The following is a 57,671-nucleotide window of genomic DNA, read 5'->3' as shown; positions in this document are numbered from 1 at the left end:
CTAAAATGCCCGTTCTTTCAGAAATAGTAAATGGAACACCTCCACTTTCAAATCCAACTATTGGTAGCCCCATTGACTGTGCTTCTGCAGTAACAATCCCTTGTGCTTCTTCCCTTCCTGTGGCATCCATAATCGAAGTCATTAAAAAAATATGGGAATTTTCATAGACTTCTCGAATTTCTTCTTGGCTCCCTTTTCCAAAAAACGCAACGTAGGATTCTAATTGCAGATTTTTAACCAATAATTTGAGTTTTTCTAGCAATACTCCTTCTCCTATAATAGTATAAAAAACTGAATATCCGCTATGAACAAGCAATTTCACCGCTCGAATACCATATTCATGACCTTTTAAATCAACAACCCGTCCGACACTGACTAATTGTAACTCTTGACCTGATATTATTTGTTTAGGGTAGTTTTTCGGTGAAAAAAATTCAAGATTTACCCCTACTGGAACTATGGCTAATTTCGACAACAAACAACCTAACGCCAAAACCTTATTTAGCAAAAAAGGAGTATTTACAGTTATCCTATCAGCAAATTGAAAAAGCAAACTATATCTATTCTTTAATAGTTCTTGTTCAAAATTATCCCTAAAGAAAGCATCATATCCGTGAAAGGTTACCAATAATTTAGATTTTAAAAACCCCATTTGCTTCAATACTGGAAGTTCATCGGCAGCGACTGCAAAATGAACATGGAAAACATCCGCTTTTCGATATGGCAAATAATGGTGAAGTTTATAAAGTAGATTGAATTTCCAAGTCCCATTTTGCCAACAGTGCTTGATAAAATAAAACAATATAATTGGATGCAACATACAAAAAAAACCAAATAATAAACGTTTGTACTTTTTTGTAGGCTGTTTAAGTACTACCGTTTTTTCTAAGAGTTTGTATTTACACAACAACTCTGCTTGTGATGAGTCTCCAATTTTATTTTTTGTTTTGGTCATAATAACAACATCATATCCTTTCTCTATTGATGCAATGATATTCGACACTATAAAAGTCTCAGAAGCTATAGGAAAGCTACTAGTTTGAAATATTATAGATTTTGGAGACATAAACTATTTGTATAATTTAAAGTTATTATCAATCACATTGGTTCTATAAAAAATGACAACCTATATTCTTTTAATATTAAATAACACTTTAAGTACAAAATCATATATCAATGTACCTTTATACAGTCCAAACCAATTAATTATAATCCAATATTTTTTTTTCCGACTTAAAAAACAATCAGTTCGCAATTGGTCAAAAGCCTTTGCAGAACGCTTTGCCAATTCTGGAAAATCATTCCTTATCATTAAATAATGAGTATAATAAAGTCGCTTTGGGTAACACATTAATTCTTTGTGATAATTATTTAACAATAATTCTTCTATCAGTCGATAACTGGTATAAGCAGAATTTATTTTTGTCGTAGAATTCAATTTGCTTAAACTGTTAGTCTCTAAAACTCGATAATAACTATAAACCTCATCAATACAAATTACTTTCTCCGCATTGTATAAAACACGGAAGAAAAATTCCCCATCATCATTATTACTAATCTCAACATTCCATAAACCCGCTTTTTCTATAAGATTTCTGCTAGTAAGCCATGAAATTGGCGGAACAAACCAATTCTCCATTCCAAAACTAAACAACAATTCTTTTCCGTTTTTAGGATTCAAATAATTCACTTTAGAAAACTTAAACATCTGAGAATCTTCTATATGATTCTCAAACATAACCCATTTTGAAAAACAAATAGTAGCATTATTTTTACGCATTGATTCTATTTGCTTTGCTATCTTATGAGGATGTAGTAAATCATCAGCATCCAAATATTGTATAAAGGCACCTTGAGACTTCAAAAATCCAAAATTACGAGCATTTGAAGCTCCTGAGTTCTCAATTGTAAAACAAAGAACACCTTGCCTTTGAAACCCACCAAACAATTCCTCTATACCATCAGTAGAACCATCATTAACCAAAATTATTTCAATATTGTTATACGTTTGTTGTAATGCGCTTTCAATAGTTTCTTCAATAAAAGCTTTGGAATTATACGCTGGTATAATAATACTCACTAAAGGAATCTCCATGATTAACTCTTATTTAAAAACTTATTGTTAACACGCATAAAAAAAAACAAAACTTTAAACCATATTAAATTCATTTTTTTAAATAATGAAGAAAAATGCAATGCTGTTAATACTTGAAATTGATTCGGATCTATTAATTGTTGAAACTGGTTCAAAATATCATTATCTCTTAATATTGGGATGGGTACGACTTCTTTTAATACATTTGCTCTCTCTTCATTTCGCAATTTTAAATTGCTATTACTTATCCCATCCATATTAAAAAAAGAAATTTCAATATCAAGATATTTAACCCTAGAGTTATTTAAACCCAAAGCAATTAAAAAAAATTTCCAATCGGAAACAATTTTTAGCGTTTCATCATACAATCCATACTTCAAAAAAAGTTCTTTTTTAATAAAAGAGGAGCCATGGTTTAATGTCCCTTTCACAAAAGTATTTAACGAAATAGGAATACCATTAACCCCTTTATCAATTACCTTCTCATTATTAGGATAAACTTTAACCAAATTCCCATAATACAAATCAAAATTAGTCATGTAAAAAAAAACACTTTCAATTACTTTTTCATTACATAACCAATCCCCACTATTCAAAAACAACAAATACTCACCTTTCGCTTTCGCAATTCCTTTGTTCATTGCATTGTAAATTCCTGTATCAGACTCACTTAACCAGCAATCAAAGTCTTGACAATGGTTTTCCATAAATTCCCTACTCCCATCTGTACTCCCTCCATCAATAACAATATACTCGAATTCTTGCCAAGTTTGATTAACAACACTCTCTACGGTTCTTTTCAATCCCTCGAGGTTATTGTAGTTGATGGTGATTATGGAAATTTTGGACATTATTTTTAAATTTTATTTTCGGCAGATTTCAAAATAGTATTAAACAAATCAATATATTTTTTTGATTGCACGGACTGATCATACTTTTTAATTGCGTTTTCCCGAATCGAAACATTATCAAAACAACTTGGATTCTCTAAAAACTTTTGCAAAGTTTCAACAAGTGAATTAACACTTATTTCTTCAGTAATAAAACCATTTTCGCCATCTTGAATCATATCAAAAATTCCCCCAACTGGAAATCCAATTACCGGCGTGCCACAGACTAAGGATTCTAGAACGGTATTTGGCAAATTATCCATTAAGGAAGGAATCACGAATACATCAGCTGCTGAATAAGCGATACTCATTAATCGTTCATCAAAAATAGGTCCCAACTCGTACGCATTTTCAACCGAAGACAAATCAGTATTTTTATTGCCTATCGCACATAACACTAGATTTGAATCTGACAATTGCTCAAAGGCTCTTTTTAAGAAAACAAATCCTTTCCTATTATTTGATATTGAATCGGCTACAAACAAAACAACTTTCTTACCTTCCGGAATACCAAACAAGTCTCTCGAATATTTTTTATCCCTTGGTGCATATATTGAAGTATCTAATCCGTAAGGAATACAATGAACTTTTACGTTTTTGAAAACTTCACTTTCTCTTGCTTCTTTTGCCAACCATTCTGAAGGAGTAACAACTGTCAAATTTGAGACCTTTGAAAGTACTTCCTTTTTAATGCCAAAGTTTTCGTTGCCAATTTTAATTTCTTCGTCAGATAAATTTCTTTTTATGGGATACCCAGCCGCATCAATTCCTAAAAACTCTTCAAGATAATGTTCTCCCCCTGTAAACGGATTCATATCATGTAAAGTCCAAACTACCGGCTTTTTATTGCTTTCAAAAAAAGTTTTATAATCCAAGTAGTTTGCTACCCAATGCAAATTAATGATATCCGCTTCCTTATAAAATTCAGACTGAGTAATATCACAATCTGAATTAGGGAAACTAAACATTTCCAAATTTCGGTTCCTTTGGCTTAAAAAATGCTGATGCTTTCTTTTAGATCCATCAATATCCGAATACAGTTTTAACTCTCTTAAAATTCGTTGTGCTTTATTTGCAACTTTATCAAGAAAAGCACGCTTTTTTTGTGGTTGCTTAAAGCATAACGATTTTGGCCAATTATTTTGCTTAAATCTAAGCAGCACATTTGAAGTTATTCCTTTTGCAAGGAGTCCCATATGCAAACGCTTACAAGAATTAGCCGCACCACCTTTGTCGTATGTATTAACTAAAAGAACATTCATAACTTCTTTGCTTCTATGAATAGGGAATCAGGCTTTCTAACCTCTCCGTTAATTACATCCAGTTGATAAGTACCCCAATTTTGGATTTCACTTTCAAACGCACTACAAACTTTTATTTCTGTAAAACCTACTTGACTTAAAAGTTTCGACAATGAATAACGATCATACATCCACTGATGTATTTCACCACCAAGTCTAAATTGTCCAATTTTCAATGCTTTAGATTCTTGTTCCGTTAAAGTTTTTTTTCGCTCTCTAATACTTATTTTAACAATAATAGCTTTCCCTTTTTTCAACAGTGATTTAAAAATAGATCCATTTGATCGTATCTGTTTATTCTTAACAATCTGTTTATTCAAAAATGAATCTCTAATTATTTTCCCTTCTGAACCTATGCGTTTAAAAACGTACTCTTCATTTTTCATAATGGGTTGATATAAATAATCTTTCATGTCACCACCACTTTCATTCCTCACCATTTGATCAAATAATTCCAATTTAATCCATTCATAATTGTTCGTAGCTACAATATTTCCCTCTAGTGCCAATTGAAGATTCATCAAATATTCTTTCACAATAATTTCTAAATCTGGGACAGCAATTCTGATTATCCCATTTGTATTTAAAACACGATAACATTCTTCAATAAAACGAAAACCATCACTTTTAGAAAAATGCTCCAATACATGGGAATGATAAACAACATCTACATCATTGTCTTTAATCGGAATGCCATTCAAAAGATTATGTGCGGCAACATACCCGTTGTTTGAAACAAAATCAATGTTTAACCAATCCTTATGGTATGCATTACCGCAACCTAAATTAAGTAATTTCATATATGTTTTTTTTCCTTATTAAGAAAGAATTTTAATTAAACTATTTATCCTCTTTATATCCAAATATATTTAATTGAAAATCCATATTATTATAATTCCCTAAACCCATTAAAGGGGAATTCAAAGAGTTATTTCCTGGAATTGACATATAAAGCCTAAACTCGGCTTTTGTTAGAATTTCAATAATTTCGTTTAACGACTGCGACTGACCAACAAAAGAATGATATTCAACAAAAATTCTTTGAACTTTACCCAGATCTTCCTCAATATCTTTCAGAACAACAGTCTCTGCACCTTCTATGTCCAGCTTTAAGAAGTCTACGGTCTTTTTTAAATAAGGTCTAAGGGAAACCACCTCTATTGTCCCAGAAGCAGAAATAGTTTTGTCTAGATCTGATATCAAACCAGCATCTGCGCCTTCTGACTTAAATGACAATGTTGTATTATCATTCCAAAGTCCTTTTTGAAGTAACTTTACATTCGTAAAATTAAACGATTTAATATTTTTATCCAATATCCTGTAAATCTCGGGATCTGGCTCAAATGCAACAATATCTGAATCGGGATATAACAATTTTAAATAAATCGTTGCCAAACCAATATTGGCGCCACCATCTACAATATAAGGTGTTTTATTTGATGTTTTAAATCTATATATCTCTTCTTTAAAAATTTCCTTACTCATAAAAATAAACGACGCGCTATCAGGAATTGTAATTTCACAACCTTTTAACATAACCGTTGTTTTAGTGTAGCGTGGAAAATTAGCTAAAGACTGTTCCTGTTCATTTTGAGACACTTTTAATTTACGTTTTATAAACTGGATAATTTCAGGAGCAAAGAGTCCAACAAGTTTTCGTTTAACACGAATCGCTATTTTCACTTTGGCTTTTGACTCTGACATTTTAAATCTTTTGATAATGTTTCTTTGTAATAAAACCTCCTTCTTATCAATTTGAATATTTACATTATTTTCAAATCCTCCTTCATATTTTCTTGATAAATCTAAACCGCAATGCACTCCTGTGCCATCAAATCCAATATTCTTTAACAAGGATATTTTAGGAAAAAGAAATACACCTTTATTTAAAAACATCGAAACATAAAATCTTACTGCCCAAGAATCATTTTTACCAAAAACCTGATCCTTGAGCATTTGATAAAAATGTAAATTACCAAAATCTAATTTATCTTTTATCTTTTTATTCTCAACTACGTCAAGTAATCCTTGCCCGTTAAAATTGATTTTTATCCATTTATCAGCCCAAGTTCCATATCCCCACGAACTCATTATAGGCAAAAAATATGTTCCCTCTTTTACATTACCTTTATGAGGAAAACAATATCCTGTTATTCCATATACTCTTTCTTCCTTCTGATAAAGTACAAGTCCTCCATTCATAAATTCAAGAAAATATCTCCCTACTATAATATCATCCTCCAAAACAATAACTTTTCCATGAGTGTTTATAACCTCTGTTACACCATCTATAACAGAATTAGCCAAACCTTTATTTCTTTCCTGTACCTTAATTATAAGTTCTTTAAATCTATTTTCTGCATAAATTAAACTCCTAACGGCTTCAATTTTTAATAAATCTTCACTAGTTGCATTTTCTTTAGCACCATCACAGAAAACATATAAAACACTGTCCTTGGCTTCTTTATTTTGGGCAAGTGCATCCAATGCTTGTTGAGTATGCCTTGGACGATTATATGTAAATAAAACTATTGGTGCTAAAGATTTCATATTACAAACTAATTGAAAATTTATATTTTTCAGACGCAATTATTGTAACTATCTTATTACCCGTATATTCTCCAATATAATAGTTTATTTCCTTTGAACTTAAGAGCTTTTTAATTTCGTTAAGAGTATCCCGTTCTCCTTTACGATCAGTATCATCCATAATAATAATAAATTGATCATCTTCCGTAATCCTTTCAACAAGAGAAATAATATCATAACGAGAAAATCTTTCACTGCCAAAAGGCCCGTCTATAATATATAAATCGAATTTTTCTATAATTTTTTCATTAAAATCTTGATACAACTTCACATTAAAACCATTAACTTCTTTTACAGCAATAGGACAATGAATAATTTTTGAATTTGTCGATAACTTAAATCTTTCCTGAAAAGAATCAATCCAATTCTTATCCTGCTCAACGATAATATGTGAACTCTCAAATAAATAATTTTCTATATAAGCAGAAATAAACTTACTAGACTCACCTAAACCTAAATCTAAAATTTTTTCAGGCATATAATCTGAAAGTATTCTATTTAAAACATAAAAGAAAGAATAATTCCCAGCCCATCTGCCAACATTAAGGGGCAATTCTTCTATCCATTTTTTCCCTCTGATGCTGTCATGATAAATATGTGCCCATTCTAACTCTCTATTCTGACTTTCAAGTTCAGATAATTTTAAACGAATTTGTTTATTATTAACTCTGAACTCATTTATTATCGACTTAATTTTATTTATCATTAACGCATAGAATAATTTAACAATATATCACCTTGGTTCTTAGGAATCAATTTCCCCGTATTATAATAATCTTTTTCAATAACACTAAAAGGCATTACTTGGGATAACCAATCTGCAATTTCATTATTAATTTCACAGAATAAATTACAGGTATAATCCCCCGGGGCTAAAGGCAATTCCCTAATTGTAAAATCCAATTGATTATTCTCTTTTAATTCAAAATCATTAATTATAGATTCTGAAGATAACCAAGCTACTCTGTCTCCCATAAAATTATTAATACCAATATCAATTCGATATTGTCTAATTTCATCAATAAGATTTAGTTTATAGTGAATACTAATTTTCAAATCTTTATGTGACTCTATAAATCCTTCACTATTAGCTTCACAAATTAATTTCCCTTCTTCAAAAATTAACGTTTGATTTCCTTTCCGATCATTAACCGCAGACAATTTAGTACTTACTATCTTGTTTACAGCCAAATAACCACTTATTATATCTCCTATTTTTCCTTCAGCTTTAATAGAACCATTTTCCATTAAAATCCCTCTAGTACACAAATTTTGTACCGCAACCATATTATGGCTCACAAACAAAACGGTTCTCCCTCCTTCACGAGATATATCCTGCATCTTGCCTATGGCTTTTTTCTGGAACTCGGCATCACCCACAGCCAATACCTCATCAATCACCAAAATTTCAGGCTCTAGAAAAGCAGCTACGGCAAAAGCCAAACGCACGGTCATTCCGCTGCTGTAGCGTTTTACGGGGGTGTCTATATAGCGTTCGCAACCAGAGAATTCAATAATCTCGTCAAGTTTGGAAGCAATTTCTTTTTTGGTCATTCCCAAAATGGCACCGTTCAAAAAGATGTTTTCGCGACCGGTCATTTCTCCGTTAAAACCAGTGCCCACTTCAAGTAGAGAGGCAATACGTCCTCTGGACTTGATACTTCCTGTAGTGGGAGCTGTAACTTTGGAAAGTATTTTTAACAAAGTTGATTTCCCTGCTCCATTTTTACCAATAATTCCTAAAACCTCACCTCGTTCTACCTCAAAATTAATATCCTGCAAAGCCCAGACATAGTCGCTCGAGCCTTTGGTGCTTCGGTCATTGGTATCCCCAATTTTCAAATAGGGATCCTCCTTCCCACGTATTTGATGCCACCAACGGTTTATATCATGACTGAGCGTACCGGTTCCCACTTGTCCAAGTCGGTATTGCTTGGAAATGTTTTCGGCTTTTAAAATTATATCTTTACTCATTTAGTATTAAATCTATTTCTTCTTCAAGAGTTAAGGGCAATAACTATCATCTCACAATCCAATTCCCCCTTCAGAGGGCTAGGGGGTTAAACGGTATCAATAAAACTCTTCTCCGTCTTATTAAAAACCAATAGCCCCACAAAAAAAACAGCAAACGTTACTCCAAAAGTATAACACAGTCCTAAAAGGGATATTTGCCCAACATTAAGTAGCATATAACGAGCTGTTTCTATAACATATGCCAACGGATTATATTGTATTAACCAACTGTACTGGGGCATCTTTTCCTGTAACAAAGCCATCGGATACATCACAGCCGACAAATACATTAACAATTGGATTCCAAAACCAATTAAATAACTAAAATCTCTATACTTTGTTACCATAGACGAAATCAGCATCCCCAATCCCAATCCCAAAATCCCCATCAATAGGATCAAAACAGGAAAAAACACAACGGAACTGTTCAAACTCAAAGGGGCGCCATTTATATAATAGAAAAGGTAAAAAACCACAAAAATAAAAAACTGGATACCAAACTTGATCAAATTGGAAACCACCACAGACAGCGGCGTAATTATTCTCGGGAAATAAACTTTTCCAAAAATTGCTGCATTAGCTTTAAAAGTGTCTGATGTCCCATTAAGGCAGGCCGTGAAATAATTCCAAACCGTAATCCCGGCCAAATTAAACAAAAATGGCGGTACGGTTCCCGTATCGATTCCGGCAACATTATTAAAAATTATGGTAAAGGTAACAGAAGTAAACAAAGGCTGAATGAGATACCAAAGCGGTCCCAAAACTGTTTGCTTATAGACCGTAATTACATCACGCTTTACAAAAAGAAAAAGTAAATCTCTATATTGCCAAACTTCCCTAAGATTTAGAGTAAAAAATTTGTTTTTGGGAGTTATTTCAAACAGCCAATTGGTGTTTTGAGAAGAATTAGTATTCATTAGTATTTGTAGCAAAAAACAATATGCATAATATTTATCATTAGTATATAAAGCAAAAGTACAATTTTTAAAAGAGTGATACGATCTGCAACATTTAATTATTGTATTGAAAGTAAGTCTCTAAACAGCTTTTTCATAGTTCTTCAATATAAACTGGTCTCAATCGCAATATTTTGATTGCAAACCAAAACAATAACTGATTTTTTTTGAATTCCTTTTTTAAACAATTTCTAGACACAATCTTCAGATAAATGGCATCGCTTCGCGATCCAAACTCACATAATCAGTTGAATTCAAACGAAATTTTTATCGGCAAATATACTTAAATTAAATTATGAGTTTAATTATTAAAAAAGACAACTCATAGTTTTTTTACGTACGAAAAAACAAACAAAATAAGCAAATATGCCTAAATGTAATAAAGAAGCCACTGCCTAATATGTTCTTGCAATTGAAAGACGACAAGATATCTAGTTCCACGAATTCACGGAATCCTCTTTTGGGCATTTAAAGGGCAATCTAAATATTCACAAAGGATTAAGTTTGGTAAACCGCAAGAACTTCATCAAATGGTATCTATATTATAGAAATCAAACTTAGGATAGTTTCTTTAGCCATAGGTACACCAAAAAAGAAAGAGACCTTCGGGTCTCTTTCTTTTTTGAATTAATAGATCTTTTATAAATGATTATTTATTAATTAGTTTTTCAAGTCTCTGCATCATTTCATCCTTCTCTTTCAACATTCGCTCGTACAAAGCTATCTTTTCTTCGTGTAGTGCAATCAATTTTTGAATCGGATGAATATTAATTGTTCCGTAATTAAATGAATTACTGAAAGCGTGTTCTCCAAAAGTATTAGAAATGATATTTACTGCTTGTTCCTCATCAAAGTTCTGAAAAGCTTCAACAGGAATTTTAAATGAGTTTGATATTTGTTTTAGCAGACTATCCTCAATAACATCTTTCTGCTCTAACATAGAAATTTTCTTCTGATTCCAATCTTCACCCAGATCATAAGCCAATGCCTCCTGCTTGATGCCAAGCATCTCTCTGAAACGTTTTACGTTTCTTCCCTGATGTATTTTATGTTCCATAACGAATAGCAATTTTCTAAAGGCTCAAAGATAAAGCCATTTGGGTTAAAAACTCTGAATTCCAAAGATAAAAAAATATCCTGTAAAATATTCTTTTTGTCAGATATTATAGTCGTATATGGAATAGTGCATTTTAGTACGGGACAATTGTTTCGTACTAGACAGACCGTCTTCTATGCTTAAAAATAAATTAAATCTTCCGAATCGTTGATTTATTTTTTACCAACAAATAAAAATTGTACTTAATTTCATATTTTTATTCTAAATCATTAAACTATGGCTAAAGTAATTGCACCTTTTAAACTTTCCGGAACACTCGACGATATAAATTTTGTAAACACTCCCGAGGGCAATTTTGCCAGAATGAAAAGAGAAAAGTTTATGACTTCAAAAGAGTTCATGGCAAATCCAATATATGACCCCATCAGGGAACAGGGAAAGGAAATGGGATACGCTTCTAGGAAATCAAGGATATTCCGCCTATTGGCAGTGCAATTCTTTAAAAAATCAAAAGACGTTAGCTTTGCAGGCAGAGCCAATAAAATAATACTCGAAATCCTCAAAGAGGACAGCTTAAATCCAAAAGGAAAACGAACATTGGAAGAAGGGATGAAATCGCCATTCCTCCACGAAATTTTGCTTGGATTTGAAGGCAATAAAAACAAGCCCTTATCAAAAATACTAATGACAGGCTTTGAACATTTACCAGAACAGGCAACTTTAAAAATAGCGGACTTTATACCCAAAATCCATTTAGACTGGCCAGAGGAAGCAACTCATGTTAATCTCGCATTAGCAACAGCCAACTGGGACTTTGCCAATGACAATTTCGATACCTGCTATAGCGAAGAAATCATCTGTGATAAGGAATCTGAGAAGCAAACTATACTGATCACTTCTGGGATTCCAAAAGAAAATCATTGTCTGCTAACATTTCTATTCATTGGCTTTTCAAAAAAAGAACGCACCAAATACATACTACTGCACAGAAGAAGTAATACAGTTTCTATTATCGCCTGTCAAATGCCAGATGAACCGACAAAAGACTAAAATGTGGTATATTAAATAAAAAAAGTTTTCGATCCTTATAAGCTGGCTTTTACAGTATCCCCAAAAACTATAGCTATTGCAACTACTATAAATAGATCTCTCTGGATTCATTTATATTACAAAGTTATTTAACTTTTTTAGTTGCTCTAGTGTCATTAAACAATAATTGAGATTGATGCTTTTCTCTATTAATTTCAAAATGCAAAAATTCAATATTAAAAAGCTATCGCTCACTTTAATGTTGGCATAAACGATATCGTAATCAAAAAAGGTTTACAAGGACATCCCTTGTAAACCTTTTCTATCTATTTGTTTTTTAAACTTATTTATCCAAAATTTCAAAAGTAGAATTCATACTTTTAAACTCAGGAACGATAACTTTCATTTTGGCTACAATATCATCATTGTCAAAGAAATTAGCAATTCCTATCAGTTCATTAATGTCAACATGTAAATTTTCAAACTCATCTTGAATTTCCTCGGCAATCATGATTTTTTCGTGATACGTTGGAATCGTTTTTGCAGTATCATTAAGTAACTCTTCATATAATTTTTCACCTGGTCGTAAACCTACAACTTCAATTTTTATATCCCTTTCAGGAATAAATCCAGCCAACTTTATCATTTTTTTGGCTAAATCTAAAATTTTAACTGGTTTTCCCATATCAAAAATATAAATCTCGCCTCCGTTACCCATTGCTCCAGCTTCAAGAACCAATTGGCAAGCCTCTGGAATGGTCATAAAATAACGTATAATATCGGGATGTGTAATTGTAACTGGGCCTCCGCTGGCAATTTGTTTGGTAAACAAAGGAACCACAGAACCATTAGAACCCAAAACATTTCCAAAACGAGTAGTAATAAATTTGGTAGCGTTCTCGTTACATTCTTTTAAATTTTTTATTTGCAAAGATTGTACATATTTTTCCGCTATTCTTTTACTAGCCCCCATTACATTACTCGGATTTACCGCTTTGTCTGTAGAAACCATAACAAATTTCTTTACATTGTATTCACAAGCCAAATCTGCCAGATTTTTGGTTCCTTCTATGTTCGTTAATATGGCCTGTGATGGATTTTCCTCCATCAATGGTACATGCTTGTATGCAGCAGCATGATATACCATTTGTGGTTTGTACAATTTAAAAACTCTATTCATCGCTTCTTTATTCCTAACATCAGCTATGACATTACAAATTTTTGATTTCGAGTGTATTTTCTCTAATTCAAGACTTAAGTGATGCAAAGGTGTTTCGGCTTGGTCTAAAATAATGACTCTTTTGGGACTAAATGTCAAAACCTGCCGCACGATTTCGCTTCCGATAGAACCAGCTGCACCTGAGATTAAAACTGTTTTATCTTTTAATTGTTTTGAAATAGATTTATTATCCAAAACGATTGGCTTTCTTTCTAATAAATCTTCAATTTGAATATTTTTAACCTTTTGAGAAATCTCTTTCTGATTTTCCCAGTCAGTGATCAAAGGAACTGTATATACCCTGTAATTAAATTCCAAGCATTGATCCACTATGATTAATTGTTCTTCTTTTTCTAAACTCTTATCGGCCATGATTACAGCCTCGGCTCCTACTGAACGCATCAAAGAAGGTAATTTTTTCTTTTGAACCAATATGGGCAAATCCAACATTCTTTTGGATGCATTTTGATTGTTTCTATCAACAAAACCTACGATTTTAAAACGGGTAGGTGTTTCGAATTTTAAAGCATTGGCAACAGAAATGGCATTCGCATCAGTTCCATAAATGATGGTTCTAATTAATTTTGTTGTGCTTTTTTCTGATAAATACAACTCAAAGGTTTGTTTAACAACAACTCGATACAAAAACAATCCACAAAAAGAAAGCACCACATTTATAAAAAGAGCTGTAGTTAAAAAAGCCCTTTCATCATAAAACAATTCATAGACAAAATTGAATACTAGAAACACAACCATAACGGCCATCTGCGAAAATAATAGCTTAACAGCATCAATATACGAAGAATGCCTTATAATACCCGAATAAGTTCTAAACAACCAAAAAAAGAAAATATTAACTCCAAAAAAACAAGAAATAAACACTACATCCTTAGAAGTGTTAATATACTGCAACCCCGTCCCCCTAAAAATAATTAATGTAAAGAAAAAAGCAACGATCAAAACCGATAAATCAATCATAATAATTATCCACCTCGGCAGATAACTCAAATTACGAATACTTAATCTTAAATTGGACCTTGAAAAAAATCCAGTATATATAGAGTTTTCATTCATATGAAACAATTTTAAAAATTTCTAAAAAGAAATGAAACATGAAAGCAAAAATACAATTTAAAATCTCTCATAGGTTAAATTAGATTGACTGAATAGTACTTTTTACACTAAATGCAAAAAAAGGGTTCCATCAATCCACTTTTAAATACATTATTCATTTTCATTCAGGAAATACGTTCTTTATATTGAAAATTAGCAGCCCTAATCATTAAAAAAACATTTTACTGTTCTTTATTTCTGCTAATTAGCAATTTACAAGTATTGAAGATGATTTTTAAATCACCACAAAAGCTTTGACGGTAATAATATTCTAAATTCAATTGTACTTTATCTGGAAAAAGCACATTGTCATTAAATCCTTTTGCGTCATCCTGGGCATCCAATAACTCATCTTCTTTGTAATATTTTAAAGACGCCGGGCTTGTTAATCCAGGTTTTAATTCTAGAATTTTACGCTTTTCCCCCTCTAGTAAATCGTAGTATCCCGATATATCAGGTCTTGGTCCAACGACACTCATTTCCCCTTTCAAAACATTAATCAGCTGCGGCAACTCATCCAATTTATAATTTCGAAGTAAACGGCCAATTCTGGTTATTTGCACTATTTCTGTACCAGAATTCAATTGAATAGTACGCAATTTATAAATTTTGAATCGTTTCCCATAACGTCCGATCCGTTCTTGAGTAAAAATACCATTGGTTCGGGTATCTAAAATAGCTATGCCCCAAGCCAAAAGCAGCAACCAAAAAAATAAAAAAATTCCTAATACCGAAAATATGACATCAAAAAGTCGTTTTAAAATTGATTTCAAATGAAAAATATTTAAGAATAAAATGGAGTTCTTTTATTTAATAAAATTATACATTTTGCAAATTAACTTTTCGTAGAACCTTACCCCTAATCCATACATAAACCATGATTTGAAATAGCAAAAAGGACACAACAACCGGAAGTGTCAATTTTCCTATATTTTCTGAGTAAATCAATATTGCATTGATTAACAATTGAATAACTGAATACAATAAGGACACTACTATATGAGAATATCCTAGCTCATTAGCCAAATATTGGTACAAATGAGATCGGTGTGGCTCAAGAATATTCTCTTTCTTTTTAATTCGTGCAAAAATGGTAATAACGGCATCAATTCCATATACGGACAGGAACAACAAATACCCAATTTGTCCAGAAATCAAAATCGTTTTTATCATGAAATAGCCCAAAAACAAAGCCATACTGATACTCCCTACATCACCTGCAAACGTTTTTGCTTTTTTTCTAACATTAAAAACGCCAAATGCACAACAGGACAATCCCATCGTAATCAATAGTGGTAGGCTCTCTTGATTTATGGATAGAAAAGAAAAACTGGCGATAGCTACGAATGCATACAATACTGTTATTCCATTGATTCCATCCATAAAATTAAACGCATTAACCCATCCTATCAATAAAATAAAAACAATAGGCAAAATCCAAATGACTTGAGTAAATAAACTTAAATCATAAAACACCAAGCCAATTGCTATGGCATGCGAAGCAAATCGTGGTAATTGAGACAAAGGTGTTATATCGTCCACAAAACTAATAACGGCCACTAAAACAACTGCTAAAACAACAGCCCAAGAAACATATCCCAAAAAAAAAGCTGTTACAATTGCTATCGGAAAAATAATTCCGCCTCCCCGTAAAGTAATGGACGTATGCGATGAACGACTATTGGGTTTATCAATAATATTATAATGGTCGGCGATCTTGAAATAAATTAATTCAATACCGATGAATAAAAAAAGTAAGGCAATATAGGTCATATAATCTGTTTCCGGTTATGAGTTGACTGTTTTAATTAGTAGTCACGATTGATTAGTTGTTTGATATTTCTGTTTTCTTTTTTCTGTCTTCTGCTCTCTGTTCACCATTCACCGGTCATTTGTCTTCTCGAGCGCAGTCGAGAGGCACTATCCATTATTCACTGCTAAGCAACTACAGCTTATGTTTCAAAAGTCCCAACAGATATTCCCCATAACCTGATTTTTTCAAGGGCTCTGCTAAATCTCTTAATTCTTGTTCGGTTATAAAACCTTGCCTCCAGGCAATTTCTTCAATACAACCTACTTTCAATCCTTGACGTTCTTCCAAAACCTGAACAAATTGACCCGCTTGCATCAAACTATTAAAAGTTCCCGTATCCAACCAAGCAGTACCTCTGCTCAAAATTCCAACTTTTAAAGCTCCTTTTTCTAAATATACTTTATTCACATCAGTGATTTCATACTCCCCTCTGGCGCTGGGTTTGATATTCTTGGCAATCTCCACTACCGAATTATCATAAAAATACAATCCCGGAACTGCATAATTAGATTTAGGCTCCAAAGGTTTCTCTTCTATAGAAAGGGCTTTTAGATTCTTATCAAATTCTACTACTCCATAACGTTCTGGATCCGAAACATGATAAGCAAAAACGACTCCACCCTCAGGTTTTGTATTTGACTGCAACAATTCATGCATATTGGCACCAAAGAAAATATTATCCCCTAAAACCAGAGCGACAGAATCCTTTCCTATAAATTCTTCTCCTATAACAAAAGCCTGAGCCAAACCATTTGGAATCGCTTGCTCCGCATAACTGAATTGACAACCTATAGCAGTCCCATCTCCCAACAATTTTCTAAAATTAGGCAAATCATGCGGGGTAGAAATAATTAATATTTCATTAATCCCTGCCATCATCAAAGTCGACAACGGATAATAGATCATTGGTTTGTCATAGACGGGCATCATTTGCTTACTCATGGCAAGCGTTAACGGATGCAACCGTGTACCGGACCCACCCGCTAGTATAATTCCTTTCATTCTCTTGTGTATTTTATTGTTATCAATAAATTCATTTTTCATTCCGCAATCCTAAAGAGTCTAAAAAATGAATCCGAACATTTACTATTTCAATTCATTTTTAGATTTCCCGTTCCCTTAGGACTGTAAAAACTGAAATCCCACTTCTTACCATCTACTTCTCACCTCTCACTACCCCAACAACATCATACACTTCATCAAGCTCTCCTTATAATCAGGAACAACAACTCCAAATGTTTGTTTTATTTTGGTTTTATCCAATAAAGAATACTGAGGACGCTTTGCTGGTGTTGGATAAGCTGAAGAAGGAATGCCACTAATAGCGCAATCAAAACCACCTATTTCCTGAATCGCCAAAGCAAATTCATACCAACTGATTTCCCCTTCATTCGAAAAATGATAAATTCCAGATTGCCAGTGATCGTGAGTTATAATGGTCATTATAGCTTGAGCCAAATCAGCAGCATAAGTAGGACTGCCTATCTGGTCGTTAACCACATTCAAAGAATCTCTTTCCTGCATCAAACGGGACATCGTTTTCACGAAATTAGCCCCAAAACTAGAATACACCCAAGAGGTTCGGATTATAATCGATGATGGATTTTCTTCGACACAGGCTTTTTCTCCTGATAATTTTGTTTGTCCGTATACGTTTATCGGATCTGTTGGAGCCGATTCGGTTAAAGCGGTAGCGGCTGTACCGTCAAAAACATAATCAGTAGAAATGTGAATCAATTTGCAATCGTTATCATTGCTCCATTTTGCCATTATAGCAACTGATTGATGATTCAAAACATCCGACAGTTCCAACTCTGATTCGGCTCGATCTACAGCAGTATGCGCCGCACAATTGATAATGAGTTGAGGATTAATTCTGGATAATTCAGAAGCTAAATTACCTAAATCACATAAATCCAATTCTTCTCTATCTGTAAAAACCCATTCAAATTGGTTATACCTTTTCGACAAAATATTCAACTCCGAACCCAATTGCCCATTGGCACCAGTGACTAGTATTTTCTTTTTATTATTCAAAACTCCAATCTATTTCATTAAAACTTGGTAAAATAACGTCTTTTTCAGAAACAATAACTTCATTAAGACTTACCTGCCAATCAATCCCCAAAGTAGGATCATCATAACGAATTCCTCTTTCACTTTCTTTATGATACAACTGATCGACTTTGTACATAACTGAAGCTGTTTCACTCAATACAGAAAAGCCATGAGCAAAACCATGTGGCACCATCAATTGCTTTTTATTTTGAGCACTTAAAATAACACTTACATGTTGTCCATAAGTAGGTGAGTTTTTACGCAAATCTACCGCAACATCGAGAATTTCTCCTTCGAGTACTCTGACCAATTTAGCTTGTGCAAAAGGATTAATTTGCAAATGCAATCCACGAATTACCCCTCTTTTAGAAAAAGATTGATTATCTTGTATAAATTCATATTCAATTCCGTTTTCAAGAAACTTAGCTTTATTATACGCTTCAAAAAAATATCCACGTGAATCTTCAAATACAGTAGGATTAATGATAACCAAATCTTCTATGGCAGTTTTTTCTATATTCATATTATTATTTCAAAATAAATTGTTTAACTAAATTCATCACCAAATGCTTCCACCATTCCAATGGCTTGCTGTTTAATTTGCTGTTCCTGTTCCTTAGGATATATTAACAAAACCCTGCCATCATCAACAACAATATAATCCTCTAAACCTTTAATTACAGCCGCCTTACCTTTAGGTAAATGGATGATACAATTTTTAGTGTCTTCTATCTGTAAATAATCTACGTTCAAAGCATTATTATCTTGATCCTTCTCTACTACCTCATGTAAAGAAGCCCAAGTACCTAAATCAGACCAACCGATATCGGCAGGAATAGTAAAGACATTATCCGCTTTTTCGAGTATCGCATAATCAATGGAAATATTCGGACTTTTAGAGTAATTTTTATTTATAAAATCAACTTCATTACTTGTATTATATGCTTCATTTCCTTTGGTAAACAAGATATGTATTTCGGTAGCATATTTTTGAAAAGCTTTTTGAATACTTTGTGCACTCCAAATAAAAATCCCTGCGTTCCATAAATAATCACCACTTTTCAAATATTCCTGTGCCTTATCTAAAACAGGCTTTTCTAAAAATTGTACTACTTGGTGAACCCCCTTAACTCCTTCATTTTGGAAATTGATATATCCATAACCAGTATCTGGTCGTGTCGGGCTAATCCCCAGAGTTACCAATGCGTCATTGCTGGCAACATAATCTAAGGCTTGCAAAATTTTATTCCGAAATTCAGTCTCTTTTAGAATCAAATGATCAGAGGGTGCCACAACTATATTGGCCTGAGGATTCTGTTTCAGAATTTTATATGAAGCATAAGCGATACAAGGTGCCGTATTGTTGCGACTAGGTTCCAATAAAACATTATTTACTCCTATTTCTGACAGTTGTTCCTGTATCAATTCAAAATACTGCTGATTGCTCAATATGTAAATATTCTCCTTTGGGCAGATTTTCTCAAAGCGCTCATAGGTAAGTTGCAACAATGATTTCCCAACCCCCAATATGTCTATAAACTGTTTTGGAAAGTGATTGCGGCTCTTGGGCCAAAACCTGCTTCCGACACCACCTGCCATTATTAGGACGTAGTTGTTATTTTTATTTTCTGTGATTGTTATCATACTATACGTTTGTTCATTTGGCGATATGTTGAATTTAAGGAAGACTAGACCTTCAATTAATGACTAATTTTCAAGCTCAAAACTAACTTCAAATTAAATCTAATCCATCATATTGTCAAACTGTGGCTAGCGAATAGCCGCTACTCACCTTTCTTTTAATTGAATCATAGCTATCCGAATTTGATCCTATCAATCCATAAAAAGTTTTGCATTGTTTTATTGTTTTTTCATTAAAATCAAATTGCATTAACTCATTTTTAAAATTCTTATTTACTGAACCTGTAGCAGTTATATTACCTCCCGCTAATACTATTTCAATTTGATAGGCTGGATTTGAACAAATAACAATATATCCGTTCTCATCTTTTCCTTCTCCATAAAAAACTATACTTATCCTAACTTTACCAAATGTCATGCATACAAAATCACGAACGGAAGTAGTAACTCCTTGTAACAATCACATAATCCTCTGCATTACACTAATCGTGTCTTGCATCTAAGCTTCCTAAAAACAAAGTATCTTGTAATACCAAAGCTTTTTTCGAAACCGGTGTGATAACTTTATGAATCAAAAACCTTTTTCCACGCATTTGCTTTTAATTATTGAATAAAATTCCATTACAAGCAAACATGTCAAAATATTCCCTGTAATTCACAGTTATCCAGTAGGCATATTATGACAACTGTATAAGTAAAACGAGTATAAAAAGGTGTAATTTCCGAGTGTGGAACTGCTTGTACCAAACCATACAATTTCGATGTATAGTCTTGATAAATTTATGTTTGTTTGGCTCCAACAAACGCAAAAAAACAATTCCAACGGAATTAGCAGTATATTCTGGAGTACTAAAATTTACTTTTACTGGCTCATCGCCCCCAGATTATCAATCATATATGATTGTACTTCTTAAAGGATAGGAACTAAATTAATCCAATCACAAAAACCTTACAATGCACTTTGATACTTATATTTTTTTTGATGCAGATAGTAATACAAATGATCGATACAATCCGTTTTAACCAAAAAAGAAGTTTCAAAGCTTGAAGTACAGATTCCTTTTTTAATACTGAATCAGTAAGTTATGTATCATTCTGACTTTTAATTCCTGCTATAAGTTTTATTTTTTAAACGAACCAAAAGTCTTCATCAATCCTTGCACTGATGAAACCGGTAAAGATTTACCAATTGACTTCACAATTTTTTCATTGCTTACCACATAATTCTCCGTTAACTTTTGCAAACGTTCTGAATTTAAGGGTAAATGCAATATATCCCCTAATTTAACTGCACCTCTTATCCAAGGAACAGGAACTGACCAAATACTACTTTTTTTATCCAAGCTATTACATAATAATTGAATCAATTCATTTGTAGATAAAGTTGCATCATCTGAGACGTGATACACCCCCGAAGGAACACTTTTGTTTTCTAATATTTCCTTAATAACAAAACAAAGATTTTCAATACTCAAAAAAGAACGTTGATTTTCAAAAGCCCCTAAAGGCCAAGGCAATCCTTTAGCAACCAATTGATACAACAAATTTAAATTTCCTTTGTTACCTGGACCATGAATCATACAAGGTCTTAATATGTAAACTCTTTTCCCATTAGGCAATTTTTGCTCTAATATATATTCCTCCGCTTGATGCTTAGCAATCCCATAATGGGTTTTAGGGTTTGGTTTAAACTCTTCAGTCAATACGCCTTTTACTTCATCAGCAACTGCTTTCACTGTACTCATAAAAATAAAAACAGTGGCTTCTGATTTTAAAAAAGAATCAAAAAGCTGCTTAGTCAACTCAAAATTAGAGTCATAATATTCCTTCGGATTGGATACTTTTTTTAAATCATGAGCTTTACCTGCCAAATGGATAATAGCATCCTCTTTTATATCAAATTGCTGATTAGGCTGGTAGCGAACAGACATAGAAAAAACCGTATTGTCGGTTTTCAGATATTCCCGAAGATTCTTGCCTACAAATCCTGAGGCACCAGTTATCGCTATTCTCATTTTTTTAAAAAACCAATTATTTTCCAAAAAAAACGCATCTTAATCTTAAATGATGAAAAGGCAATTCCATTCATGGCAAGTGCTTTTTGAATTTCTTTGGTTATTAATTTATAAGAAGAAGTACCTGAACTACTCAAACCGCCAACCAACATTGCGGTCGTTGTTATTCCTGAGTATTCCCAAACTATTTTGTTTCTTAAAAAGAAACGTGTTATTAACTCATAATCGGCTCCAATTTTGAAACCTAAATCATAATTTCCAAACTTATTAAAAAGCGCTGCTTTGAAAAAAATTGACGGATGAGGAGGCATAAATCCAATGGTAAGTTTTTCCGGAGTCCAGTATTTAGAAGAATACAATCGTACTATTTTGCCGTTTTCCCTATGTTGAACAATATTACCTACTGAAGCTTCTATATCATTTTTTTTGTGAAAATTAACAATATCTTCAATAACAGTATTGGAATGAAACGTATCATCAGAATTTAATATCCCTATTAAATCTCCTGTAGCCATGGCAACACCTTTATTCATGGCATCATAAAGCCCTTTATCAGGTTCTGAAATCCATTTTGAGATTTTATTCTCATGCTTTTTTAGTATTTCTAAAGTATTATCTTTTGAATTACCATCAACTATTATATACTCAATGTTTACATAGGTTTGACTTGCGACTGAAAGAATTGTTTTCTCAATAGTAGTCGCACTATTGTAACAAACGGTAATTATGGAAATTTTCATTGTAAAATCACTTTTTGTATTTTCTAATCAATTCTAGTAAATTATGAATTGATTTATCATCAATCTCTTTTGAAAAAATATTATTCACCTCAGTTTGCTCAAAAAAATGGATAGGCATATCCCACCATTCTGAGTCTTGAATTGCATTAATTATATTTTCTGAAAATCTCTTTTTAATTTCTTTCGCAGGAACTCCTCCCACTATTGTATAAGGCAAAACATTTTTAGTAACCACACTGTTAGCCCCAATAACAGCTCCATTGCCAATATTAATTCCATCCAAAATTACTACATTGGCACCAATCCATACATCGTTACCAATTGTAATACGCTCACCATCTTTGAATTTTAATTCCTTCGACAAAATCTTTTTCAACGGATTCACTGGAGAATAAAAAATAGGACTGGTCGAGATAAAATGTAATGGATGTTTTCCTAATCCTACTTTAACACTTTTAGCAATCGAACAAAACTTTCCAATATCGCAATTATTTATAGTACAATTATAACTTATATAAGAATAATCTTTGATTATGGTATTTAATACGATTGAAAATGGGTAAATTTTAGCCGTCTTTGAAATTGTACTATTTTTTCGATAAGAAAAAAATTTTAATGTTTTCATACTATAGAGTCAAAAATTTTATTTTGCGCATAGGGATTGTAATACTCATCAATCATTTTAAAACAATCTTCTCTAGTTTGTTTTTTGTTTTTATTAAAAAGCCAATCTTTCAAAACAATCAGTAAACTTTCGATTGGTTCTTCATATTCAAAAAAAGTCCCCGTTTTATTCTCAACTATAGCTTGGTATTCCGGCATTTGTTTGTCATAACGATTGTGTGTAACAACAGGAACACCATAACACAAGGAATGAATAGCGTTTAACCCAACTTCTCCTGGCGAAACTACAACATTCATCAACTGCATCAATTGACAAATAATCTTTTCATCATAACAGGCTCCGTAAAAGACAACAAAATCATCAAGATTTAATTCTTTAACTTTCTTTTTAAGAAAATCCATTTGCTCACCATCCCCTATTAACAAAAGATTTGCCTTACGATTACCTTCATTAATTTTATAAAGAACATCTACCAATAAATCAATTCTTTTTTGCTTCGTCAATCTACCTATGAATCCAAATACTGGTAATTCGTCGTGCTTAAATATTTCAAGTTTTTTTTCAGAATAGACCTCATTCCTTATTTTTAACTGTTCATCGTAATCCAAAGAATTATAAACAACTGATATCATTTGTTCAGAAAATCCTTTGGCAATAAGAATATCTTTTGCACGCTGCCCATATACTAATATTTCATCTGCTAGTCTGTAAAACACACTTCTAACAAAACCCTGAAAATTTTTTTCTTCACGAATAAATCCATGAGTCCAAAAGATTACTTTCTTGTTCGTAAGTCTAGCCAATATTGCTCCTATCCAAGTTGACAAATAATACATATTCCCCAAATAGATTATAGTATCATATTTCGTTGAAAGACTTAATTTTAAAACTGATGGTTGAAATAAAAAATATTTTAAAAACCAATAGTTTTCTGTTTTAAGCCAATTAATTCCGCCAGTTTCTGGTAAAATTTGAGAAAGATGTTCGTCAGCCGTTTTAATATTTATATCTGTTTTTACACCAGATAAAATAGTATATTTTGGGTTATTACTTTTTGATAAAAGATTAAAAATCGGAATTCTGTAATGAGCTATATAGTGGTATACTATCAGTACATTTTTCATTTTTTTATTTTTATAGCTAATTTATTTAATTCAAAATCTAAAATTGCGCATACCTGAAATAAAACTTCAAAACAATCCAATTAATTATGGAATTATATTTTCTAAAGCCTTATCATTATGTTTTGATTATTTCTATTTTATAAACGAATCCAAATAATCCTTTAACAATTCACTTTGTATATATTTGGGTTCTTTACCCTCGATTTTAACATCTGTTTTATTCATTTTTGAAAATGATTTATGATCAGGATCCCACCATACAATTCCTTGAACGCTTTTATTTTTATACTTGAAATTTCTAATAAACGTGATATTCTGCAAAACTTCCTCTTTAGAAACTAATTGTCCACCATATAATTTATTTGAAGGATGAACAAGATTCCAAATGAATGGAACAACAGGTTTATTCAGTCGAACGCCATAGTCCAAAGCAAATTCCAAATTCTCTCTTAAATATTTTTGATTTCTTGATTTCCCTATTTGACTATCAGGATACATCGTATAAAGAGAGGGAAAGATATAATCAGATAAAGACAAGATTGCATCCAATTTTCTACTGTTCATGTGAGAATTAGCATAATAAGTTCTAAAAGGCAAGGCATAAACTCCTACCTTAACATTTGGACACATTTTTTTTACTGTCTTAATCATCCAGGTAAATTGCGCACTAGCCTCACGAAATTCAAAAGTTTCCGAATCAAACTTAAGTAAGTTTGAATAAGCTTCATTCTCTAAATCAATACAAAGTATTCCGTTTGCCAAGGAATCTGGATAATATCTATTTATCACTTTAATAAACAATTCCTTATCAACCTTACCTGTTTTTTTAGGATCGATATAAGTACTTATCATTAAACGATATTCTTTAAAATTATCTTGCTGAGATAATAATGTCTGCAACCCGGTAGTATATTTATCTGGAGAGTAAAATATCTTAAAATCTGATTTAACTTGTGAAAGTACACTTGCATGGATTAATAACATTAGTATTAAACAACTGTAGCTTGATTTTAATTTACTCATAATTCAATTCTTTATTAGTTAAACAGATATTGCTATTTTTAGGAATAGCTGCCAAAAATCCAAGCCCAAACCAAAACATTCTATTCATTTCTAAGGACATACTACTAAGAGACTGAAAGAAAGAAAATATAAAAATAAACAAAATCAAATTCATAAAAGGATTGACACTGTCTTTTTTAAATAATCGCATAAGTGCTCTAACAAAATTACGAATTGAAAAAACAATTAATGGTAACCCAAAAAAAAGACCCCAGCGCATGATTATTTCCACAAACTGATTGTGTGGATAGGGATTATAACCTTCTTTCCCTAATAAAATAACATCTTCAATATTATTAAAAAAATCTTCCATTATCAATGTTCTTTCATATGAAGATTTATCTGCCTCAACATCCTCCGATAGTGCAATTAATGTTTGAAACCTTTCTAATGTCCCTTCCATTTTATCTTGCATAGCTGGGAAAAAATTTAATGCAAGCACAAATATTAATACTGCGACTAATAACACTTTAAGAGACTTAAAAACATATCGGACCGAAAATATTTTTTTAAAGTTTATCATCAATAAAATCAAAACAATATAGATTAATGCTCCTCTTGATTGTGTAGAGAGAATAACAAATAAAACACAAAAAATGCTCAAAAAAACAACTCCCTTAATCCACTTTTTTAAATCATAATAAACAACAAAATAATACAATATAAAAAAAATTATTGCATTGGTATAGGCAATTCCTATCACATTAATTCCACTGTCATCTCCCTCTTCTACTGCGGATCTAGTATTACCTCCAACATTATTTAAAAGTAACTGAGACTGATATTTTATAAACATCACCCCCCCTACTATTGCTAGCAATGAAATTAACAAGATAATTTTCGGACTCACTTTTGTAAAGTAGTTTAAATTACTTGCCACAAAGTAACCCGATAATAGCAATAGAAAGCAAATAACATCAAACGTAAATATTGAAAATGTGACTGTTTTCTGACTTCTTACTATTGCAATAGCCCAATAACTAATAAGAAAGAATAACGCAATTAAACTAAAATTAATAAATCTTCTATAAACGGGTAAAGTAAACGAAGACCCCAATATTAGTATAAAACCAAACATTAACAATCCCATTTTAAGTACTCCCCCCCCTATAAAAAAACCATTTATAGACCATACCAGAAAAAAAACACCTAAAACAAAAAAATTACTACGCTTATTAGGTATTTCAACTGCATTATCAAACATTTATTGTCATTTTATTATTCAATTAATTTTTAATGCAAAACTAATTCTGCAAACTTACTTGGACTATGTTCTTCAACAAATGAATTTTCGGAGGTAAACAAAACTTGAAAACTAAGTACCTCATCAATCTTGCTGGCAATTTCGGATGAACTTACTTCCTCCAATAAAATACCTAATTTATTTTCCTCAATAATTTCTCTTATTAACCCCTTTCCTGTGGCAATTACTTTTTTGTTAGCCGCGGCCGCATGACCAAGAATTCCACTGGAAGCTTCTGTGTTTTTATAAGGCAATAAAATAGCATGGGACTGATCAAATAAACTTTTCATCATCTCATTAGAAACAAACTGATTATCCCAGACTATCTGAACATTAGAATTTAATGTATTATATTTTACTTTATCTATAATAGTTTGCTCTATCTCATCATTTTCGGCCTTACCAACCACCAAAATAAAAACTTTAGATTGATTTTCTTCAGAAATACAAGTTGCCGAATCAATAACTTCAAATGTTCCTTTTCGATCTCCTAACGACCCAATGTGCAAAAATACTTTTCTGTCTTTTTCAGAATTATAGTGTTCATAAATATCGAAATTATCTAGTGGTGTTAATTTCGCTATTGGATCTGGTAGCATTTTAAAGATGTCCGTACTAAATTCATTATTTAAGTAGACTGCGGTTTTCTGATCATTTAAAATAAATATTCTTTTTATTTTAGGATTAAATGAATATAACTTAGTGGTAATATATTTACGATAATACTTTAATTGGTCTTTCAAACTATTTTTATTCATCCTATGAAATTGCAAAAACAATATACCACTTAAAGTATAAGATGGGCGATAAAAAATTGAAGGCAATTGAAAAATATTAAAATACAAAAGACAAACATGATTTACTTTATACTGTATCCCATAATAATGCATTAACTTATATAATGAAAAAGAACTTCTTATGATACTTCTGGAAAAACATTCATGAACTTGATCGTATGAAACACAAACCCATTGAAAATTTGTAATTAAGTTCCCTTTATCATATATAGTTTTAAATTTTGCTGGAAAATCAGGGTGAACTACAAAAATATATTCATCTGCATCTTTATTATCGGAGAGATAATTAATTAAATGGCCAATATATTCTGTGTGATGTCCTGTAATTTGTATATCAAAAAAAAGTTTTCTCACGTAATTTAATTTATCATTTTTATAAATTTAGCAGGATTCCCCCCCCATATTTGATCTTGCGGTATATTAGATACCACCACGCTACCTGCTCCAATTATAGAACGATTACCAATTTCAACACCTTTGCAAATAATTGATCGAGTCCCTATAAATACGTCATCTCCGATTTTCACTGCCTTTGAAATACAATTAATTTCATCTGTTGCTACTGACCTTCGTAACTGATAATCTAAAGCGTGCATATCTGAATCTAAAACTAGTACGTCAGCGCCAATTTTAACGTTGTTGCCAATCTGAATACTGTTTTTTGCCCACAAAGTAACACAACTCATACCAACGTTGTCGCCTATAGAAATTTCAGCTTCTTTATCAACTCTTATAAAACTTTTAATGTTTCTACCCAAAGGATTTTGCATTAAACCACTAACCAAATTAAAATTATCTCCAATATCTAATTTACCAGAATCGCTAACTGTCAAATTTACCGGGCCTCTAATCCTTAATTTAATTCCTATTTTATAAGACCGTTGATTAAATTTCAACAAACCGACTAAAACATAATATATAATAATTATTCTCTTCATTAATACATTATTTTAAATAATTATCATAAAATCTATATGTCCTTTCAAGATTAACTTTCATATTAAAATTTTGTTTCGAAAAAGCAATTCCATCCTTACCCATCTTTTTTCTTAATTGCTTGTCTTCTCCTAATAACACTGCACATTTTTGAAAATCAGGACTATTTTTATATAAAAAACCAGAAGTGTTTTCTAGAACTAATTCATTAACTCCTCCGATGTTTACACCAATAATAGGCAAGCCGTGTGCTGATGCCTCAATAATTCCTCTAGCAAAATGAGGTTCTGTAAATGGGCACACAAAAACATCTGAACTTTTCAAGATTGAAGAAACATCCCTTCTAAAAGGTAAAATATGTATATTTTTATGATTTACATAATTTAGTTGCAGTTTATTTTGAGCTCCAACTAGAACAAAATGAAAATTTTTATATTTTTCTGTCAAAGATAATCCCATTGTCACCAACTGCTTCCATCCATTACTTTTAGCAAATCTTGCTAGATAAAGAAATACTACATCTTCTTCATTAAGATTTAATTCGGTCTTTATACTATTATAAGAAGTGTTCATATCAACATCTTCAACAAAATTATAAATCACTTCACTTAATATTTCAGTTTTACTAGAAATTTTCAATGACTCTAAATCAAATTTAGATATAGCGATAAAGCCATCAATATATTTTTTACAAAAAAATCTTAGTGGTGCTCCCCATAAACCTTTACGCAAAGGCTCCCTAACGTGAGAAATTATTTTTATATTATTTAATCTAGCTGCTATTGCAAAACTAAACAGACAGGTAGAATTAAGATGAATTAAATCAGGCTTTATTTCTTTTAATAACTTACTAGCTTTCAAAATACTAGGTATCAAAAAAATCCAATTTCTCAAAAATAATTTCCAATCTTTTTCAACAACTGTTGATCCATGAAAAGGCTTTATTCCATTTACTTTTATTAATTTTACGGGCAGAGTTTCAAAAAATTCATTTATCGGTCCATCCTCAATATTAACTAATACAGGATAAAATTTTGATTTATCCAAATCTTTTATAATAAATCCCATACTCTTAGGAGCTCCACCAAAACCTCCAGCGTGGTGTACATATAAAATTGTCGCTTTACGATCTTTTTTAGTGGTCATAGTTTATTTATCAAATTTAGTTCATATTGCCTATCAGATAATATTCACAACATATCATCCAACAATTTAACATTTTTTATTAAAGAAGAAGTAAAAACATTTTTGTTTGCTTCTATTTTTTCAACATCCCAATCCCACCATTTGATAATCTTTAATTTATCAATTACCTCATTATCAAATCTATATTTTAATATTTTAGCTGGTGAACCCCCAACAATTGCGTAGGGAGGAACGTCAGTAGTAACCACACTATTACTTGCAATGATTGCTCCGTTACCAATGGTGACTCCTGATAAAATTACTGAATGCGTTCCGATCCAAACATCGTTTCCTATTTTTATGCTGCCTTTTGAAATAATATCTTGATCAGCAATTTTAAAAATATGTTTCATTATCAAATGGGTCGTAATTCTATCTGAATGATGAGTAAACTCTTGAAAAGACACATTGCGAGCAATACTACAAAAAGCACCTATTTCTATTGAATTGATGGATGCATACAAATCGGTATTGGGCCCATTGATAACGGAGTAACGCCCAATTTTAATTTTTGCTCCAGAAGAGGAAACAAGAGTTACACCTCCTTGCAAAATAGCATAATCATCAATGTCAATATCACCTGAAATTGTTACTTTTTTTAAAGTTGCTAAAGGTGAAATCTTTGAAGTTTTAGTAACTGAAATTATATTAAATTTAAAGAATTTATTATATGCATAAAAAATTACCTTATTAAATAAACGATTTTTCATAACGACTTAATGTAATAATTGAATTGCCGATTTATAATTTACCTCATCCACAACATTTTCTTTTTTATTTTTAGAGTCCTCTATACAATTTTCAATAAACTGATACAAATCCATTTTATCACTTACGTCATAATATAATGCCCCACCAATATTTAAAATGTCCTGAAAATATTTTTTCCCTATTTCTCCAAGAATAATATTTGCCTTAACATTCATTAAATTGGCCTCCAATATACTTCCTGAAAAGTGCGAAACATGTACAACACAATTTGCTAGAATTAAGGGCAAAGGAATCTTAGATGCTTTTTTAATTTCAACTTTATCAATTATATTTTCTTTAGTTAAAGTATTATATAATTCTGTAATTTCATTTTCAGTCATTCGAGGATGCAACCGAAGCCACCAACTAAAATTTTGAGGGGTTTTTTTTATTGCTTCGATAATATAATCGTGTAAAACCGGTACTAGAGTAGTCTGTAAAGTATAAATTATAATTTCCTTTTCAACTAAGAACACTTTCTGGTTTTTTAAAAAATCTATCCATGGATTGCCTCCAACAATAACTTTATGAGGGGTTTCTCTTGTAAATTTTAAAATATTATCAGCCGAATTTTTATCCCAATTCCAAAAATAATCTGGTACTAGTTTATATCCTTTTAGTGGAATTTTTTTAAAATTATAAGCTACATGAAAACCGCCCTGACCACCATGCTGCATATCTACTGAAACTAAACCTTTTTCTTTTGCAGCTAATAAAAGCCCATACATTTTGCTATTGTAGTAGCACAAAACAAATACATGTGAAGCTTTATTTCTATCCAATACATAAAGCCATAATTTTTTCCAAACAAATGCATTATTCAATTCACTAGATATCTTTGTCAATAACTTAGTAGGGTTAATTTGCATCCCTTGTTCTAATTCTTTCAATAAGCCATCAAAACCTTGAAATTTATCATAATCAACGATCGTTCCTTTTGTGATAAAATTAAAATAATGAATAAACTTAGTCACATCAAAGACACGATCCTCGCGATAATGTTTTATTTTTCTTTTTTTATCATATTCAAAGATGCTTGAACGCTGTCCTTCATTATCCTCTATTGAATCCATAATCGGATCAAAATAGCGATTATAAAATACCCCATCCCACATTACCCGATGTCCAAAAAAGCCAGAAAACATATATTTAATTTCCATTATTTTAGCTCTTTTTAAACAAAAATAAGAATAAACTACATCCAGCTTAAATAATCTAAAAAATGAAATAATCTTACTTTTTAGATTTTTAGATTCTATTTTACCCTGATTATATGTCGAAAAAAAAATAGTGGTTTTTATAATTGGCCATATCTCAACATCTTCTACCTTCCAATCTTCAACTGGATATTTTTGTTCAGTATTTTCTAGAAAATTGATAAGATTTTCTCTTTCTTTGAATTCCATTATAATTAAAACTTTTTATTAAGTTTAAACAGAAGAACTGCTGCAATAACTGAATATACGATAGAAATTACTATTTTAGTAATAACCCCATATTCAACAATTTCATACGCACAAAAGGCTAAAACTATCGTAGCCAGTAACCATCCAAACTGATAATAATTTGCAACATTAATTTCTTTGAAAATTTTATAGTAAAATCCAGCATATCCCATATACAAAAATGCAGCAAAAGTTGTAAAAGCGGCCACTTTATATCCATAAAATGGCATCAATATAAGATTGAGGCTTACATTGATTATTGCAGCTGTTAATGTTAATTTCCATAAAAATTTTGTTTTTTCTTTATAAAATAACTTGTTTACAGCTCCAAGGTACATAGGTCTATAATTGTATGACATCACTATAACGATAGCCAATGGATAAAGTTGACTTAAAGATGCATTCCTTATCATTATCTGAAAAACTTCTTTCATCCAAATACTTCCAATGAATGTTAAATAAAAGAAAACTATTTGCATAACAAAAACTAGATCTCTAGCTCCATAATCATCATTTTTTTTATATTTTTCATTCATTAAAGGACCAATTGCATAACCGCCTGCAACTCCGAGAGCATTGAACATATTACCAACGCTGTAAGCCACATTATATTTGCCTATATCACTTGTGGATATTTTTTCGAGATCCATTACTACTTTATCCGAACTATCTAATAAATAAGAGGAATAATGATGCGGTACGACAGGCAAACTTACTTTTAAGCTCTTTTTTATAAATCTCCACTTAAAATTATAAATAGGTGTCATTTTAAATTTGACATTTAGCGGATACCAGTAAGATATGTTATTTAAAATCCCAACAATAAAATTGGACCAAAACCAACCCATATATCCCATTTTAAAATGAGCAATAAGAATTACATTTAAGCCCACTGTCAAAACACCAAAAATAAAACTCCTAATCGCTATTTGCATAGGCATTTGATGCAATTGATAATAAGTAAGTCCAACAACAGATGTTTGTCCAAAGAAAACTATAGGTATAACATTTAACACCATTATTAGCCATCTATTATCAACCGCTTCTGGAGGAATAACAACAAAAACCAAAACAGCCAAAAGCAATCCATAAACAAGATTCCATAAGTTCAAAAACCCATAGAGTTGACGCCATGCCCATTTATATTGACCTGGAGAATGGTAAAAACTATTGACCAAAATTAAACGAAGTCCTAATATTGAAAGAACAGAAATTGCTGTAGTATATGCTGTTAATAACCCATAAACACCATAGTCACTTGATGTTAATTCCTTTGTTATAATTGGTAAAGCCAAAAAACCAGCAATTTTAGAAACTTGAGGTGCAAGCCCATATATTGCTGTATGTGAAAAAAGCTTTTTTAACATTTTTATTTTTTCTCTAAAATTATTTCCTTAAATCCATGAATAACAATAGCCTTACTTCTAAAAAATAAAATATTCTTAGGTGTTTGTTATTTTGGCTTATCGAAATTTGCAATAAAAATTGCAATGAATAAATCTTTTTTAATTAAATAGGTAATACATTCTGCAACGAAGTCCTATCAAAAATTTTCAAATATTGTAATCTACCAAACTAAATTTTCTTGTGAATGGTGAAGTAAGCTTTCCAAAAAAAATATTAAAATTGTTAATCTATTTTTACATTCTAAAAACACACTGTTTATCTACCATTCTGTTGAATAGCAAAAAACATTGCTCTTTCTTAAAATTGTAAATCAATTTTAGCTAATTTTATTGAAACTTTATGTGAGACATGGTGCAACTCATAATAACTAAGATAGATATTATTACGATCAAGCAACATAGAAGGATAACTGAACGCAAATTCACTCGAGGTCTCAACATTCGTAATAAATTTCCAATTATGTCCTTTGTCTGAGCTAAATGCAACTGAAAGAGGCGTTCTGTTTTCAGCTGATTTTACATAATTGTTTTCTGTATTATTCCAAGCCATAAAAAGGGTATCTGAATCATGTTTCCTAATTATCGTTTGGGGTGCCGCTGGAGATTTTATATTTGAGTACTCAAAATTCCAACCAATTCCATTATCATAGGAACGTGCAAAAAGGATTTTTCCTTTCTTTGTTCTCATATTTAACAATAATTCTCTATCCGAAAGAACTGTTAAGCCTGGTTCCATAAGCGCATAATCTTTGCTTAACGAAGTTGTTTTTTTCCAATTGAGACCTAAATCATCTGAATAAAAACAGAATACTTTTTGTGAATCATAATTTTCATAAATATCCCCATTAGGAACTGCAACTGGCACCCATAAGCGGTTATTTTTATAAACTACTCTGTCGTTATTCATTATATAGTATCCTGAATTGGGTTCATTCAAAATTTTAGGAAGCCCCCAACTTTTCCCTTGATCGAAAGATTCTTTAAAATATAAATTGATGTTTCTTGTACTTTCCTTAGAGGCAAAAAACAATAATAAATGTTGGTCTGTGATTTTAACCAAACTAGGATTAGCGACATTGATAGCTGCTATATTTTCTTGCAAAAGTACAGGTTCTGACCATGACTTACCGTTATCATAACTTTTTGCTCCTACTATTCTTGTATCCCTATTCAAATCATCAAAATAACCCCAACTAACACCCGCCATATACAAGGAACCGTCTTCAAATTTAATGGTTGACGCATATGAATATTGTTTTTTTAAAAATCCACCCTTTAAAACTATTGAATAATCAACAGTATTATTTACAATATTTGAATCTGTGCTCAAATTTATTGTGATATTTTCAGGAGTCTCTTTATCATCTGTATCACAACTGTAAAGAACAAACAAAAATAAAATACAGAAAAAAAATTTTAAAGGCATACAATTATTTTAAATTATGAACTCTAATTTTATTCTAAATTAAAAAAAGGATTATCCTTTTTCGCTCATTAAAACCTCTGCTATCTTAAAATCAACAATATCATCAATGTCAATTGAAGCTTCTTTTGGCATAACATATTTTGTCATATTTAGTTTTTGATAACCTTTTTCCAATAACTTATCGACTTTAATAATATAAATGGCTCCATTTAATTCATAAACAACAGGACAGTCTTGTCTTCTAGTGTAAATTCCTTCTTTTGTCTTTTTCAATAGACCTTCCTTATTTTCTTCAAACAAAACATAATACGGATTTGCATCTGTTTCTTTTACTGAAACAATTAATTCTATAGTAGGTTCAATCAGTTTTAATGCCTCCCTAATATGACTTCCGTTTCTTAAAGGGGATGTAGGTTGAAGGTAAACAACGTAATCATAATCTGCACCATTCTCTTTATAAAAATTAATTGCGTGTAAGAGTACGTCTTCAGTAGTTGCTGAGTCAGTTGCAATCTCTGAAGGTCTTAAAAATGGAACTTTTAATCCAGAATCCTCAACTATTTTTTTTATTTCTAAGGAATCTGTAGAAACACAAATATCGGCACTATCTGAAATTTCCAAAGCGGCTTCGATTGAATAATAAATCAAAGGTTTGCCATTTAAACTTTTAATATTCTTATTCAATACCCCTTTAGATCCGCCTCTTGCTGGAATTATATAAAGTACTTTCTCCTTCTTCATTTTAGTTTAACCCTTAATTTCTTTTATAAAATTGGAAACACAACTACAAATATAGTTCGCTTCTACCGCTGACAAACTCACCGAAGATGGTAAACTCATCCCTATCTCAGATATATCAGTAGATACTTTTAAATTTTCATTGCTTCCAAATAATTTATAAGGAGGCATCACATGGAGCGGATAAAAAACTGGTCTTGTTTCAACACCTTTTTTATTCAAATAATCCATTAATTCCTCTCTTTTAAATGGAGCTTCCTCCTTTACTAAAAAAGTATAAAGCCAATAGGAGTTATAGGTATCTTGCTTCTCCATAGGTATTTGGAAAAAAGAATATTTACTTAATGTTTCATTATAAATTTCAGCTAATTTTCTTTTAGCATTTACAAACTCACTTAATCTTTCAAATTGCGCAACTCCTATAGCTGCCTGTAAATTAGTTAATCTGTAATTATATCCAACAAAATCATGCCAGTAACGCTTTTCCTTACTCATACCATGATCCCTAAGAACCGCTGCCTTATTAGCGATTACAGGATCTTTAAACAAAACCATACCACCCTCTCCGGTAGTTATTGTTTTATTTCCAAAAAAACTAAAAGTTGCGGCATCTCCAAATACACCAACCGGTCTACCTTTATATTTAGATCCTAATGCCTCTGCGCAATCCTCAATTATTAATAAATTAAATTTTTTAGAAATAACCGTAATTTTATCCATATCACAAGATTGTCCATACAAATGAACTGGCATTATAGCTTTTGTCTTATTTGTAATATGCTTTTCAATATTATCCATATCAATATTAAAAGAATCTCTTTCAACATCGACCAAAACAGGCGTAGCACCGGTATAAATAATTGCATTAATAGAAGCCGCAAAAGTTAAATTAGGCACTAGAACTTCATCTCCCTCTCCTATTCCTAACGCATCCAAAGCTAAATGTAATGCAACGGTCCCATTACTGACGGCTAAAGCAGTAAAATTTTCATGATAATCACAAAACAATTTTTCAAATGACCTAACATACTTACCTTGAGAAGAAATCCAATTGGTTTTAATACAGTCCGTTACATACAACAATTCATTTCCTTCAAGAAGTGGAGCAGAAATAGAAATCCTTCGTAATTTATTAATTGAAGCATAATCAACGATTTTCCCGATCGTATCTACTAAAGGAATAATTTTAATTTTACTATTTATATTATTCAATATTGTTCCATTATCTGAATCAACTGGAAGTGAAAAAAAGGCATTATTCATTACCTCCTTAACTTTATTATCAAGACTACCATCGATTAATAAGAATCTTCTAATATCACCATCTGTCAAAACTCCGACTAATATTTCAAAATCATCAATAATAAATAATATCCCTAATCCCAACTTATCTAATAATTGAAGAGCTTCCCTCAACTTAGCATTTTGATTTATAATAACTTCCTTAACATCCATTTTCTTTAAGTAATTTAATTTGTTGCTTTATTTCACTAATATCTTTAGCCTTTATTTCAAGTACATGAACATATTCTTTAAACTTTGCCAAATAACGTAAAAACCAATAATCTTCTTTGAGTACTAAATTACAGTCTATGGTTCCATCATTATCACTATGATGAAATGCCTTTACAAAAGGACTAATTTTTTCAAATTCTTCAAATAAATCAATTTGAAAAGTTTGACAACTAACTTTTAAATGGGCTGTGTCCAGTAACAAACCCAATCTGGGATTTTTAACATTCTCAAAAAGCCAATCTATTTCCGAAAATTCACAACAAAGTAAGGGATTTGAACCATCATAATTAAACGGCGCTAAAACATTATTTTCTATTAAGAAGTCTACTCCTATTTTATCAGCAAATTCGAGAACTTCATGTAAAGAATCCAGGAACAATTGTTTATGAACATCCTTATTGTAATTTTCTTTTATTGCTATTTTTTTACCTAACTCATTGGGATCCGGATCAATACAAAACCCTGCATGTGCTGAGAAAAATGGAGAATTACTTTTTTTAGATAAGCTTAACCCATTTTTACAATGAGCGACAGATTTTGCTCTAATTTCAGGATTACTACTCGCTAAATTTAAAACATAAGGTTCTTTTGGTGCCGGAAAATAATTATGAGGCATTCTTGTTACAGCTGCTTCACTATAAATTGATTCCATATCTTCTCTATATGGCATTCCCGAACTGAACTCTAAATTAAAATTATTTTCTTGACAAACCCGTATAATATCTTCTACAGACTGCCCTATAAAAGCTAAAGAACTTATGTATATATTAGATTCCATTTATCGTTTTTTTCTTTTCATTAAAATAGCATTATTATTTTCAAGCTTTTTAAAATCTTGAAAATCAAAATTTTTATACATTCCAATAGCTACATGATTTTCTGTATCTACTGATAAACAAACTTCATTTATGCTATGTGCATCGGCGTAATCGATTAAATAATTCATTATTAATTTACCGATGCCTTTCCCTTTATTATTTTCTGATACCGCTATACCCAACCAAATTACATTACCTTCTTTATCTAGATGACCGTATCCTACCGGCGTATTATTATATAATGCAACAATGGTTACTAAATGATTAGAAATTATAGTTAATGGTCTGGTACTAAAATATCTAAAAGATTTAACTGAATTTCCAATATTTTTAACAAATTCCTGTAAAACGTCAATGTTATTAATATCAACTAACTTGATTGCTATATCATTTACCATTCAATACAATTATAATCTAATGCTTCGTCTATAGTCATATCTTTAGCTATCTTTTTTCCAATTACTTCATTTAACATATTTATTGGAATACCCTTTAGTGGTCTTTTAAACCCGATATGGTCCTCTGTAATAATCATTCCCTTTTCAATTGGCGCAATTATAACCAATCCTCTTTTCATACCAACACTATTCTCAATCTCAATATTAGAAGGCTTTTTGACTGTACTTCCTAAAGCCTCCTCTATATTTCGTATCCCCGACACCATTAATTTAAATTCAGCAGGTGTTAATGAACATGAATGATCAGGCCCTTCCATATTTTTATCTAATGTAAAATGCTTCTCTATAATTTCCGCACCTAAAGCAACCGCTGCAAAACAAGCATAATTATTTGCAACATGATCAGAATATCCAACATTTACATTACATGCTGTTTTAATACTATTCATTGCTAAAATATTTGCATCTTCAATTTTTGAAGGATAATTAGTAGTACACTGAAGTACAACAATATTATTGTTACCTACTGCTCTTATAGCTTCAACACCATTAAAAACATCTGCTAAAGTAGCCATCCCCGTAGAAAGCAAAATTCTTTTATTAGTTTTCGCTACATATCTCAAAAAGGGCAGTTCTGTTAATTGTCCAGATGCAATTTTATAAGTATGCACATCTAATTTCTCTAAAAAATCTAAATCTTCCTTATTGTACGGTGTTGATAAAAAATCAATATCTAACTCTTTACAATAATTAATTAAATCTTTATACACTTCAAAGCCTAGTTCTAACTTTTTTAACATGTCAAATTGGCTTTCATTTCTATCTGTCACATCTAATTGATATTTAGCTTTAGGCGATAACTTGGTAACTATTTGCTCTGCTTTGAAAGTTTGAAACTTTACACAGTCTGCGCCTGAATCTTTTGCTTCTTTTATTAGTTGCTTTGCAAGTTTAGGATCTCCATTATGGTTAACACCTACTTCTGCTATAATGTATACTTTATTATAAAGTTTATTCATCTCTAGTCTATATTAAATAATACGTTATCAAATCTTTGATCCAATCAAAATAATTCAAAAATATCAAACCTGCTTTTCAAATATTAATCTTTCACTAATATAATTTCAGATCACTTGCTACCATTTCTTTAACTAATCCTGCCAAATCATATTTAGGTTCCCAACCCAATTGGGTTTTAGATTTAGTAGGATCGCCAATTAGTAGATCGACTTCTGTAGGACGGTAATATTCCGGATCAACACGAACAACTACTTTGCCTATCTCGAGCTGATACAACGGATTACTACAAGCAGCAACTTTGGCCGTTTCGTTCTCATTTTCACCTTCGAAAGACAATTCAACTCCTACTTCAGCAAAAGCCATTATTACAAAATCTCTAATATAAGTAGTAACACCAGTCGCAATTACATAATCCTCTGCAACATCTTGCTGTAAAATTCTCCACATAGCTTCGACGTAATCTTTTGCATGCCCCCAATCTCTTTGTGAATTTAGATTCCCAAGATAAAGACATTCTTGCTTTCCTTTAGCAATAGCAGCTGTAGCCATTGTAATTTTACGAGTTACAAATGTCTCTCCTCTTCTAGGAGATTCGTGATTGAAAAGAATTCCGTTACACGCATACAAATTATAAGCTTCACGGTAATTCTTAGTTATCCAAAAACCATAAATCTTAGCTACACCATACGGAGAACGTGGATAAAATGGTGAATTCTCATCATAAAAACCTTTTGCATTTTTATTTTCTGCCAAACCTCCATAGAGCTCTGAGGTTGAAGCTTGATAAATTCTAGTCTTTTTTTCTAAACCTAAAATCCTAACCGCCTCAAGAATTCGCAATGTTCCGATTCCATCTACATTTGCAACATACTCTGGGGAATCAAAAGATACCTTAACATGAGACATAGCACCCAAATTATAAATTTCATCAGGTTGCACTTCCTGAATTATTCTTATAATATTGGTTGAATCCGTTAAATCTCCATAATGCAATTTAAAATTCACATGAGTCTGATGTTGATCTTGATAGATATGATCTATACGTTGTGTGTTAAAAGAGGACGCACGACGTTTCACACCATGAACCATGTATCCTTTTTCCAATAATAATTCAGCCAAATAAGACCCATCCTGACCTGTAATTCCTGTTACGAGAGCTATTTTCATTTATTTTTGTTATTAAGTCATAAATCCTAGAGTATATAATTAAATCTTATTACTCCATTATAACTATGTTTTACAATTTAACTTCTTTATATTTTCCTTCGTTTTCTATAAACCAATTATAAGTTTTCTGGATTCCCGCTTCTAAATTTACTTTATGCTTCCATCCCAATTCCTGCATTTTTGAAACATCCATTAATTTTCTTGGTGTACCATCTGGCTTTGAATCATCCCAAACTATTATACCTTGGTGTCCAACAATTTTCTGAATAGTTTCTGCTAACTCTTTAATTGTTAAATCTTCACCAGTACCAATATTATATAAATAATCTGGCAATTGATTTTCTAAAGCAAAAACAACTGCTTCAGCCATGTCGTCTACAAACAAAAATTCTCGCATAGGAGTTCCACTACCCCAAAGAGTCACAGGACTATTATCATTTAGCTTTGCTTCATGGAATTTTCTAATCATAGCGGGAAGCACATGCGATGTATTTAAATCAAAATTATCATGGGTACCATATAAATTGGTTGGCATCAAACTAACATAATCTTTATTAAACTGCTTACGAATAGCTTGACAAGTTTTAACGCCTGTAATTTTGGCTATAGCATACCATTCATTTGTTGGCTCTAATGTACCCGTTAATAGATATTCTTCTTTCAACGGTTGTGCGGCTAACTTCGGATAAATACAAGAGCTTCCTAAGAAAATAAATTTTTCAACATTAGACTTTAATGCTGCATCTATTAGATTATTTTGAATTTGCATATTCTCCATAATAAATTGATATGGAAAATCATTGTTTGCTAAAATCCCTCCCACCCTTGCGGCAGCATCAATAACCACATGTGGCTTATGCTTTTCAAAAAAATTCTTGACACTGTTTTGATCTCTCAAATCTAATTCTTTGCTAGATATACCAATTAAATTTGTATATCCTTTAACTGATAATGCTCTCCAAATTGCACTTCCTACCATGCCTTTATGTCCTGCAATATATATTCTAATATCGGTATTCATTCCTTATTTTTTTATTAATTCAATAAATTGATTTATCTATTCTCAAACTCGTTAAACACATTCCCCATATACTCCGAGTTTCTTACTTTTAAAATTAAATTAGCCGCATTTGTTCAAATGAAAATAATATTTTAAGAGCAACAAAAAAGGGTAACGATTAGCACAATTACTAGACGCATACGCTAATTCAGTAGATGCCCGCTAACATCACACTTATTATAAACTTATCTAAAAAAGCATAAATTTGAACCAATGAATGTCAAAGAAAACCTTGATTTTATTTCTTAAAGAAAATACATGTTTTTTTAATATATCCTACTTCTTATTTGAAAGGAATAATACCAAAAGTAGCGAAATATTTTTAAAAGAATTTTTTATTGACTATCTTCAATATTGAATTTTTATTTTCAACTAAGCTGATTTAGTAACCTTCTAATTATCAAATAAAAAAAACCCAAAAATCCTGCCAAAAATCCTCCAAAAATAATTCCTTTAGCTTTACCCAAACGCTCCTTAGGCAGAGGCAAAATTGGCCGGTCAATCACTTGTATTAAAGGTGTTTCTTTGCGTACTGTTACTTTAGCCAATTCCGTTTGCTTTACTAATTCAGAAAGTATTGCAGTATTAGCCTGAACATCAATCTGACGGAGAGCCAAAGGAGTACGCTTTACATTAAGCGCAGGATTCAACATAAAAGTATTATCAGTGGCCACCGCAGCACCTGAAATGGCACTATTGAGTGCAGCACGTATAGAATCCGTTTGTCTTTCCAAAATTTCCATGTTCATACGAGCTTTTTTACTTTTTGTCGCGATATAAAATTTCCCAACCTGTTTAGCTAATGCTTCACAAAAATAAATGGAAAACAATTCATCTGTAGAAGCCACATCCATTGAAATAATAGCAATTTTTTTATCCTTTTGAGCCACTGTCAAAGAATTTTTTGATAAATCACTGTAGATTACACCTAAAATACTATCATGTACTCTGGTGAAGTACTTACGTTTGGTTTCGGGTAAAAATTGTATGTTCTTGTATTTTGGACTATCATTCCATTTAACTCTCCAATCTTTATTTTGAATATACATTTCAGCCAAAGAAATTACTTTCCCATTTACAGTAACAGGATTCATTAAAGTTTGCTCTACCATGGTACGGGATTTGAACAACTCTGTCAAATTAGAACCGTTAAATATGCTACCGCCACCGCCGCCAATATCAATTCCAAAAGAACTGGCTAACGAACCTAATCCAAAGCTCCCACCTCCTTTTTCATCCTCTAAAGCGAAAGATAAGGTGGCAGTATAAACTGGTTTCTTGATAAAAGAATAGGTCAATCCCAAAGTAGCGCCAACTAATCCTGCTAGTACAAGAACCTTCCATTGTGTTAGTAAATAAACATACCAATCTTTGGTTTTTTCTAGCAACTCTTTTAAAGAAATTTCGTCGTTGGGTATTTGTTCGTTCATTATATTAGTTGTCTTTAATTATCTTTTCAAGTAATTTTATAAAAATAGTCACAGCTTGTTTATAAATTTATAATGAGAAGTCAGTTTGTTTAAATCTTGTGCTTTTTTTATTCTAAATGAACAATGATATTTCAAACCTATTGTGGTTGTATTCTATAATTAAGCCAATAACTGGTAATAAAATTACGGTTTTATCGCTGTAACCAAAAGAACTCCCATACTCACTAATACCGAAGCAATACTGACCCACTGCGCTGCGCTCATCTTTTCGGTTTCTGGCTTTTCAGGCACTACAATTTGTGAACCCGGCAATACCTTAGGATTGGATCTAAAAAACAATAAAACTTTGTGTGATACCGCAGCTTCTCCGTTCGGGTATATAATATACGCCTTCTTTCTCCATCCCTTTGCATCCAAACCACCTACAGCATCCAAGTAATAATTAAACCCTTTGTTTTTATTATATGGAATCTCTGATGTCAAAAGTACGTTTCCAGCCACTTTAACCGTTTCATTAAAAGGCGAAACATCAATTTCGTCACCTGGTAATAACGTTACATTCGCATTGCTGCTTTGATTTTTTATCACTTTACCCCAATCCACAGGAATAGTGGCAAATTTCACTTCGTCTTTTAATCTCTTTTCCAATTTGTTTTGAATACTATCTTTCTCTCCTAAATTCAGATCAATATTCTCAAGATCTTCTATTTGGCCTTTTTTGATAGGTCTTTTTATTTTTACTCCATTCAAACTTGCCAATGATGTAAGTCCACCTGCTCTTTTAACAACATCATAAATTTTTTCTTTTTTCCCGGCCAAAACATATTTCCCAGGATAAATGACAGAACCGGTTACAGTAACCATCTCTGGCTTGTGAATAACCGCCATTCTCCTGATATTGACTATGTCAAAAGGTTTCAACGCAAAATTGGTAAGCTGTTCATTCGAATCAGGGGTGATTTCAATATTAAACAATTCTACTTTATTGGGATTACTGTCATCGATCTCTTCTGAACGAATCATTCTGGCGATCTCAACACGCTTAGAAGCCGAACCCGTTAACCCTCCTGCAGCTATTATAAGATCATTCAGTGTTAAATTATCTTGATAATCATATACATTGGGTCTATTTATTTCGCCTTCAATAGTCACTTTATACTCTTCTTTAAAATCTAAGACAGAATAAACGGTTACTACATCCTCTTTTTTTAATACAATATTACTTGTAGCATCACCTGTCATTGCTGTAGCCAAATCAATATTTACAATCTCTTTGGTTAAATCTTCTTTTAATCGTACGATTCTGGCCCTTTTAAGATAAGCATCTTCCTTTAATCCCTCAGCTTGTTTAATCAAATCGGAAACGCGCATCCCTTCGTAAAAAGAATAAGTATTCGGCCTAAACACTGCTCCATTTATTATTATTCTGTTTTCAAAACGATTCAAAATCTTAGAAACACGATACTCATCTCCATTCAAAGGTACATAACTGCTGTATTGTGATTCTTGTATATCCGCAACCTTGAATTCTTTTCCTGTTTTTTGTAAAACATTTACCGACGCAGTATAGGCAAACTCATTAAAACCAGAGGCAAAAGTCAATAAATGGGAGAAATTCTCGCCTTTTTTCATTTCAAAAATCCCTGGTCTTTTTACTGCTCCTTCTAGTGTAACTCTATTAGTATACGCTGGAATACGAATAACATCATTATCCTTTAACCCTACGTTGTCGGATTGGTTACCACTTACCAAAAAGCGATAAATATCAACATTCTTGTAGACCTTATTATTTCTAATTAATTCGATGTTTCTATATGTTCCATTAACACCGGGCCCGCCACCCAAAAATAAAGCATTGTAGACTGTAGCCAATGAAGAAATAGAATAATTACCAGGCTGTTTACTTCCGATAATCGTTACCATAATAGTTCGGATGCCGCTTAAACTTACTGTAACTTGAGATTGTCCCGAGCGTACAGTACTATAAATTCGTGAGATCGCCCCTTTTATTTTTTGGGTTGCAACCTCTATAGTTAATCCTGCTACTGCGATTTGTCCCACATATTGAATGTTTACTTTCCCTTCAACAGTTACAGGCACACTAGCATTAAACTCTTGTACACCGTTTACACTTACTTGCAATTCATCTCCTGGTCCCAAAACATAATTGACCGGTGTCGCTATTTTTAAATTGGGTTGAAAATTTAAATTGGGGTTATCAAACAATTCAGATCCAAAAACAAATGAATTCGCTACATCTTTTTCTTTATTATTCCCTACTGCTTCTTGTTTTCTTACTCCTTCTTCATTATCAGAATTGACGTTTTTGGCATTAGTTTTATCCAATGTTGCTGTTGTTGCCAATCGATTTTTCAATTTAGCAAATTCCCCAGCACTCATCCCTTTTGACAAGGCTGTAGACTCTACCTGATCTATAGACATATTATTACTTTCCAACTGTGTTTTTATTTTGACGATATCCTCGTCCGATAAAAGATCTACTCGTACCGTGCTTAGGTCTTTACCTTTTAAAATGTCTTGAGCGCTCAATGTAGAAGTTTGACACAGGGCTATAAAAAGGATAATTACTATAAATATTTTTTTCATATGGTAGGTACTATTTGATTTTAATGGAATATGATATTTTTATTTTAAATTAAAACTAAGAATTTTACACTTTTATCTTATAAAAAAGTACCGATTTTACACGGCTTCGCCTTAGTGAGTCCCATTTTGGCTCACCAAATTCTATGAGTTTGCAAATTTATACTAAAAAAAAGATTTGCCCTCTTTTTAAGTTATTGATTTAACCTTTAATATCAAAACATAAAACCAACAGCAAATAGCTAAAAAACAGCACACTAAACAAAACAAACCTTATATTTAATTACTTTAACACAAAAAAAGGATCATTGTATTTTTTTTTCCACTTTAAGGATACACCCTAAAGACTCCAAAACAAGCACATAATGATTCTGTTTTATATCTTGTACAATTGCTGATTGCGCAAGAAATGGCCCCGATTCTAAAACTATTTTATCCCCTTTTTGCCATTTATCAACAACGACTTGGAAAGTATCTGGCATACTCAACCAATTTTTAATAATTTGAATCTCTTTTTCTTTCACAATAGCAGGTTTTCCCAACCAAAATAAGTATCGTATTACCCCTGGAATATCAAAAATAACATTCCGTTCCCTTTCTTCTACTTGAACAAAAATATAGGAATTAAACAATGGCACCTGTATTTTCTTTTTTCGATCCGACCATTGACTGACTTTACTAATCAAAGGGCAATAGGTTATAATTCCAATTTCATTCAACCGCTCCGCAACTTTCTTTTCCCACTTGGGCTTGGTGTAAACTACGTACCAGTTCATATTTTTTCTTTTTCCAATTAGGTATAGTTACGATAATATCAGCTTAAACTAAAATTCACGACTAACCTTTCACTCCTCACAATTAACTATTTACTACTCACCTCTCAATACATTCTACGAATACTGTTTCTCGTAATAAGATGCATATTCCCCAGAAGTCACATTATTCAACCAATCTTGGTTATTCAAATACCAATCGATAGTAATTTCCAATCCTTCTTCAAAAGTTACAGAAGGCTTCCAGCCCAACTGGCTATTTATTTTGGAAGCATCAATGGCATAACGCAAATCATGACCTGGCCTGTCTTTTACATAAGTAATCAATCGAGCCGACTCACCTTCTACTCTACCTAGTTTTTTATCCATTTGCTGACATAATACTTTAACCAAATCAATATTTTTCCACTCGTTGAACCCACCAATATTATAAGTTTCATGATTTTTTCCATCATGAAAAACCAAGTCAATAGCCACTGCATGATCTTTTACAAACAACCAATCTCTGGTATAATTCCCATCTCCATAAACTGGCAATGCCTTGTTATTGATAATATTGTTGATAAATAACGGTATTAATTTCTCCGGAAAATGAAAAGGCCCATAATTATTGGAACAATTGGTTATTACGTATGGTAATCCGTACGTTTCTCCATAAGCACGAACAAAATGATCCGAGCTCGCTTTGGATGCAGAATATGGTGAATTGGGATCATAAGCTGTAGTTTCTGTAAACAAACCTTCAGCCCCTAGTGAACCATAAACCTCATCTGTACTTACATGGTAAAAACGTTTTCCTTCAAAGTTACTCAACCATTGTTTTTTGGCTGCATTCAATAAATTCATAGTTCCAATCACATTGGTTTTAACGAAAGCCAAAGGATCTTCGATAGAACGATCCACATGAGATTCGGCGGCTAAATGAATAATCCCATCAAACTGCTGATTTTGAAACAAATCATTTAAAAAAATTTCATCTGTAATATCTCCTTTTACAAAAGTATAATTCGGTTCTTTTTCAATATCCTTGATGTTTTCTAAATTTCCAGCATACGTCAGGGCATCCAAATTGAAAATTTGGTAATCGGGATAGTTTTGCACAAATCGTCTTACAACATGTGAACCAATAAACCCCGCTCCTCCTGTAATAAGTATCTTTTTCATTTTTTTATTTTAATGTTGTCTATTGACTATACTCTTTTTTATGCTTTCTAATTTCTACTATCTCTAATCTGTGTTCTGACTACCCACAATTCACCATTCACTGCTGACCGTTAAACGCTCACAACTTTCCATCTACTCCATCAACCAAAACTGCCTTAACATCATACAACACACTGCATCTATTACGCAACAAATTGATGTCTAAACTCAAAAACTCTTTATGTGCCACACCTAAAATAACAGCATCAAAAGTAGCCTTTGGCACCTCATTCACCATTGCCAAACCATATTCATGTTCTACCTCGGTAGCATTGGCCCAAGGATCAAAAATAGTCACTTGAATTCCATAATCCTCCAATGCTTTAATTACATCTACAATTTTGGTATTGCGAACATCAGGGCAATTTTCCTTAAAAGTAATACCTAACATTAACAAACTGGCGCCATTAATAGTTACGCCTTTTTTAATCATTAGCTTTACTACTTGTGAAGCCACATAGTCGCCCATACTATCATTCAAACGACGTCCTGCCAAAATTATTTCAGGATGATAGCCTTTTTCTTGGGCTTTTTGAGCAAGATAATAAGGATCAACACCTATACAATGCCCACCAACTAAACCGGGTTTGAAGGGAAGGAAATTCCACTTGGTACCCGCCGCTTTAAGGACAGCAGAAGTGTCAATATCCAAAAGATTAAAAATTTTGGCCAATTCATTAACAAAAGCAATATTGATATCGCGTTGGGAGTTTTCAATTACTTTGGCTGCCTCAGCCACTTTTATGGAAGGAGCAAGATGCGTTCCTGCTAGGATAACCGATTGGTACAATTCGTTTACTTTTTGTCCAATTTCAGGAGTGGATCCTGATGTTATTTTTAATATTTTTTCTACAGTGTGTTCTTTGTCCCCTGGGTTAATTCGCTCTGGAGAATAACCAGCAAAAAAATCGATATTGAATTTTAATCCAGACACTTTTTCTAAAACGGGTACACATTCCTCTTCAGTAACACCTGGATAAACAGTCGACTCATAAATAACAATATCTCCTTTTTTCAAAACAGAACCAACGGTTTCACTGGACTTGTATAATGGAATTAAATCGGGGCGATTATTTTTGTCAACTGGAGTAGGAACCGTAACTATATAATAATTACAATCAGCGATGTCAGCTATATGTGAAGTACAATATAAACCTTTTTGAGTACCCGTTTTTTGAACTAACACTTTTTGTAACGTTTCATCATCAACTTCAAGGGTACTGTCTGTCCCCGATTGTAATGCTTCAACTCTGGACACATTGATATCAAATCCTACAACCGAATATTGGGTAGCAAACAATCGAGCCAAAGGCAAACCAACGTAACCCAAACCTATTACCGCAATTTTTATGTCTTTATTCAATTTCTTAAACTATTGTTGGTTTTAAAAGTTTTAATTATTAAAAACAGATTTTTCAAAATAGTATTTTAATAATTAAAGTACTAGTTCCATCTGAATTAAGCCAACAAATATACAAAAAATAAGAATCCGATTGAATCAAAAAAAAGACCTCAGTAAAACAATAAAAAAAAATTCACACAAAAAAAATGCAAACATCTTATAGTCAATAAAATATTCCAAATAAAATGTCTTGAATAAGTAAAAAATCACTGCTTTTGGTGATATCATGCAGTATCAAAAACAGTAATTCCACAGCCTTTTTAACACAATTTATTTTAATCCACTCTCAAGTTTTTCGTAAGTTTAGGCATTATCCAAATACTATATCAACAGAAGAACTGTTTTCCTTTTATAACTGTCCGAATATGTACCAAATCTATTTTTTGCCACTGATTAAAATTCATGGATAACACTTGACACATAAACAAATTCACTTAATATCCGCTGGGAAAATTTGCCAACCTATCGCTCAAAAAATAATATTTTTATGAAATTGCTTGTTATTCCATGTTTGAGATTTTCAACAACAATATTGCAACAAACTACATATATAATAATACGACTTCCTGTTTTGATCTTAATTAAACCCAGATCTAACATTAGATTTCATTATGAAGCTGAATTATTCAATAAAAACAAACGCTCACTTCCTGAATACTTTGGGGATGCTTTTAAACAAAGAAAAAGAAGTTCTACAAATAGCATAATAATTACATCCAATAAAATAATGCTTTTGTATTTTGGTTTTAAAAACAGGAACAAGTACTTTGTTTCAAAGAACCCAAAGCATCGAAGATTATATTTAGCAGATAATAAAAACACAAAAACTAAATGAATGCAGATGCAGTATATTTCTAATTCGAAATCTACATTTAAATACAAAATCAAAACTAAATTTTCGAATTCACATCCATTTCGACAGATAATCAATTAACTCTTCTCTCAAATCTTTAAATAATTTCTCAAAAGTCGTTATATTTTCTCGGTGCTTATTGTGATCCAAAAAACTTTCCTTATCTATAACTTTAGGATTATTAATCATTGCTGCTTCAAGAAACAATTCGTGACTTTTAATATCATGAGTCAAATTGTCAATCTGTTCTTTTTGAATAATCAACTGATTGTTGAAATAATCAGCCAAGGAACGCGCCTCTTTAGATGTGTTTTTTTGGGCTACTTCCAGTATTCTATTATCCATGATTTTAAGTTCATCTTTATAAAACATAAGTTTGTTTAACCATGTTTTGTGCTCTTCGTGCAATTCCTGAATTGTTTTTTTAGCTTCCATTTTTCGTCTTTTTTTTAAAATAGTATAAAATTGATTGAATCGATGTTATTTATTATTTTAGTCGATAGTAAAAAACAAAAGTATTTTCACTATCAAAAATCAAGTTCTGTAATTATAAAAAACCAAAAACCATAATTCAAACAAATAACTAAAAACCTTAAAGTTAGTGATTTACACCATAAAAACATAAAAAAACAGAACTAAAAATATTCCTAATTTTGAAATTTAGAATCAAGATCAATTCCTTGAAATTTTAACAAATCGACTGACTCTTGTAGATATTCTATTTCAGAAAAAGCTAATTATAACTTGTATAATTATTCATGACGCCCCAAAAGCATAAAAAAAGAGCTAATATTAAAAATTAGCTCTCTTCTTTATAAAAATTGCGGTCATTAGGCGTTATTTAAATTTTTAAACAGTAATACCCGATCGCTCGGATTTAGAAAATATTCCTCTATACAGATAGCAGAATTGCATTCTGTGCCCGTTCCAATTGGCAACTAAAACAAATCTAACAAAATTACTTCTAACTCATAATCCAATCCTGCATAATTACTTGACGAACTAAAATAGTAGTCCTCTGGCAAAGTGACAACTTTATCTTTTACAGGATTATTGTGAATATAGTTAACCGCACTATCGTTGCGAAGACACATCCGAGCCATCTGGGTTTTAACCCATGATTCAGTCCACTAACAACCAACCCACACTACACTACCTTACCAACAAATATTAAAATTGTATAAAATCATAAAAGTAAAATACAGTAAAAACTAATGAAATAATAATTAAAATCAATGTAATTATTATACTGTAAAAATAATTTTTTGCTAATAGTTTACCCTTGTAAGAAAGTAAACATGTAAGAGTGACGATATAAATAAAATGACACAAAATTATATTTAAACAAGTCCATTTTATCAATTTAAAAGTAGGGGATAATGCATAATTTGAATCAAAATAAATATTAGTAAAAAAAACGGTTATCATAATTATTGTCAAAAAAGACAGAATAAGTAAAAATGAAAAAAAAGCTGTTTGTAATTTCATAATGTTTTATTTAAAAGCCTGCGCCTTCGGGTGTTATTGTGTTTGTCTTTGGAAAATAACCAAAAATACCAGTTTTTGTCACAAAAACTGGACTATATGAGTCCGAACTCCATCTAGAAGGCTGATAATTAAGTCCTCCTCCTGATATAATGTAACCATTACTTCCAAGTTTAGCGCCAGGTTTAGTAGGAACAAATCCTCGTTTTATTGAAAGTATACCATCTTTTATATTTATTTTTGATAAAGTATTTATGCTCCCTTCATTATTCCAATCAACATATATTTTGTTTTTAGACACTAATTTCATTGAGTTGATTGCACTTTTGATTTTTACAGGTAGATTATATTTTTTAATAATTTGGTCTGCTGTCAATGTCGTTCCAACTTTATTACTCATGACTTTTTCAAATAATTCAACAAAATCTATATCTTTTTCTTGGTTTTCTTCATTTGTTGCTTTTATCTTCTCAATCGCCTCACTCAACTTTTGTCCAGCATGGTTCAACAAACTTACTGTAAGCCCAATGGCTGCACCTTCCCAAAAATTACCTCCTTGCAAACGACTGGTTACTCCACCTGTAACACTTCCAAATAAACTTGTTCCAACAATGCTATTAGCATACTCACCAACTGTGCCAGGTATTGCACCAAAAGCATCACATGCTATACTCGTCGCCATAGCGGTAATAAACGATTGTCCGGCGTTGCCACCGCTGACACCTTGAATAATACCCTGTGCAGCACCGTGCATCACTCCTCTCGTTACTGCCAATAATACTCCATTGAGCGTGCCTTGGGTTGTGCCAAAAATGGCTGTCGTGGCACTTTGAGCAATATGTCCTATTCCACAAGTTGCCACCCGATCGCTCGGATTTAGAAAATATTCCTCTATACAGATAGCGCAGAATTGCATTCTGTGCCCGTTCCAATTGGCAACTAAAACAAATCTAACAAAATTACTTCTAACTCATAATCTAATCCTGCAAATTACTTGACGAACTAAAATAGTAATCCTCTGGCAAAGTGACAACTTTATCTTTTACAGGATTATTGTGAATATAGTTAACCGCACTATCGTTGCGAAGACACATCCGAGCCATCTGGGTTAAGCCGTGTAAATATATTTATTCAACCGACAGTTGTTATGCTTATAAAATAAGCTTCTTCTATAGCTGTTGCCTTGTATTTTGTGGACATATTTTTTTATTTAAAAATACAAAAAGAGCTACAAGAATCAAAATCATATTGCAGCTCTTTTTTTACAGTATGCTTACTTTAGTGTCTAATTGTTGCGGGTACGGATTGCACCCGAGCGATCGGAGTTGCAAAACCGCACTATCGTTGCGAAGACATATCCGAGCCATCTGGGGATTAGCCCGCACTAGCTCAATGTTACTTAATGCTCGCGCCTTTTGGAGGAGTCTTTTTCAATGGAAGTCAATTCCTTTATAATATTTTGCTCCCACAAACCCATATTTTTTTCTAAAATATCTTTTAATTTGCCTCTAGGAATAAAAGAAACGCCTTTCCCACCTGGTACTTTATATCTACTTGTTGAAATTTCTATAATTTTTTCATCTAAATCCTTTAATAAATAAATGATATAATTTATATATTTTTCACTTGGATAACCGTAAATATATTCTCCTCCTGAGTTTATACTTCCGCAATTTATAAACGCTCCTAGTAAAAAGTATATTTTTTGATTTTCGCTTGATAGTTTTTTCTTCCTTAATTCTAAATTGTAAACAATATAATCCTTATCACTTTGTTTATCAGAATATCCATTATCTGATTTAATTCTTTTAAAGTATTTTTCAAAAGGGTTGATCGTATCTCTTAAATAAACTTCAGTAAATGATTCACCCTCAACTATTTCAAATTTTAAATCATTTTCTAATGAGTATTTTTTTAAAGTATCTGAAAAAATTTGTACTAGGTTTTTCTTGCTTTTAAAAAAATAAGTCAATCGTTTATCTAAAGTTGGATGATTTGGTATGTTTATACATCCTCCATAATAGTTAAACATCCCTATCAAAAAAGCTTCTTTCTCATTTTTTGATAATTTCTGACCTGAAACAATAGATGTAATCATAATCAAGAGCAACAAAAACATTTTTTTAATTATTTCCATACACTAAATATTTGATGAACACTTTTTAAACTTTTTAAAATGGTAGATCCTCCATCTGGATTCATTAAATCAATTCTAAATTTAGAAAAATCAGATAAATATCTTAGTCTAGTTACTAAGCTTGCGTGTCCATTTACTCCATCTGGTTTCCAACCAATTTGAATTATTCTATTTTGTTGCATCTCATTAGACATCCAAGGTAGTGCATTATTAGCATTATAGTTTTCAAAATAGCCATTCCCTAATGGATTAGTTGAATATCCAGAACCATTATAATATCCCATTATTTGTGTGTTTTTAATTCCACCTTACCATTACTATCAAGTATATTTGCCCTGTTTAGCCAACTGGAATTATTTTTTCCTTGTCCTAAAACATTATAATACTTATCTACTGATTGCTTACAAGCTACTGTGCAATCCCAATGGCCCTTTTGATTAGTTTGAGAAATATTCAAACTTTGGTCAACATCCCATTTTGGGCTTGAAAAATCAACTGTTGAAGAGGAACTAAAAAGTCTTCCTGATCCAATTTTTACCTCATACCATTTTTCCCCCTTCCAAAAGGTTAATCCTTGTTCTTGAGCCCTTAAACCTCCTTGAATTCCACCAATAATCCCACCAACGACTGCTCCGGTTAATACTCCTTGAAGGATAGCCTTCAGTGTTGGGTTATCTCCATCAAGAATAGCATTTATAAAAGCACCACCCGTACCGGTAATAGCGCCAGTAACTGCTCCTTGTAACGCTCCTTGAAAAAAACTTGTTGCAGAGTTACTAAAAATCGAACCAGCAACTGCCCCAATGCCACAAGTAGCCATCCCGCTAATAGCACCTACCAAAATACTCTTAGTTAATCCTCCCCAAGTTATAGCTGTACCATTATAGAGTGATATCCCTACATAAGTTACTCCACTAATAACAGCACCAATAATAGCAGCAGTAACCAATACAGTGGCCGTAATAGGTTCATTACCGTTATAATCAACATACATCAACGGATTGTTTAATGCGTAGGCGTAGCGGTTGTAATTTTGTGGGTTGCTAGGATCTGAAATGAGTGCATCGGGTGATAAGAACGTATGCAGTATAGGGTCATAAATTCGGGCATTCATGTGGATGATTCCTACCGAAAAGAAGTGCTCATGTCCCGTATAACCTCTATCCGTCAATAATTCAAAATCAACATTATTGAAAGTCGCTGCAGGTACTTCAACATTGTTTTTATACTGTTTTTTGAGGAGTCCCCAAGGGTCATATTGTCTTCTTTCTTTGATGATGCCTCCATTGCCGGAAATAGCCAAAATGGTACCTTGATAATCTCTATGCAAATATAAATATTCTTGTGTACTGGGTGTGTAGTTACCGCCGCTATTTGTATATGTTTTTTCGAGAGCTACTGCTGCATCATAAGGCGATCCAGCAATATAGGTAATAAATTGCAGGCTCTGATTCGGTTTTTCTATAACCTCTACAGCAGTTATACCTGAATAATATTTGATTTTGGCTATGGCGCCTGCCTCAGTCGTTACTACCGATTTGCTGCGGCTGTTGCTTAGGAGTTTCCATACACTGAGTGAATGTCTTTCAGTTAAGCTCCTTTTTGACGCAAAGCCTCTAAACTAAAAATAATAAAACTTTTTGCTTTCCCTCTTCCCACCTTTAAAAAATTTACTCAGCATTATCCAAATGATTAAAACCCCCTTTTAATAAACAAAAAAGCATAAAAAAGGACTAACTTTTAAAAAATTAGCCCTTTTATACTTTTGGAAATTTAATCCTATATTTTACCCTTTCTAATATAGTATCACTATTTTTATCAATCTTAAACTTTCAAGCGTCTAAGAGCCTATAGCCTGATATACAAAACCAATAGCTTCCAATTTTTCTTTATTTAATATATTTCTTCCATCAAAAACAAAAGCAGGTTTTTGCATACCATCATATATCCTTTGCCAATCATAATTTACAAATTCATCCCACTCCGTAAGTATGGCTATGGCATGTGCGTTTTCACAAGACAAATATGGGTTTTCAAAAGTAAATATACTTCTTTCATTTTCTTCTGCCGCTCTTGTTTCTAAATAATTCAAATCATTTACCATCTTTTTGCGAGACACTTTCGGATCATATACCGCAATTTTTGCTTGTTCATTAATCAAATCGTCTGCCACATATATCGCTGCAGATTCTCTGGTATCATTGGTATCTTTCTTGAAAGCCCAACCCAAGAAAGCAATCTTTTTATCAGCTACAGTATTATATAGCGTTTGCACTATATTATTGGAGAAACGTCGCTTTTGGTGGTCGTTCATAATGATAACTTGCTCCCAATAATCGGCAACTTCATTCAAGCCGTATGATTTTGCAATATAAACCAAATTTAGAATGTCTTTTTGAAAACAAGAACCTCCAAATCCGACTGAAGCTTTCAGAAACTTAGGACCAATTCGGCTATCCATTCCAATGGCTCTGGCCACTTCATTGACATCGGCACCTGTTTTTTCACAAAGCTCGGACATCGCATTAATAGAAGATATTCTTTGTGCCAAAAAAGCATTGGCTGTCAATTTTGACAACTCTGATGACCAAACATTGGTAGTCAATATTTTTTCTGGACTCACCCAATTCGAATACACATCTACTAAAGCTTGAATCGCTTTTTGTCCTTCTTCAGTAGTGTCTCCTCCTATCAATATACGATCAGGACTCAATAAATCTTGAACTGCAGTTCCTTCGGCAAGAAACTCCGGATTGGATAATATCTGAAACTGCACTCCATTTCCGGTAGTGTCAAGAATACTTTTAATAGCCTCAGCGGTGCGCACCGGTAATGTTGATTTTTCAACAACAATCTTATTGCTTTTGGCAACTCTAGCAATTTGTCGCGCACACAATTCAATATATTTCAAATCGGCAGCCATTCCTTTCCCTTTTCCGTACGTTTTTGTTGGTGTATTTACGGATATAAAAATGATTTGAGCTTCATCTATTGCTTTATCTACTTCTGTAGAAAAAAACAAGTTTCTTCCTCTGGCTTCAGCAACAATAGTATCTAAACCAGGTTCGTAAATTGGAATATTATCTGTATTTTCATCATTCCATGCTGAAATTCTTTCTTCATTCAAATCGACAACTGTAACTTGAATATGAGGGCATTTTTGTGCGATAACGGCCATTGTCGGCCCTCCAACATATCCTGCTCCGATGCAACAAATTTTTGTAATCTTCATATCTCTATTATATTTACTCTATTATATTTTCTATTCTCTTTATCCTATTTTGTATTTTCTGAAATCTACTTTCTATTCCCTATATTCTGCCATCTAAATTCTGCTAACTGCCAAGGTTCTCCCAATACCAACCCACTGCTTCCTTCAATCCCTCTTGCAAAGAAAATTTAGGATTATAACCCAAAACTGTTTTGGCTTTATCAATACTGGCTAATGAATGGGGAATATCTCCCGCTCTGTTAGGTCCGTACTCAATGGTTACATCTGTAATCTTTGGATCATACTCAGCTAAAAAAGTTTTCAAATAACCTACCAAATCATTTAAGGTATTTCGATCCCCGAAAGCAGTATTGTAAACCGTATTTATTGCATCTGGATTTTGAGTAGTCATCGCCAACTCATTCATTTGAATTACGTTATCAATATAGGTGAAATCGCGGGAATAATTTCCGTCTCCATTTATTTTTGGGCTCTCATGTTGCATCAATTGCATCACAAATTTTGGAATAACAGCTGCATAAGCACCATTGGGATCTTGCTTTCTTCCAAATACATTAAAATAGCGCAATCCTATCGTCTCCAGTCCATAAGTTTTACTAAAAATTTCGGCATACAACTCATTTACGTATTTTGTAATAGCATAAGGAGAAAGTGGTTTTCCTATAACTTCTTCCACTTTTGGTAAACCCTCAGAATCTCCATAAGTGGACGAACTAGCTGCATATACAAATCGCTTTACATTAGCGTCTCTTGCAGCAACCAACATATTCAAAAAACCAGACACATTGACATCATTCGTAGTAATTGGATCATTTATCGATCTGGGAACTGAACCTAATGCAGCTTGATGCAATACAAAATCAATACCTTGCACTGCTTGTTGACATGCTACCATATCCCTTATATCACCCTCAATTAAACTGAAATTTTCGTTGTTTATAAAATCCTTCAAATTATGTCGATGGCCTGTCGCAAAATTATCCAAACAAACCACTTTATAATTTTTAGATAAAAAATACTCACAAAGATTAGAACCAATAAATCCAGCTCCTCCAGTAATTAGTATTTTATTTTTATTATTTTCAATCATTCCTTAGTCAGTTTAAAATGAACTATACCGTTATTTTTTTTTAAATATTCGTTTAAAAATACTTTTTTTATTTTCCTCTTCATGGTAACCATTTGAATAATTACCATTTCCATAACCATAGCCGTATCCATAACCTCCACCATATTTTGCTTTGTTCTCAAAGCCATTCAAAATAATACTGGCATTATGAAGCTCTCCTCGGTTAACCCTATTATTAA

The 57,671-nt window shown here is 32.1% G+C and carries 54 protein-coding genes (2 of these 54 running past the window's edge); 1 reads left to right on the top strand and 53 read right to left on the bottom strand.

The features are described from left to right. The 10 genes from KZH69_RS07710 to KZH69_RS07665 form a co-directional block, all read right to left on the bottom strand. On the bottom strand, window positions 1-1,066 hold the 5' portion of the coding sequence (locus tag KZH69_RS07710) for a glycosyltransferase (RefSeq protein WP_219316852.1). 158 nt of this gene lie to the left of the window's left edge; the window shows 1,066 of its 1,224 coding nt (coding positions 1-1,066); it begins with the start codon at window positions 1,064-1,066; its stop codon lies beyond the left edge, outside the window. 60 nt (window positions 1,067-1,126) lie between these two features. Continuing rightward, on the bottom strand, window positions 1,127-2,095 hold the full coding sequence (locus KZH69_RS07705; RefSeq protein ID WP_219316851.1) for a glycosyltransferase family 2 protein: 969 nt from the start codon (window positions 2,093-2,095) through the stop codon (window positions 1,127-1,129). Window positions 2,096-2,097: 2 nt separating this feature from the next. Continuing rightward, window positions 2,098-2,946 carry a glycosyltransferase family 2 protein gene (locus tag KZH69_RS07700; protein WP_219316850.1) on the bottom strand — a complete coding sequence of 283 codons (849 nt, stop codon included), beginning with the start codon at window positions 2,944-2,946 and terminating at the stop codon, window positions 2,098-2,100. Between the two features lie 5 nt (window positions 2,947-2,951). Then, complete coding sequence (locus KZH69_RS07695; protein WP_219316849.1) at window positions 2,952-4,247, bottom strand: glycosyltransferase; 1,296 nt, start codon at window positions 4,245-4,247, stop codon at window positions 2,952-2,954. After that, window positions 4,244-5,086, bottom strand: coding sequence for a class I SAM-dependent methyltransferase (locus tag KZH69_RS07690; protein WP_219316848.1), 843 nt, complete (start codon window positions 5,084-5,086; stop codon window positions 4,244-4,246). Before KZH69_RS07690 ends, KZH69_RS07695 begins: the two co-directional genes overlap by 4 nt. A 40-nt stretch (window positions 5,087-5,126) precedes the next feature. Next, window positions 5,127-6,836: an FkbM family methyltransferase gene (locus tag KZH69_RS07685; RefSeq protein ID WP_219316847.1), complete on the bottom strand. Its 1,710-nt coding sequence runs from the start codon at window positions 6,834-6,836 to the stop codon at window positions 5,127-5,129. A 1-nt stretch (window position 6,837) separates the two neighbouring features. Beyond that, window positions 6,838-7,581, bottom strand: a complete 744-nt coding sequence (locus KZH69_RS07680; RefSeq protein ID WP_219316846.1) for a hypothetical protein — start codon at window positions 7,579-7,581, stop codon at window positions 6,838-6,840. After that, a complete protein-coding gene (locus tag KZH69_RS07675) occupies window positions 7,581-8,849 on the bottom strand; it encodes an ABC transporter ATP-binding protein (RefSeq protein ID WP_219316845.1) in 1,269 nt (422 codons plus the stop codon). The genes KZH69_RS07680 and KZH69_RS07675 overlap by 1 nt, the downstream gene beginning before the upstream one ends. Window positions 8,850-8,935: 86 nt before the next feature. Further along, entirely contained in the window at window positions 8,936-9,805 is an 870-nt protein-coding gene (locus KZH69_RS07670) for an ABC transporter permease (RefSeq protein WP_219316844.1), read from the bottom strand. A gap of 688 nt (window positions 9,806-10,493) precedes the next feature. Next, window positions 10,494-10,901 (bottom strand): helix-turn-helix domain-containing protein, encoded by a 408-nt coding sequence (locus KZH69_RS07665; protein ID WP_219316843.1) that lies wholly within the window; start codon window positions 10,899-10,901, stop codon window positions 10,494-10,496. Window positions 10,902-11,177: 276 nt separating this feature from the next. On the opposite strand from KZH69_RS07665, the gene KZH69_RS07660 reads away from it, so the two are divergent. Continuing rightward, complete coding sequence (locus tag KZH69_RS07660) at window positions 11,178-11,951, top strand: hypothetical protein (protein ID WP_219316842.1); 774 nt, start codon at window positions 11,178-11,180, stop codon at window positions 11,949-11,951. Between the two features lie 322 nt (window positions 11,952-12,273). Here the strand turns inward: KZH69_RS07660 and KZH69_RS07655 are convergent, their stop codons facing one another. The 43 genes from KZH69_RS07655 to KZH69_RS07450 form a co-directional block, all read right to left on the bottom strand. Then, on the bottom strand, window positions 12,274-14,223 hold the full coding sequence (locus tag KZH69_RS07655; protein ID WP_219316841.1) for a polysaccharide biosynthesis protein: 1,950 nt from the start codon (window positions 14,221-14,223) through the stop codon (window positions 12,274-12,276). Between the two features lie 221 nt (window positions 14,224-14,444). After that, complete coding sequence (locus tag KZH69_RS07650) at window positions 14,445-15,035, bottom strand: sugar transferase (RefSeq protein WP_255557673.1); 591 nt, start codon at window positions 15,033-15,035, stop codon at window positions 14,445-14,447. A gap of 46 nt (window positions 15,036-15,081) precedes the next feature. Next, window positions 15,082-16,035 (bottom strand): MraY family glycosyltransferase, encoded by a 954-nt coding sequence (locus KZH69_RS07645; RefSeq protein WP_219316840.1) that lies wholly within the window; start codon window positions 16,033-16,035, stop codon window positions 15,082-15,084. 172 nt (window positions 16,036-16,207) lie between these two features. Further along, window positions 16,208-17,077, bottom strand: a complete 870-nt coding sequence (rfbA, locus tag KZH69_RS07640; protein ID WP_219316839.1) for a glucose-1-phosphate thymidylyltransferase RfbA — start codon at window positions 17,075-17,077, stop codon at window positions 16,208-16,210. Window positions 17,078-17,248: 171 nt separating this feature from the next. Then, window positions 17,249-18,112: a dTDP-4-dehydrorhamnose reductase gene (gene rfbD, locus KZH69_RS07635; RefSeq protein ID WP_219316838.1), complete on the bottom strand. Its 864-nt coding sequence runs from the start codon at window positions 18,110-18,112 to the stop codon at window positions 17,249-17,251. Further along, the gene (gene rfbC / locus KZH69_RS07630; protein ID WP_219316837.1) at window positions 18,105-18,656 is read right to left on the bottom strand and encodes a dTDP-4-dehydrorhamnose 3,5-epimerase; all 552 of its coding nucleotides are present in this window, start codon (window positions 18,654-18,656) and stop codon (window positions 18,105-18,107) included. Before rfbC ends, rfbD begins: the two co-directional genes overlap by 8 nt. A gap of 23 nt (window positions 18,657-18,679) precedes the next feature. Then, window positions 18,680-19,777, bottom strand: coding sequence for a mannose-1-phosphate guanylyltransferase (locus KZH69_RS07625; RefSeq protein ID WP_255557672.1), 1,098 nt, complete (start codon window positions 19,775-19,777; stop codon window positions 18,680-18,682). A 115-nt stretch (window positions 19,778-19,892) separates the two neighbouring features. Beyond that, entirely contained in the window at window positions 19,893-20,234 is a 342-nt protein-coding gene (locus KZH69_RS07620; RefSeq protein WP_219316836.1) for a hypothetical protein, read from the bottom strand. A 139-nt stretch (window positions 20,235-20,373) separates the two neighbouring features. Next, window positions 20,374-20,433 carry a hypothetical protein gene (locus KZH69_RS20670; RefSeq protein ID WP_439649430.1) on the bottom strand — a complete coding sequence of 20 codons (60 nt, stop codon included), beginning with the start codon at window positions 20,431-20,433 and terminating at the stop codon, window positions 20,374-20,376. Between the two features lie 462 nt (window positions 20,434-20,895). After that, the gene (locus KZH69_RS07615) at window positions 20,896-21,789 is read right to left on the bottom strand and encodes an NAD-dependent epimerase/dehydratase family protein (protein ID WP_219316835.1); all 894 of its coding nucleotides are present in this window, start codon (window positions 21,787-21,789) and stop codon (window positions 20,896-20,898) included. Beyond that, on the bottom strand, window positions 21,786-22,529 hold the full coding sequence (locus tag KZH69_RS07610) for a glycosyltransferase family 2 protein (RefSeq protein WP_219316834.1): 744 nt from the start codon (window positions 22,527-22,529) through the stop codon (window positions 21,786-21,788). Before KZH69_RS07610 ends, KZH69_RS07615 begins: the two co-directional genes overlap by 4 nt. Window positions 22,530-22,536: 7 nt before the next feature. Continuing rightward, on the bottom strand, window positions 22,537-23,154 hold the full coding sequence (locus tag KZH69_RS07605) for a CatB-related O-acetyltransferase (RefSeq protein ID WP_219316833.1): 618 nt from the start codon (window positions 23,152-23,154) through the stop codon (window positions 22,537-22,539). Next, entirely contained in the window at window positions 23,151-24,278 is a 1,128-nt protein-coding gene (locus KZH69_RS07600) for a glycosyltransferase (RefSeq protein WP_219316832.1), read from the bottom strand. Before KZH69_RS07600 ends, KZH69_RS07605 begins: the two co-directional genes overlap by 4 nt. A gap of 132 nt (window positions 24,279-24,410) precedes the next feature. Further along, entirely contained in the window at window positions 24,411-25,130 is a 720-nt protein-coding gene (locus KZH69_RS07595) for a hypothetical protein (protein ID WP_219316831.1), read from the bottom strand. A 163-nt stretch (window positions 25,131-25,293) separates the two neighbouring features. Next, window positions 25,294-26,544, bottom strand: coding sequence for an O-antigen ligase family protein (locus KZH69_RS07590; RefSeq protein WP_219316830.1), 1,251 nt, complete (start codon window positions 26,542-26,544; stop codon window positions 25,294-25,296). A 29-nt stretch (window positions 26,545-26,573) separates the two neighbouring features. Next, window positions 26,574-27,734, bottom strand: a complete 1,161-nt coding sequence (locus KZH69_RS20665; RefSeq protein WP_219316829.1) for a glycosyltransferase — start codon at window positions 27,732-27,734, stop codon at window positions 26,574-26,576. Between the two features lie 5 nt (window positions 27,735-27,739). After that, a complete protein-coding gene (locus KZH69_RS07580) occupies window positions 27,740-28,318 on the bottom strand; it encodes an acyltransferase (RefSeq protein ID WP_219316828.1) in 579 nt (192 codons plus the stop codon). Window positions 28,319-28,325: 7 nt separating this feature from the next. Next, entirely contained in the window at window positions 28,326-29,462 is a 1,137-nt protein-coding gene (locus tag KZH69_RS07575) for a glycosyltransferase family 4 protein (protein WP_219316827.1), read from the bottom strand. Between the two features lie 44 nt (window positions 29,463-29,506). Then, window positions 29,507-30,211, bottom strand: coding sequence for a CatB-related O-acetyltransferase (locus KZH69_RS20450; RefSeq protein ID WP_255557670.1), 705 nt, complete (start codon window positions 30,209-30,211; stop codon window positions 29,507-29,509). A gap of 6 nt (window positions 30,212-30,217) precedes the next feature. Next, window positions 30,218-31,657, bottom strand: a complete 1,440-nt coding sequence (locus KZH69_RS07565) for a hypothetical protein (protein ID WP_219316826.1) — start codon at window positions 31,655-31,657, stop codon at window positions 30,218-30,220. Between the two features lie 5 nt (window positions 31,658-31,662). Further along, a complete protein-coding gene (locus KZH69_RS07560; RefSeq protein ID WP_219316825.1) occupies window positions 31,663-33,063 on the bottom strand; it encodes a lipopolysaccharide biosynthesis protein in 1,401 nt (466 codons plus the stop codon). A 337-nt stretch (window positions 33,064-33,400) separates the two neighbouring features. Beyond that, on the bottom strand, window positions 33,401-34,528 hold the full coding sequence (locus tag KZH69_RS07555; protein WP_219316824.1) for a sialidase family protein: 1,128 nt from the start codon (window positions 34,526-34,528) through the stop codon (window positions 33,401-33,403). A gap of 51 nt (window positions 34,529-34,579) precedes the next feature. Beyond that, window positions 34,580-35,269: an acylneuraminate cytidylyltransferase family protein gene (locus KZH69_RS07550; RefSeq protein ID WP_219316823.1), complete on the bottom strand. Its 690-nt coding sequence runs from the start codon at window positions 35,267-35,269 to the stop codon at window positions 34,580-34,582. Between the two features lie 6 nt (window positions 35,270-35,275). Next, window positions 35,276-36,721 carry an aminotransferase class I/II-fold pyridoxal phosphate-dependent enzyme gene (locus KZH69_RS07545; protein WP_219316822.1) on the bottom strand — a complete coding sequence of 482 codons (1,446 nt, stop codon included), beginning with the start codon at window positions 36,719-36,721 and terminating at the stop codon, window positions 35,276-35,278. Next, window positions 36,711-37,559 (bottom strand): sugar phosphate isomerase/epimerase family protein, encoded by an 849-nt coding sequence (locus tag KZH69_RS07540; protein WP_219316821.1) that lies wholly within the window; start codon window positions 37,557-37,559, stop codon window positions 36,711-36,713. Before KZH69_RS07540 ends, KZH69_RS07545 begins: the two co-directional genes overlap by 11 nt. After that, on the bottom strand, window positions 37,560-37,997 hold the full coding sequence (locus KZH69_RS07535; protein WP_219316820.1) for a GNAT family N-acetyltransferase: 438 nt from the start codon (window positions 37,995-37,997) through the stop codon (window positions 37,560-37,562). Then, window positions 37,991-39,016 carry an N-acetylneuraminate synthase gene (gene neuB, locus KZH69_RS07530; RefSeq protein ID WP_219316819.1) on the bottom strand — a complete coding sequence of 342 codons (1,026 nt, stop codon included), beginning with the start codon at window positions 39,014-39,016 and terminating at the stop codon, window positions 37,991-37,993. The genes KZH69_RS07535 and neuB overlap by 7 nt, the downstream gene beginning before the upstream one ends. Before the next feature lie 94 nt (window positions 39,017-39,110). Next, window positions 39,111-40,184 (bottom strand): GDP-mannose 4,6-dehydratase, encoded by a 1,074-nt coding sequence (gene gmd / locus KZH69_RS07525; protein ID WP_219316818.1) that lies wholly within the window; start codon window positions 40,182-40,184, stop codon window positions 39,111-39,113. A gap of 70 nt (window positions 40,185-40,254) precedes the next feature. Beyond that, window positions 40,255-41,205 (bottom strand): GDP-L-fucose synthase family protein, encoded by a 951-nt coding sequence (locus tag KZH69_RS07520; protein WP_219316817.1) that lies wholly within the window; start codon window positions 41,203-41,205, stop codon window positions 40,255-40,257. A 407-nt stretch (window positions 41,206-41,612) separates the two neighbouring features. After that, window positions 41,613-42,674, bottom strand: coding sequence for a Wzz/FepE/Etk N-terminal domain-containing protein (locus KZH69_RS07515; protein ID WP_219316816.1), 1,062 nt, complete (start codon window positions 42,672-42,674; stop codon window positions 41,613-41,615). Window positions 42,675-42,857: 183 nt separating this feature from the next. Next, on the bottom strand, window positions 42,858-45,281 hold the full coding sequence (locus tag KZH69_RS07510; RefSeq protein ID WP_219316815.1) for an SLBB domain-containing protein: 2,424 nt from the start codon (window positions 45,279-45,281) through the stop codon (window positions 42,858-42,860). A gap of 302 nt (window positions 45,282-45,583) precedes the next feature. Then, a complete protein-coding gene (locus tag KZH69_RS07505; protein WP_219316814.1) occupies window positions 45,584-46,054 on the bottom strand; it encodes a UpxY family transcription antiterminator in 471 nt (156 codons plus the stop codon). Window positions 46,055-46,168: 114 nt separating this feature from the next. Further along, window positions 46,169-47,215 carry a dTDP-glucose 4,6-dehydratase gene (gene rfbB, locus KZH69_RS07500; protein ID WP_219316813.1) on the bottom strand — a complete coding sequence of 349 codons (1,047 nt, stop codon included), beginning with the start codon at window positions 47,213-47,215 and terminating at the stop codon, window positions 46,169-46,171. 118 nt (window positions 47,216-47,333) lie between these two features. Next, on the bottom strand, window positions 47,334-48,617 hold the full coding sequence (locus tag KZH69_RS07495; protein ID WP_219316812.1) for a nucleotide sugar dehydrogenase: 1,284 nt from the start codon (window positions 48,615-48,617) through the stop codon (window positions 47,334-47,336). Between the two features lie 943 nt (window positions 48,618-49,560). Beyond that, entirely contained in the window at window positions 49,561-49,944 is a 384-nt protein-coding gene (locus tag KZH69_RS07490; RefSeq protein ID WP_219316811.1) for a hypothetical protein, read from the bottom strand. 503 nt (window positions 49,945-50,447) lie between these two features. Further along, window positions 50,448-50,612 carry a hypothetical protein gene (locus KZH69_RS07485; protein WP_369410642.1) on the bottom strand — a complete coding sequence of 55 codons (165 nt, stop codon included), beginning with the start codon at window positions 50,610-50,612 and terminating at the stop codon, window positions 50,448-50,450. A 395-nt stretch (window positions 50,613-51,007) separates the two neighbouring features. Next, window positions 51,008-51,910 (bottom strand): hypothetical protein, encoded by a 903-nt coding sequence (locus tag KZH69_RS07480; protein ID WP_219316810.1) that lies wholly within the window; start codon window positions 51,908-51,910, stop codon window positions 51,008-51,010. A 483-nt stretch (window positions 51,911-52,393) separates the two neighbouring features. Then, window positions 52,394-53,131, bottom strand: a complete 738-nt coding sequence (locus KZH69_RS07475) for a hypothetical protein (RefSeq protein WP_219316809.1) — start codon at window positions 53,129-53,131, stop codon at window positions 52,394-52,396. Further along, window positions 53,122-53,415 (bottom strand): hypothetical protein, encoded by a 294-nt coding sequence (locus tag KZH69_RS07470; RefSeq protein ID WP_219316808.1) that lies wholly within the window; start codon window positions 53,413-53,415, stop codon window positions 53,122-53,124. The genes KZH69_RS07475 and KZH69_RS07470 overlap by 10 nt, the downstream gene beginning before the upstream one ends. Next, complete coding sequence (locus KZH69_RS07465) at window positions 53,415-54,461, bottom strand: RHS repeat domain-containing protein (RefSeq protein WP_219316807.1); 1,047 nt, start codon at window positions 54,459-54,461, stop codon at window positions 53,415-53,417. Before KZH69_RS07465 ends, KZH69_RS07470 begins: the two co-directional genes overlap by 1 nt. A gap of 510 nt (window positions 54,462-54,971) precedes the next feature. Continuing rightward, a complete protein-coding gene (locus KZH69_RS07460; protein WP_219316806.1) occupies window positions 54,972-56,363 on the bottom strand; it encodes a UDP-glucose 6-dehydrogenase in 1,392 nt (463 codons plus the stop codon). A gap of 103 nt (window positions 56,364-56,466) precedes the next feature. Continuing rightward, window positions 56,467-57,453, bottom strand: a complete 987-nt coding sequence (locus KZH69_RS07455) for an SDR family oxidoreductase (protein WP_219316805.1) — start codon at window positions 57,451-57,453, stop codon at window positions 56,467-56,469. Between the two features lie 30 nt (window positions 57,454-57,483). Further along, window positions 57,484-57,671, bottom strand: the final stretch of a protein-coding gene (locus tag KZH69_RS07450; RefSeq protein WP_219316804.1) for a polysaccharide biosynthesis tyrosine autokinase. Its footprint extends 2,260 nt past the window's final position; the window shows 188 of its 2,448 coding nt (coding positions 2,261-2,448); the start codon falls outside the window, past its right edge — the gene reads right to left on this strand; the stop codon is at window positions 57,484-57,486.

It is taken from the genome of Flavobacterium taihuense, assembly GCF_019351435.1.
Lineage (GTDB): Bacteria > Bacteroidota > Bacteroidia > Flavobacteriales > Flavobacteriaceae > Flavobacterium > Flavobacterium taihuense.
The sequence above is the reverse complement of the archived record's forward strand: the minus strand, read 5'-3'. Positions and strand labels throughout refer to the sequence as shown.

Bases quoted from the DNA above. Each gene is read 5' to 3' on its own strand.
- KZH69_RS07470 (WP_219316808.1), bottom strand. From the start codon at position 53,415: ATGGGATATTATAATGGTTCTGGATATTCAACTAATCCATTAGGGAAT.
- gmd (WP_219316818.1), bottom strand. From the start codon at position 40,184: ATGAAAATAGCTCTCGTAACAGGAATTACAGGTCAGGATGGGTCTTAT.
- KZH69_RS07590 (WP_219316830.1), bottom strand. From the start codon at position 26,544: ATGTTTGATAATGCAGTTGAAATACCTAATAAGCGTAGTAATTTTTTT.
- neuB (WP_219316819.1), bottom strand. From the start codon at position 39,016: ATGAATAAACTTTATAATAAAGTATACATTATAGCAGAAGTAGGTGTT.
- KZH69_RS07490 (WP_219316811.1), bottom strand. From the start codon at position 49,944: ATGGAAGCTAAAAAAACAATTCAGGAATTGCACGAAGAGCACAAAACA.
- KZH69_RS07680 (WP_219316846.1), bottom strand. From the start codon at position 7,581: ATGATAAATAAAATTAAGTCGATAATAAATGAGTTCAGAGTTAATAAT.
- KZH69_RS07460 (WP_219316806.1), bottom strand. From the start codon at position 56,363: ATGAAGATTACAAAAATTTGTTGCATCGGAGCAGGATATGTTGGAGGG.
- KZH69_RS07605 (WP_219316833.1), bottom strand. From the start codon at position 23,154: ATGAAAACATTAAAATTTTTTTCTTATCGAAAAAATAGTACAATTTCA.
- KZH69_RS07610 (WP_219316834.1), bottom strand. From the start codon at position 22,529: ATGAAAATTTCCATAATTACCGTTTGTTACAATAGTGCGACTACTATT.
- KZH69_RS07675 (WP_219316845.1), bottom strand. From the start codon at position 8,849: ATGAGTAAAGATATAATTTTAAAAGCCGAAAACATTTCCAAGCAATAC.
- KZH69_RS07690 (WP_219316848.1), bottom strand. From the start codon at position 5,086: ATGAAATTACTTAATTTAGGTTGCGGTAATGCATACCATAAGGATTGG.
- KZH69_RS07515 (WP_219316816.1), bottom strand. From the start codon at position 42,674: ATGAACGAACAAATACCCAACGACGAAATTTCTTTAAAAGAGTTGCTA.
- rfbA (WP_219316839.1), bottom strand. From the start codon at position 17,077: ATGAAAGGAATTATACTAGCGGGTGGGTCCGGTACACGGTTGCATCCG.
- KZH69_RS07555 (WP_219316824.1), bottom strand. From the start codon at position 34,528: ATGCCTTTAAAATTTTTTTTCTGTATTTTATTTTTGTTTGTTCTTTAC.
- KZH69_RS07700 (WP_219316850.1), bottom strand. From the start codon at position 2,946: ATGTCCAAAATTTCCATAATCACCATCAACTACAATAACCTCGAGGGA.
- KZH69_RS07510 (WP_219316815.1), bottom strand. From the start codon at position 45,281: ATGAAAAAAATATTTATAGTAATTATCCTTTTTATAGCCCTGTGTCAA.
- KZH69_RS07600 (WP_219316832.1), bottom strand. From the start codon at position 24,278: ATGAAAAATGTACTGATAGTATACCACTATATAGCTCATTACAGAATT.
- KZH69_RS20450 (WP_255557670.1), bottom strand. From the start codon at position 30,211: ATGAAAAATCGTTTATTTAATAAGGTAATTTTTTATGCATATAATAAA.
- KZH69_RS07645 (WP_219316840.1), bottom strand. From the start codon at position 16,035: ATGACCTATATTGCCTTACTTTTTTTATTCATCGGTATTGAATTAATT.
- KZH69_RS07615 (WP_219316835.1), bottom strand. From the start codon at position 21,789: ATGAGAATAGCGATAACTGGTGCCTCAGGATTTGTAGGCAAGAATCTT.
- KZH69_RS07625 (WP_255557672.1), bottom strand. From the start codon at position 19,777: ATGATAACAATCACAGAAAATAAAAATAACAACTACGTCCTAATAATG.
- KZH69_RS07660 (WP_219316842.1), top strand. From the start codon at position 11,178: ATGGCTAAAGTAATTGCACCTTTTAAACTTTCCGGAACACTCGACGAT.
- KZH69_RS07695 (WP_219316849.1), bottom strand. From the start codon at position 4,247: ATGAATGTTCTTTTAGTTAATACATACGACAAAGGTGGTGCGGCTAAT.
- rfbB (WP_219316813.1), bottom strand. From the start codon at position 47,215: ATGAAAAAGATACTTATTACAGGAGGAGCGGGGTTTATTGGTTCACAT.
- KZH69_RS07685 (WP_219316847.1), bottom strand. From the start codon at position 6,836: ATGAAATCTTTAGCACCAATAGTTTTATTTACATATAATCGTCCAAGG.
- KZH69_RS07535 (WP_219316820.1), bottom strand. From the start codon at position 37,997: ATGGTAAATGATATAGCAATCAAGTTAGTTGATATTAATAACATTGAC.
- KZH69_RS07545 (WP_219316822.1), bottom strand. From the start codon at position 36,721: ATGGATGTTAAGGAAGTTATTATAAATCAAAATGCTAAGTTGAGGGAA.
- KZH69_RS07665 (WP_219316843.1), bottom strand. From the start codon at position 10,901: ATGGAACATAAAATACATCAGGGAAGAAACGTAAAACGTTTCAGAGAG.
- KZH69_RS07485 (WP_369410642.1), bottom strand. From the start codon at position 50,612: ATGGCTCGGATGTGTCTTCGCAACGATAGTGCGGTTAACTATATTCAC.
- KZH69_RS07550 (WP_219316823.1), bottom strand. From the start codon at position 35,269: ATGAAGAAGGAGAAAGTACTTTATATAATTCCAGCAAGAGGCGGATCT.
- KZH69_RS07595 (WP_219316831.1), bottom strand. From the start codon at position 25,130: ATGATAAGTACTTATATCGATCCTAAAAAAACAGGTAAGGTTGATAAG.
- KZH69_RS07705 (WP_219316851.1), bottom strand. From the start codon at position 2,095: ATGGAGATTCCTTTAGTGAGTATTATTATACCAGCGTATAATTCCAAA.
- rfbC (WP_219316837.1), bottom strand. From the start codon at position 18,656: ATGAATATAGAAAAAACTGCCATAGAAGATTTGGTTATCATTAATCCT.
- KZH69_RS07520 (WP_219316817.1), bottom strand. From the start codon at position 41,205: ATGAATACCGATATTAGAATATATATTGCAGGACATAAAGGCATGGTA.
- KZH69_RS07575 (WP_219316827.1), bottom strand. From the start codon at position 29,462: ATGACCACTAAAAAAGATCGTAAAGCGACAATTTTATATGTACACCAC.
- KZH69_RS07480 (WP_219316810.1), bottom strand. From the start codon at position 51,910: ATGCAATTCTGCGCTATCTGTATAGAGGAATATTTTCTAAATCCGAGC.
- KZH69_RS07505 (WP_219316814.1), bottom strand. From the start codon at position 46,054: ATGAACTGGTACGTAGTTTACACCAAGCCCAAGTGGGAAAAGAAAGTT.
- KZH69_RS07580 (WP_219316828.1), bottom strand. From the start codon at position 28,318: ATGAAGAGAATAATTATTATATATTATGTTTTAGTCGGTTTGTTGAAA.
- KZH69_RS07455 (WP_219316805.1), bottom strand. From the start codon at position 57,453: ATGATTGAAAATAATAAAAATAAAATACTAATTACTGGAGGAGCTGGA.
- KZH69_RS07565 (WP_219316826.1), bottom strand. From the start codon at position 31,657: ATGGAATTCAAAGAAAGAGAAAATCTTATCAATTTTCTAGAAAATACT.
- KZH69_RS07670 (WP_219316844.1), bottom strand. From the start codon at position 9,805: ATGAATACTAATTCTTCTCAAAACACCAATTGGCTGTTTGAAATAACT.
- KZH69_RS07475 (WP_219316809.1), bottom strand. From the start codon at position 53,131: ATGGAAATAATTAAAAAAATGTTTTTGTTGCTCTTGATTATGATTACA.
- KZH69_RS07560 (WP_219316825.1), bottom strand. From the start codon at position 33,063: ATGTTAAAAAAGCTTTTTTCACATACAGCAATATATGGGCTTGCACCT.
- KZH69_RS07540 (WP_219316821.1), bottom strand. From the start codon at position 37,559: ATGGAATCTAATATATACATAAGTTCTTTAGCTTTTATAGGGCAGTCT.
- KZH69_RS07655 (WP_219316841.1), bottom strand. From the start codon at position 14,223: ATGAATGAAAACTCTATATATACTGGATTTTTTTCAAGGTCCAATTTA.